Origin of the sequence: Candidatus Frankia alpina, assembly GCF_902806485.1 — a bacterium.
Classification (GTDB): domain Bacteria; phylum Actinomycetota; class Actinomycetes; order Frankiales; family Frankiaceae; genus Frankia; species Frankia alpina.
Genome location: NZ_CADCWT010000012.1, coordinates 1 through 45,471, shown reverse-complemented (window position 1 = coordinate 45,471; position 45,471 = coordinate 1). Strand labels below are relative to the sequence as shown.

General features: G+C 72.2%; 38 protein-coding genes, 1 tRNA gene and 1 pseudogene. 22 read left to right on the top strand and 18 right to left on the bottom strand.

All coding sequences use genetic code 11. The annotated features are described in order from the left end of the window. Positions 1-49: 49 nt before the first annotated feature. Positions 50-604, bottom strand: coding sequence for a YdcF family protein (locus G6R25_RS03160; RefSeq protein ID WP_163551649.1), 555 nt, complete (start codon positions 602-604; stop codon positions 50-52). A 177-nt stretch (positions 605-781) separates the two neighbouring features. Continuing rightward, a complete protein-coding gene (locus G6R25_RS03155; protein WP_163551647.1) occupies positions 782-1,900 on the bottom strand; it encodes an ABC transporter substrate-binding protein in 1,119 nt (372 codons plus the stop codon). 114 nt (positions 1,901-2,014) lie between these two features. Between G6R25_RS03155 and G6R25_RS03150 the strand changes: the two genes are divergently transcribed. Together G6R25_RS03150 and rsmA are read left to right on the top strand one after the other, a co-directional pair. Then, positions 2,015-2,839, top strand: a complete 825-nt coding sequence (locus G6R25_RS03150) for a TatD family hydrolase (protein WP_163551645.1) — start codon at positions 2,015-2,017, stop codon at positions 2,837-2,839. 107 nt (positions 2,840-2,946) lie between these two features. After that, on the top strand, positions 2,947-3,717 hold the full coding sequence (gene rsmA / locus G6R25_RS03145) for a 16S rRNA (adenine(1518)-N(6)/adenine(1519)-N(6))-dimethyltransferase RsmA (protein ID WP_235947295.1): 771 nt from the start codon (positions 2,947-2,949) through the stop codon (positions 3,715-3,717). A gap of 47 nt (positions 3,718-3,764) precedes the next feature. Here rsmA and G6R25_RS03140 read toward each other — a convergent pair whose 3' ends face one another. From G6R25_RS03140 to G6R25_RS03125, 4 genes are all read right to left on the bottom strand, one after another. Further along, the gene (locus G6R25_RS03140) at positions 3,765-4,790 is read right to left on the bottom strand and encodes a tryptophan--tRNA ligase (RefSeq protein ID WP_163551643.1); all 1,026 of its coding nucleotides are present in this window, start codon (positions 4,788-4,790) and stop codon (positions 3,765-3,767) included. 54 nt (positions 4,791-4,844) lie between these two features. After that, positions 4,845-5,819, bottom strand: a complete 975-nt coding sequence (locus G6R25_RS03135; protein ID WP_136446593.1) for a ribose-phosphate diphosphokinase — start codon at positions 5,817-5,819, stop codon at positions 4,845-4,847. Positions 5,820-5,983: 164 nt separating this feature from the next. Beyond that, positions 5,984-7,507 (bottom strand): bifunctional UDP-N-acetylglucosamine diphosphorylase/glucosamine-1-phosphate N-acetyltransferase GlmU, encoded by a 1,524-nt coding sequence (glmU, locus tag G6R25_RS03130; protein ID WP_336500475.1) that lies wholly within the window; start codon positions 7,505-7,507, stop codon positions 5,984-5,986. Between the two features lie 276 nt (positions 7,508-7,783). Further along, a tRNA-Gln gene (locus tag G6R25_RS03125) sits at positions 7,784-7,855 on the bottom strand. A gap of 512 nt (positions 7,856-8,367) precedes the next feature. On the opposite strand from G6R25_RS03125, the gene G6R25_RS03120 reads away from it, so the two are divergent. Then, entirely contained in the window at positions 8,368-9,399 is a 1,032-nt protein-coding gene (locus G6R25_RS03120; protein ID WP_336500473.1) for an acyl-CoA desaturase, read from the top strand. Positions 9,400-9,413: 14 nt separating this feature from the next. Here the strand turns inward: G6R25_RS03120 and G6R25_RS03115 are convergent, their stop codons facing one another. Continuing rightward, on the bottom strand, positions 9,414-11,300 hold the full coding sequence (locus G6R25_RS03115) for an ABC-F family ATP-binding cassette domain-containing protein (RefSeq protein ID WP_163551641.1): 1,887 nt from the start codon (positions 11,298-11,300) through the stop codon (positions 9,414-9,416). Continuing rightward, positions 11,297-12,358: a 4-(cytidine 5'-diphospho)-2-C-methyl-D-erythritol kinase gene (locus tag G6R25_RS03110; protein WP_163551639.1), complete on the bottom strand. Its 1,062-nt coding sequence runs from the start codon at positions 12,356-12,358 to the stop codon at positions 11,297-11,299. Before G6R25_RS03110 ends, G6R25_RS03115 begins: the two co-directional genes overlap by 4 nt. Before the next feature lie 327 nt (positions 12,359-12,685). Between G6R25_RS03110 and G6R25_RS03105 the strand changes: the two genes are divergently transcribed. From G6R25_RS03105 to pth, 8 genes are all read left to right on the top strand, one after another. Next, positions 12,686-13,210 (top strand): Asp23/Gls24 family envelope stress response protein, encoded by a 525-nt coding sequence (locus G6R25_RS03105; protein ID WP_235947292.1) that lies wholly within the window; start codon positions 12,686-12,688, stop codon positions 13,208-13,210. Between the two features lie 53 nt (positions 13,211-13,263). Next, on the top strand, positions 13,264-13,707 hold the full coding sequence (locus tag G6R25_RS03100) for a hypothetical protein (protein ID WP_235947288.1): 444 nt from the start codon (positions 13,264-13,266) through the stop codon (positions 13,705-13,707). Between the two features lie 528 nt (positions 13,708-14,235). Next, a complete protein-coding gene (locus G6R25_RS03095) occupies positions 14,236-14,424 on the top strand; it encodes a DUF2273 domain-containing protein (RefSeq protein WP_163551637.1) in 189 nt (62 codons plus the stop codon). Beyond that, positions 14,421-14,840 (top strand): Asp23/Gls24 family envelope stress response protein, encoded by a 420-nt coding sequence (locus tag G6R25_RS03090; RefSeq protein ID WP_136446599.1) that lies wholly within the window; start codon positions 14,421-14,423, stop codon positions 14,838-14,840. Before G6R25_RS03095 ends, G6R25_RS03090 begins: the two co-directional genes overlap by 4 nt. Positions 14,841-15,016: 176 nt before the next feature. Continuing rightward, entirely contained in the window at positions 15,017-15,730 is a 714-nt protein-coding gene (locus G6R25_RS03085; RefSeq protein WP_235947298.1) for a DUF6286 domain-containing protein, read from the top strand. Beyond that, the gene (locus G6R25_RS03080; RefSeq protein WP_163551635.1) at positions 15,727-16,320 is read left to right on the top strand and encodes an Asp23/Gls24 family envelope stress response protein; all 594 of its coding nucleotides are present in this window, start codon (positions 15,727-15,729) and stop codon (positions 16,318-16,320) included. Before G6R25_RS03085 ends, G6R25_RS03080 begins: the two co-directional genes overlap by 4 nt. 182 nt (positions 16,321-16,502) lie before the next feature. Next, entirely contained in the window at positions 16,503-17,126 is a 624-nt protein-coding gene (locus G6R25_RS03075; protein ID WP_163551654.1) for a 50S ribosomal protein L25/general stress protein Ctc, read from the top strand. Between the two features lie 69 nt (positions 17,127-17,195). Beyond that, positions 17,196-17,789, top strand: coding sequence for an aminoacyl-tRNA hydrolase (gene pth, locus G6R25_RS03070; protein ID WP_163551633.1), 594 nt, complete (start codon positions 17,196-17,198; stop codon positions 17,787-17,789). Positions 17,790-17,824: 35 nt separating this feature from the next. Here the strand turns inward: pth and G6R25_RS03065 are convergent, their stop codons facing one another. Further along, positions 17,825-19,027 (bottom strand): glycosyltransferase, encoded by a 1,203-nt coding sequence (locus tag G6R25_RS03065; RefSeq protein WP_163551632.1) that lies wholly within the window; start codon positions 19,025-19,027, stop codon positions 17,825-17,827. Between the two features lie 345 nt (positions 19,028-19,372). On the opposite strand from G6R25_RS03065, the gene G6R25_RS03060 reads away from it, so the two are divergent. Together G6R25_RS03060 and G6R25_RS03055 are read left to right on the top strand one after the other, a co-directional pair. Further along, the gene (locus tag G6R25_RS03060) at positions 19,373-20,614 is read left to right on the top strand and encodes a glycosyltransferase family 2 protein (RefSeq protein ID WP_163551630.1); all 1,242 of its coding nucleotides are present in this window, start codon (positions 19,373-19,375) and stop codon (positions 20,612-20,614) included. Positions 20,615-20,705: 91 nt separating this feature from the next. Then, complete coding sequence (locus tag G6R25_RS03055; protein WP_163551652.1) at positions 20,706-21,617, top strand: glycosyltransferase family 2 protein; 912 nt, start codon at positions 20,706-20,708, stop codon at positions 21,615-21,617. Here G6R25_RS03055 and tyrS read toward each other — a convergent pair. After that, positions 21,614-22,903, bottom strand: a complete 1,290-nt coding sequence (gene tyrS, locus G6R25_RS03050; RefSeq protein ID WP_163551628.1) for a tyrosine--tRNA ligase — start codon at positions 22,901-22,903, stop codon at positions 21,614-21,616. The two genes, G6R25_RS03055 and tyrS, sit on opposite strands and share 4 nt — an antisense overlap. Before the next feature lie 9 nt (positions 22,904-22,912). Next, entirely contained in the window at positions 22,913-24,316 is a 1,404-nt protein-coding gene (locus tag G6R25_RS03045) for a S8 family serine peptidase (RefSeq protein ID WP_235947286.1), read from the bottom strand. A 489-nt stretch (positions 24,317-24,805) separates the two neighbouring features. Here G6R25_RS03045 and G6R25_RS03040 point away from each other — a divergent pair. The 8 genes and pseudogenes from G6R25_RS03040 to G6R25_RS03005 all read left to right on the top strand — a co-directional run bounded on the left by G6R25_RS03040 (position 24,806) and on the right by G6R25_RS03005 (position 36,221). Then, positions 24,806-26,920 (top strand): annotated as a pseudogene (locus G6R25_RS03040) (HAD-IIIC family phosphatase). Next, entirely contained in the window at positions 26,920-27,156 is a 237-nt protein-coding gene (locus tag G6R25_RS03035; RefSeq protein WP_163551625.1) for an acyl carrier protein, read from the top strand. Before G6R25_RS03040 ends, G6R25_RS03035 begins: the two are co-directional and overlap by 1 nt. Further along, the gene (locus G6R25_RS03030; protein ID WP_163551623.1) at positions 27,146-27,742 is read left to right on the top strand and encodes a serine acetyltransferase; all 597 of its coding nucleotides are present in this window, start codon (positions 27,146-27,148) and stop codon (positions 27,740-27,742) included. The genes G6R25_RS03035 and G6R25_RS03030 overlap by 11 nt, the downstream gene beginning before the upstream one ends. Before the next feature lie 548 nt (positions 27,743-28,290). Beyond that, a complete protein-coding gene (locus tag G6R25_RS03025) occupies positions 28,291-29,319 on the top strand; it encodes an NAD-dependent epimerase/dehydratase family protein (protein ID WP_163551621.1) in 1,029 nt (342 codons plus the stop codon). Next, positions 29,316-29,888: a dTDP-4-dehydrorhamnose 3,5-epimerase family protein gene (locus G6R25_RS03020; protein WP_163551619.1), complete on the top strand. Its 573-nt coding sequence runs from the start codon at positions 29,316-29,318 to the stop codon at positions 29,886-29,888. The genes G6R25_RS03025 and G6R25_RS03020 overlap by 4 nt, the downstream gene beginning before the upstream one ends. A 220-nt stretch (positions 29,889-30,108) precedes the next feature. After that, positions 30,109-31,428 (top strand): class I SAM-dependent methyltransferase, encoded by a 1,320-nt coding sequence (locus G6R25_RS03015; RefSeq protein WP_163551617.1) that lies wholly within the window; start codon positions 30,109-30,111, stop codon positions 31,426-31,428. 685 nt (positions 31,429-32,113) lie between these two features. Next, positions 32,114-34,411: a hypothetical protein gene (locus tag G6R25_RS03010; RefSeq protein WP_235947284.1), complete on the top strand. Its 2,298-nt coding sequence runs from the start codon at positions 32,114-32,116 to the stop codon at positions 34,409-34,411. A gap of 235 nt (positions 34,412-34,646) precedes the next feature. After that, positions 34,647-36,221, top strand: coding sequence for a Wzz/FepE/Etk N-terminal domain-containing protein (locus G6R25_RS03005; protein WP_163551615.1), 1,575 nt, complete (start codon positions 34,647-34,649; stop codon positions 36,219-36,221). A 146-nt stretch (positions 36,222-36,367) separates the two neighbouring features. On the opposite strand, the gene G6R25_RS31215 is transcribed toward G6R25_RS03005, so the two are convergent. Then, positions 36,368-36,784 carry an O-methyltransferase gene (locus G6R25_RS31215; RefSeq protein ID WP_235947282.1) on the bottom strand — a complete coding sequence of 139 codons (417 nt, stop codon included), beginning with the start codon at positions 36,782-36,784 and terminating at the stop codon, positions 36,368-36,370. Positions 36,785-37,093: 309 nt separating this feature from the next. After that, a complete protein-coding gene (locus G6R25_RS02995; RefSeq protein ID WP_235947279.1) occupies positions 37,094-38,407 on the bottom strand; it encodes a hypothetical protein in 1,314 nt (437 codons plus the stop codon). 520 nt (positions 38,408-38,927) lie between these two features. Here G6R25_RS02995 and G6R25_RS02990 point away from each other — a divergent pair. Beyond that, the gene (locus G6R25_RS02990) at positions 38,928-40,313 is read left to right on the top strand and encodes a glycoside hydrolase family 26 protein (RefSeq protein ID WP_163551612.1); all 1,386 of its coding nucleotides are present in this window, start codon (positions 38,928-38,930) and stop codon (positions 40,311-40,313) included. Here G6R25_RS02990 and G6R25_RS02985 read toward each other — a convergent pair. From G6R25_RS02985 to G6R25_RS02965, 5 genes are read right to left on the bottom strand one after another with little or no spacing between them, the layout of a single operon-like run. Then, entirely contained in the window at positions 40,273-41,046 is a 774-nt protein-coding gene (locus G6R25_RS02985) for an SDR family oxidoreductase (protein ID WP_163551610.1), read from the bottom strand. The two genes, G6R25_RS02990 and G6R25_RS02985, sit on opposite strands and share 41 nt — an antisense overlap. Beyond that, complete coding sequence (locus G6R25_RS02980) at positions 41,043-41,969, bottom strand: phytanoyl-CoA dioxygenase family protein (RefSeq protein WP_163551608.1); 927 nt, start codon at positions 41,967-41,969, stop codon at positions 41,043-41,045. The genes G6R25_RS02985 and G6R25_RS02980 overlap by 4 nt, the downstream gene beginning before the upstream one ends. Continuing rightward, positions 41,932-42,750 (bottom strand): IspD/TarI family cytidylyltransferase, encoded by an 819-nt coding sequence (locus tag G6R25_RS02975; protein WP_235947276.1) that lies wholly within the window; start codon positions 42,748-42,750, stop codon positions 41,932-41,934. Before G6R25_RS02975 ends, G6R25_RS02980 begins: the two co-directional genes overlap by 38 nt. Beyond that, positions 42,743-44,137, bottom strand: a complete 1,395-nt coding sequence (locus tag G6R25_RS02970) for a DUF4910 domain-containing protein (RefSeq protein ID WP_163551604.1) — start codon at positions 44,135-44,137, stop codon at positions 42,743-42,745. The genes G6R25_RS02975 and G6R25_RS02970 overlap by 8 nt, the downstream gene beginning before the upstream one ends. A 23-nt stretch (positions 44,138-44,160) precedes the next feature. Continuing rightward, positions 44,161-44,991, bottom strand: a complete 831-nt coding sequence (locus tag G6R25_RS02965; RefSeq protein ID WP_163551602.1) for a glucose-1-phosphate cytidylyltransferase — start codon at positions 44,989-44,991, stop codon at positions 44,161-44,163. Between the last annotated feature and the right edge of the window lie 480 nt (positions 44,992-45,471).

Here is a 45,471-nt window from a genome sequence, read left to right as displayed (position 1 = left end):
CTCGGTCGCGCCCTGCGTCTCATGCGGTGCGTCGTGGTGCGGGGGCGGTTCAGCAGCTCCGCTGGAGCAGCAGGGCCTTGCCCATCGCGGCCCATTCGTAGGTGATCATGTATGGCCACATGCGGCGGGGTGGGGGCACACCGATCATGCGGACCTCGCCGGGGTAGCAGCGGCCGAGCCGCAGCCGGGCCCGGGTGCTCTGCGTCGTCGCAGCGATCACGATGAGGGAGTGCCAACCGCGCCGGGCCGCCGCGGCAGCCACCCAGCGGGACTCGCCCTGGGTCGTCAGCGGGCTGGGCGCGAAGCAGATCACCTCCACCCCGGGAATGTCATCGGGGCAGGGGTCGTCGGTGGTCGGCGTCGAGATGGCGAGAACCGGGGCGTAACCGGCTCGGGCGAGGGCGACCGCCCGTTCGAGCCGGCCGGCACTGCCCGCGAACATGACGATCGCGTCGACCGGCGCCGGCGGATCCCGATGGGGGAAGACGAACAGCCGCGCGGTCGCCGCCGTGAACGCCATTGCCAGGGTGCCGACCAGGACGATGGCGATCACCCGGCGGCGCGACCCACCGGCCGGCGCATGCTCGAGCGGACCCGCCGCCATGCGCCTCCTTTCGCGGCGGCCAGGCGCCGCCGTGGCCGTCGTTCCACCGCGTGACCCGAGCCAATCACGGCTCACCCGGTCCGGGTGGGTCCACCCGCCGCAACCCGCCGCCCCGGACAACACCGGGAGGCGGGTGGGTCCGCTGCTGTCCGGGTGGTCCGTTGCCGTCCGAGGGGCCTACGCGGGTGTGGAGGTCGACCGGGTGGTCGGGGGCGGCGAGGCCGGCCGGCTGGTGATCCGGCGGGGATGGGCGAACGTGGCCCGGGCCGCATCTCTGGGCCATACGGTGCGCGACGCGCCATCCTGCCACTGCACGATCGGGATCTGGTGGCCGACCTGCAGCCCGGTCGCCTCGTCCAGCCGGAACCGGCCGAGCAGCGTCGTCGTGTCGATGCCGCGGGCGGCGGCGAGGACCGAGGCGTCCTGCACCCCCCCGCAGAACCGGATCGCCCGGCCCAGGATCAGGCCGGTGACGTACGCCCAGGCGGCCGTCTCCGTCGGCGCGACGCCGTGCAGGGCGGTGTAGTCGGCGGTGAACTCGCGCGCGGTGGGCCCGGCGGCGGTCAGTTGGGTGCTTTCCGGCATCCAGCTTCCCGGGGCGAGTAGCTGCTCGCGCAGGTCGCCGAGACTGGCGGTGGCCTGCGCGCTGACGGCGGTGGAGAACGCCGCCGCCCGCCACGGCCGGCGCAGCAGGATGTTCGCCGCGGCCAGCTCGTCGCCGGGGCTCGCGTGCACGATGAGGACGTCGCCAGGGGGCAGCCGGGTCGCGGCGAGGGTGGCCTTCCCCGGCGCGAAGACGTGCGAGGCGACCTCGAATGCCTGCCCCGCGGCGGCAGCCCTGGCCATCGAGGTGATCTCGACCGCGGTGTCGCCCGAGGCGAGCAGGACGACCTTGCGCGCTCGCCGGTCGACCGTCCGCACTGCCGCCAGGACTCCCCGCGGCCAGGTGGAGGTGGCCGCGGCGATGTTGACGACGTTGGGGAACGCCTGCCGGACGAACCTGGTCGACGGTGCCCCGGTGTTGAACACGACCCGGTCGGTCGCCGCGCAGGCCGCGAGGGCGGCCCGGTGGCTGTAGGGCCCGAGCAGGGCGTCCGGGCGGGCGGCGACCGCGGCGCGCATCGCGGCCGCCGGGTCGGGGTAGGCGTCGTACGCGGTCAGGCTGACCTCGTCCCAGGGGGCGGGGAATCGCTCGTCTCGCGCCCACAGGGTGACGCCGCGCAGACCGGCCAGCCCCTGGGCGGCGTCCGGACCGGTCAGCGGGGTGACGAGGGCCACGGTCAACGGTGTCGTCATCGGCAGGATTCCTCGCAGTCGCTCACGAGATAAGCGTCCCATGCTTGATAGACGTATTCCTCGGCGCGCCCGGCTGCGGCCGTAGACTTCACCGGACGCGGAAGGACAGGTGAGGTGGCGCGAAACTCTGACCGAACGGGTGCAGCACCGCCGCCGCCCGATCCCCTGCCGGTAGCCGTCGTCGACAGCCACTGCCATCTCGACCTCATGGACACGGCGGTGGACGCCGCGATCGCGGCCGCCGTCGCCGTCGGCGTCACCCGGGCGGTGACCGTCGGGGTGGACCTGGCGACGAGCCGGTGGCAGGCCGACGTCGCCGGCGCTCATCCGGAGCTCTACGCGGCCGTGGCCATCCACCCGAACGAAGCGGCCCACGGGGTGAGCGAGGAGACGTTCGCCGCCATCGCCGAGCTTGCCCGCCGGGACAAGGTCCGGGCCATCGGCGAGACGGGGCTGGACTACTTCCGCACCCCGCCGCAAGCGCATGCCGCCCAGCAGGAGAGCTTCCGGCGGCACATCGCGATCGCCAAGGAGACCGGCCGCGCGCTGATGATCCACGACCGGGAGGCGCATGAGGACACGCTGCGCATCCTCGCCGAGGAAGGTGCTCCCGACACGGTGGTTTTCCACGCCTTCTCCGGCGACGCCGAGATGGCGAAGGTCTGCGCCGACGCAGGCTACGTGATGTCCTTCGCCGGCAACGTGACCTTCAAGAACGCGGCGAACCTGCGCGAGGCCGCCACCGTCGCCCCGGCCGAGCTGCTGCTCGTCGAGACCGATGCGCCGTTCCTCACCCCGGTGCCCTGGCGTGGCCGGCCCGGCGGCCCCTACCTGATCCCGCTGACGCTGCGGGTGCTCGCCGAGACTCGTGGGGTGGGTGTCGCCGAGCTCGGGGCGTCGATCGCAGCCAACGCCGAGCGGGTGTTCGGGCCCTGGTAGGCACCGACGCGCTGCTCGCGCCCGCCGAGCTGCGGGCGCTGGCGCACGCGCTGGACCTGCGGCCGACGAAGCGCCGCGGGCAGAACTTCCTCGTCGACGCGAACACCGTGCGCCGACTGGTCCGCCTGGCCGAGGTCGGCCCGCACGACACGGTGCTGGAGATCGGCCCGGGTCTGGGCTCGATGACCCTGGGGCTGCTCGGCGCCGCCGGGGCCGTCGTCGCCGTCGAGGCGGATCCGCCGCTGGCCGCCGCCCTGCCGGTGACCGCCGCCGCCCGGCTGCCCGCCGAGACCGCCGCGCGGCTGCACGTCGTGCTCGCCGACGGGCTGCGGCTGACGGCGGCGGACCTGCCCGCGGACCTGCCCGCGGGCCTGCCCGCCCCGAACGTGCTGGCCGCGAACCTGCCCTACAACATCGCCGTCCCGCTGCTGCTCGGCGTGCTCGAACGGCTGCCGTCGCTGCGCCGCGGCCTGGTGATGGTGCAGGCGGAGGTCGCCGACCGGCTGACCTCCCCACCCGGCAGTCGGGTGTACGGCGCGCCCAGCGTGAAGCTGGCCTGGTACGCGCACTCCCGGCCGGCGGGCGGCGTGCCCCGCCCGGTCTTCTGGCCGCAGCCGAACGTCGACTCCGGGCTGGTCGCCTTCACCCGCCGCACCCCGCCGGGGCCGGCGGAGCTGCGCGCCGAGGTGTTCGCCGCGGTCGACGCCGCGTTCGCCCAGCGCCGCAAGACGCTGCGCACGGCCCTGGCCCCGTGGGCCGGCTCGCGCGACGCCGCGTCAGCCCTGGCGGAGGCGGCCGGAGTGGATCCCGGCGCCCGGGGAGAGACCCTCGACGTTGAGGCGTTCTGCCGTCTCGCCATCGCCCGCGCCGCCAGGTAGCCGGGCCCGGTCGCCGCGTCAGGTTGGGCCGGTCGGGCCGGGTTCGGTCAGGGGGAGGCGATGCCGATGGCGTGGCGGACGCCTTCGAGGACGGGACGGGCGCGATCGCGGGCCTGCTCGGCGCCGGCGACGAGGATCGCGTCGAGCTCGCTGCCGGGGGCGACGAGCGCCTCGTACTGCTCGCGCAGCGGCGACAGCCAGGCGTTGACGGTCTCGTACAGGGCGTTCTTCAGCTCGCCCCAGCCGGTGCCGCCCTGCTCGAGGCGGGTCCGCATCTCCTTACTCGCCTCAGGAGTGGCGAAGTTCTCAAACAGCGCGAAGGCCGCGGAGGCGTCCGGGTCCTTCGATGCCTCCACCGGTGTGCTGTCGCTCACGATGCCGCGGATGAGCTTGCGCAGCTGCTTCTCCGGAGCAAACAGGGGAATCGTGTTCTTGTAGGACTTGCTCATCTTGCGGCCGTCGGTCCCGGGCAGTGCCCGCGCCGAGATGCCGGCCGGGTAGATCCCCGCCGGGATCTTCAGGCTGAACTCGTCGCCGAACAGATGGTTGAACGAGCCGGCGATGTCGGCGGCATATTCGACGTGCTGGGACTGGTCCTGCCCGACGGGCACCACGTCGGTGTTCATGATGAGAATGTCGACGGCCATCAGAATCGGGTAGTTGAATAGGCCCATGTTGATTCCGGCGTCCAGGTCCGGCACGCCGGCCTCGGCATTGCGGTCGCGGGCGGCCTTGTAGGCGTGTGCCCGGTTCATCAGACCCTTGCCGGTGACGCAGGACAGTACCCAGGAAAGCTCGAAGATCTCGGGAACGTCGGACTGACGGTAGAAGACCGTATGTGTCGGGTCGAGACCGAGCGTGATCCAGGTGGCTGCTACCGACCGGGTGTAGCCGGCCAACTCGCTGCGGTCGCGGATCGACGTCAGAGCGTGGTAGTCGGCGATGAAGTAGATCGACTCGTAGGTCGAGGTGAGCTCCAGCGAGGGCCGGATCGCTCCGATGTAGTTCCCGAGATGCGGCTCGCCTGTCGGCTTGATGCCGGTCAGCGAGACCTTCGGCTGTTGCGCTGCCATGGCTGTGCAGTCTACGGAGGCGACCCGGGCCGTCGGTTTGCCGGCGCGCAGATGTCAGGCGTCTCCGCCGAACAGGCCGGTCACGGAGCCGTCCTCGAAGACTGCCTTGATCGCGGCGGCGAGCAGCGGGGCGATCGACAGTTCGGTGATCTTGTCAATCCGCGCCTCGCTGGGCAGCGGCAGGGTGTTGGTGAGGACGACCTCGCTGATCTCGGAGTTCTTCAGCCGGTCGGCCGCCGGCCCGGACAGCACGCCGTGCGTCGCCGCCGCGATGACGTGGGCCGCGCCGTGCGCCTTGAGCGACTCCGCCGCTTTCGTGATGGTGCCGGCAGTGTCGATCATGTCGTCGACGATGACGCAGGTGCGGCCGCGGACCTCGCCGACCACGTCGAACATCTTCACCTGGTTGGGCACGTCCGGGTCGCGCCGCTTGTGGATGATGGCCAGGGGACAGCCCAGCCGGTCGGTCCAGCGCTCGGCCACCCGCACCCGGCCCGAGTCGGGGGCCACGACGGTGACTTCCGAGGTGTCCAGCTTGTTCTCGATGTAGTCGGCGAGCAGCGGCAGCGCGAACAGGTGGTCCACCGGGCCGTCGAAGAATCCCTGGATCTGCGCGGTGTGCAGGTCGACGGACATGAGCCGGTGCGCACCGGCGGTCTTGAACAGATCGGCGACGAGCCGAGCGGAGATCGGTTCGCGGCCGCGGTGCTTCTTGTCCTGGCGGGCGTACGGGTAGAACGGCGCGACCACGGTGATCCGCTTGGCGCTCGCCCGCTTCAGGGCATCCACCATGATCAGTTGCTCCATCAGCCAGGTGTTCACCGGGGCCGAATGGCACTGCAGGACGAAGGCGTCGCAGCCGCGGACCGATTCGGAGAAGCGGACGAAGATCTCGCCGCTGGCGAACTCGTAGGCGTTCGTCGGCACGGGTTCGACGTCGAGCTCGGCCGCCACCTCCGCCGCGAGATCGGGGTGCGAGCGTCCCGCGAAGAGCATCAGGTTGCGCCGGTTCTCGGTCTGGTAGGCCACCGCGTTCTCCTCGGACGTGACGGATGATCAGGCTGGGGGTGCATCCCCCCGCTGGTCAGAAGGTTGGGGCCGATGTCTTCTACGTTCTGCTTCCCGCACCCGGAACGCCAGCGATGCCGGCCTCGCCTCTCCGGGTGTGCGCCAAGTCACCCCGGCCACGCGGGTCAGCCCCGTGCGCATCCGCTCCGGACGGGGTCGATCGGCGCCGCGGCATCCGGGACCCCGGGGATCGACGGGGCGCCGCCGCCGCTGCCAGTGCTGGTGCTGGCGGCGGCCGCGGCTCGGGCGGCGGGGCTGTCGGGCCGGCGCCGTGCCACCCAGCCTTCGATGATCCGCTGCCGCCCCTCGCGCACGGCCAGCGCGCCCGGCGGCACGTCCTCCCGGATGACGGAACCGGCCCCCGTGTAGGCGCCGTCCCCGACGGTGACTGGGGCGATGAGCATCGTGTCGCTGCCGATGCGGACGTCCGAGCCGATGACCGTGCGGTGCTTCGCGACGCCGTCGTAGTTCACGAACACGGTGGTGCAGCCGATGTTGCTCCGCTCGCCGACGACCGCGTCGCCGATATAGGCCAGATGGGGGACCTTCGTGTGGTCACCGAACTCGGCGGACTTCGTCTCGACGAAGGATCCGAGCTTGCCCTTGCGGCCGAGCCGGGTCCCGGGGCGCAGGTGGCTGTAGGGGCCGACGGTGGCGCCGGCACCGATCTCGGCCCGTTCTGCCGTGGTCCGCACGACGCTGGCCTCCGCGCCGACGACCGTGTCCGTGAGGGTGCACTCGGGGCCGACGACGGCGCCACGGGCCAGGTGGGTGTGCCCGTGCAGGAAGGTGTTGGGGGCGATCGTCGTGTCCGGCTCGAGGGTGACATCCGCGTCGATCCAGGTGGTGTGCGGATCCACGACGGTGGTGCCGGCCCGCATCGCGGCGGAGACGATCCGGTCGCGCAGCGCCCGACCGGCGGCGGCGAGCTGGACCCGGTCGTTGACCCCGCCGGCCTCGACCGGATCGGCGACAATCCGCGCCGCCACCGGGCTGCCGGCGCCGACCAGTAGCCCGACGATGTCGGTCAGGTACTCCTCACCCTGGGCATTCTCCCTGGTCAGGCGGTCCAGCGTCGCCTGGAGTGGGCCGGCCCGGAAGGCGTAGACGCCGGTGTTGATCTCCCGGATGGCGGCCGTGGCCGCGTCGGCGTCGCGGTGCTCGATGATCGCCCGGACCCCGCCCGCAGCATCGCGCACGACCCGGCCGTAGCCGGTGGCGTCGACGAGGACGGCGGTCAGCACGGTCGCCGCGGCGCGCTGGGCATGGTGATGGTCGATGAGGGCAGCCAGGGTCTCCCCGGTGAGCAGCGGGGCGTCGCCGGGCAGCACGACCACCGTGTCGTCGGGGGCGAGCCCGTCGAGCGTGGCCAGGGCGATCCGCACGGCGTGGCCGGTGCCGTGCTGGCGGTCCTGCACGGCGGGGACGACCGCCGGGGCCTGCTCGGCCAGCATTGCCACGACCTGCTCCCGGCCATGGCCGACGACGACGGCGGTACGGGATGCGGCCAGGGTGGCGGCGGCGTGCAGCACGTGCCCGAGCAGGGTTCGCCCGGCGATGCGGTGCAGCACCTTCGGCGTCGTCGAGCGCATCCGTCGGCCCTCGCCCGCCGCCAGGATGATGACGGCCGCCGGACGTGGTGATGTCACGCGATCTCCCGAATCTTTGGCCTGCACGACGATGGGGCGACGAGGACCACACTACCGCGACCGACTCGACGGCTCGGGGGAGGTTACTGCGGCCGGTAACACGCCGGGCGTCGACCTCGGGGGAGCACGGGACGGGCCGCAGGAAACGATCATGACCGATCCCCGCCGAAGCGCCCCGGCCCGTCGCGGAGAATTGCGGGCGACGGTAGCCCAGCCGGCGCGGCGGTACTTCCCGACCATTCTTTGTGATGGTATTACTGGTGTACTCCGGTAGTGCTCCGCCGCCACGACTCGAACGTGGACTAAGAGAACCAAAATCTCCTGTGCTGCCAATTACACTACGGCGGACCGCGTAGGAAAACAGGCCAACTCTACCATCGTGGGGTGGCTCGGAAGGTAAAAGCAGGGCTGCAGACCACTGTCCCGCGGGTCGGGCCACGCCGCGGTCCCCGCCAGCCCGGCGCAGCCCTGTGCATCGGTCACCGGGGATGATTGCGGGGTCACCTCCCGCCGTCGTGCCGACCGGGCTTCGGCGCGCCTCGCCCGAGGCGGCGTCGAGGGTCGCCGAGGCCGGTCCGGCAGGCCCCGGCATGGTCGCCGGGCGCGGCCGCGGTGGTCCGAGTCGGGTGGTCCGGGTGGGCAACCGGGCGTGGCGGGTACCCCATTGGACGTAGGCCGTTCGGGCGGGCTCCGGCCGGCGGTGGACGGCCGGTGCTGGTCGCCGGGCGGCCCGATCGCCGTGACGTGTGGCCCGTTTGCGTGAAGGACGTCGGCAATGGGGACTGTTGTCACATCGGCGGGCTACCGTGACCGGTGGAGTGCCGGCGCAGTGGACCTGCCGCGATGGACGGGACGAGGCGATGACCGCTACCGACACGGTGTCACCGAGCAACAATCGGGCGCCGGGTGATGACCGAGAAACGACTGCGGGGCAGGCGGTCGGCCATGCCGATCCCGCCAACAGCCGGGGTAATGCCACCACGCCCAGGTCGATGACGAAGGCCCGCGCCGAACAGATCATCATGGTGGTGACGATCGTCGTTCCGCTCGCCGCCGTGGTCGCCGCGATACCCGCGCTGTGGGGCCGGTGGATTTCCTGGCGCGACGTCGTTCTTGCCCTGATCTTCTATGCCATCTCCGGGCACGGGGTGACGGTCGGCTTCCACCGCTACTTCACCCACCGTGGATTCAAGACGTCCCGGCCGGTGCGGATCGCGCTCGCCGTCGTGGGCAACATGGCGATCGAGGGCCCGGTGATCCGCTGGGTGGCCGACCACCGGCGTCACCACGCCTTCAGCGACGCCGAGGGCGACCCGCACTCGCCGTGGCGCTACGGGCCCGGCGCCTGGTCGATGATGAAGGGGCTCTACCACGCCCACGTCGGCTGGCTGTTCGACGTCGAGCAGACCGACCAGCGCCGATTCGCCCCCGACCTGCTCGACGACCCGGACATCGTGAAGGTCAGCCGCTCGTTCGCCGGCTGCGCCTTCGTCAGCCTCGCCGCCCCGGCGATCATTGGCGGTCTCTGGGGCGGCTCGTTCGAGGCGGCCGTGCAGGCATTCTTCTGGGCCGGCCTCGTCCGGGTCGCCACGCTGCACCACGTCACCTGGTCGGTGAACAGCATCTGCCACGTGCTCGGCTCCCGGCCGTACCGGTCGCGGGACCGTTCCACCAACGTCTGGCCGCTGGCGCTGCTGTCGATGGGCGAGTCCTGGCACAACCTGCACCATGCCGAGCCGATCTCGGCCCGCCACGGCGTGCGCCCCTGGCAGATCGACACCAGCTTCTACATCATCAAGCTGATGGAGACGCTGCACCTGGTCTGGGACGTCCGCTGGCCCGACCCGGCCCGCCTCGCCGCCAAGCGCGTCACGGCCGACGCCACCGCCTGAGCCTCGCCCCCGGCTCAGCCTTCGAGCTCGGCGGCGAGCGTCAGCCAGGCCTCCTCGGTGTGGTCCTTGTCGGCGACGACGGCGCGCAGCTCGGCGTCCAGAGCCAGCAGACGCTCGTGATCCGTCGCCGCCTCGGCGAGGGCATGGTGGAGCTCCTGCTCCCGGCGGGTCAGCCGGTCGAGGGCGCGTTCGAGGCGGGTCAGCTCCTTGCGGGCGGCCCGCAGCTCGCTGCCGGACCGGGACGGCCCGGTCGCCGTGCCGGTGGCGGTCGCTGCCGCTGTTGCGGCGGCCGCGGGGACGCCCGGCGCGGTCGCGCCCGTCCGGGCGGCGGCCGCGACACCCGCGCCACTCGTCCCGCCCGCGGCGGCACCCCGGGCCGGCGCGGCCGAGGCGGCGGCCTCGGATCCGGCGGCGGCGCGGCGAGCCAGGTACTCCTCGATGCCGCCGGGCAGCATCCGCAGGTGGCCGTCGCCGAGCAGGGCCATCGTCACGTCACAGGTCCGCTCGAGGAAGTACCGGTCGTGGCTGACCACGACCAGGGTGCCGGGCCAGGAGTCGAGCAGGTCCTCCAACGCGGTGAGCGTGTCCGTGTCGAGATCGTTCGTCGGCTCGTCCAGGAGTAGCACGTTCGGGCGGGCCATGAGCAGGCGCAGGAGTTGCAGTCGGCGCCGTTCGCCACCGGAGAGGTCACCGACCCGGGTCCACTGCCGTGACGACGGCAGGCCGAACTGCTCCAGCAGCTGCCCGGCGCTGCGTTCCCGGCCCCGCTCGACCTCCAGCACCCGGCCGACCTGCTCGACGGCCTCCAGCGCGCGCAGCGACGCCGGGAGCTCGGCGACCTCCTGGGACAGCAGCGCCGGGCGGACGCTCGCCCCGACCTTCACCCGACCACCGTCCGGGACGACGTCGCCAAGCAGGGCACGCAGCAGCGTCGTCTTGCCCGCGCCGTTGACGCCGACCAGCCCGATCCGGTCCCCCGGGCCGAGTAGCCAGGTGATGCCGTCGAACAGGGTGCGGTCCCCGACCCGGATGGTGAGGTTCTCCGCGTCGTAGACGTCCTTGCCGAGCCGGGAGGCTGCGAAGCTGCGCAGCGCCATCGTGTCGCGGGGCGGCGGCTCGTCGGCGATCAGGTCGTTGGCGGCGTCGATGCGGAACCGCGGCTTGCTGGTCCGGGCGGGGGGCCCACGGCGTAGCCAGGCAAGCTCCTTACGCAGCAGGTTCTGCCGACGGGCCTCCGTCGCGTCCGCCCGTCTGGTCCGTTCGGCGCGGGCGAGGACGTAGGCGGAGTAGCCGCCCTCGTAGGCGTCGACGCGCCCGTCGACGACCTCCCAGACCCGGCCGCACACCTCGTCGAGGAACCAGCGATCGTGGGTGGCCACCAGCAGGCCGCCGCGCCATCCGGCGAGGTGGCCTGCGAGCCAGGCGACCCCCTCGACGTCGAGGTGGTTCGTCGGCTCGTCGAGGATCAGCAGGTCGAGGTCCTGGACGAGGAGCCGGGCCAGCGCCACCCGCCGACGCTCGCCGCCCGACATCGGGCCGAGCAGGTCGTCGAGGCGGTCCAGCAGCCCGAGGCCGGCAAGTACGCCGCGGCGCCGCGGATCCGCGGCCCACTCGTGCTCCGCGCCGGTGCCGACGACGACCTCGCGGACCGTCCGGTCGGCGGGCAGCACGTCCGCCTGGGCCAGAGAGCCGACCCGGGTTGAACCTGCGTGCACGACCCGGCCCGCGTCGGGCTCCGCCTCGCCCGCGATGATCCGCAGCAGGGTGGACTTGCCGGCGCCGTTGTGCCCGACCACACCGATCCGCTCGCCGGTGCCGATACCCAGACTTACCTGATCAAGCAGGGCGCGGGTGCCGAAGGCGGCGTCGACGTTCTCCAGGCTGACCAGGACGGGGCTCACGGCCCGCCGCCCGACCCGTCCGCGGAGTCCGGACCCTCCAACACCCGTGCGCCGGCCGCCGGCCCGCAGGCACGACGCACAGCGCGGGCGACCCCCATTCCGGCCAGGCTCGCGGCGAGCTCGACGCTCGCGGTCGCCCCGGTGGCGAGGAAGGCACAGGTCGGCCCGGAACCGCTCACGATGGCCCCGACGGCGCCGAGCTCACGGCCGGTCTCCAGAACCCGGCGCAGCGCCGGCCGCAACCGCAGCGCCGCCGGCTGCAGGTCGTTGACGAGGGCGGCCCCGAGTTGGACGGGGTCACCGGTGCGCAGCGCGGCCAGCACGTCGTCGGCGGGCGTGGGACCGGCATGAAGCCGGCCTTCGGACAGCCGGTCGAACTCGGCGTAGACGGCCGGGGTGGACAGGCCGCCGTCGGCGAGGGCGAACACCCAGTGGTAGTCGCCGGTGGCCAGGACGTCGGTGAGCTGCTCGCCCCGGCCGGTGCCCAGAGCCGTGCCGCCGGTCAGCGGGAACGGGACGTCGCTGCCCAGCCGGGCGGCGAGGCCGGCGAGGGCGGCCCGGTCGAGGCCGGTCTGCCACAGCGCGTCGAAGGCGACGAGCGCCGCCGCCGCGTCCGCGCTGCCGCCGGCCATGCCCGCGGCGACCGGGATGCCCTTGGCCAGGGTCAGGTGCACCCGCTCCGAGGTGATACCCGCGGCCTCGGCCACCAGGTGCGCCGCGCGCACGGCGATGTTGTCCCGGCCGGTCGGGACGATCGACACGTCGGGGGTGGTCGTGGCCGGGCCCTGCGCGGTCGGGTCCGCGCCCTCACCGGAGACCTCGACGGTGACCACGATCCCCTCGTCACCCGCCTCGTCGGGGGTCGCCGCCGGCGGTCCCCCGAGCGCCTCGGCGCCGGGCGAGGTGGCGCCGGGCGAGGTGACGGTGAGCGAGGTGGCGGTGAGGTCGTCGAACAGCGAGACGGCCTGGAGCACGGTGATCACATCGTGGTAGCCGTCCGGCCGCAGCGGACCGACGCCGAGGTGCAGGTTTACCTTGGCCGGGGCCCGGACGGTCACGGCAACGGTGCCGGCTCCCGCGCCATGGCGCGGACCCGGGTGGGATCGAGGCAGCGGATGCTCCTTCGCTCGGACTCACTCAGGTTCACTCGATGCGGGCGGCCCCGTCCGTATGGGCGGGGCGACCGGCCGGATCCAACCTATCCGCGGGTTCGGAGCGTATGACCGTCCACCCGCGGGGGTACATGGGAGGAGGGTGATGCCTGGCTGGTGAAATCGGGCGGCTCGCGGCGTGGACGACCCCGTCGGGGCGGCCAGCCCGACACCGGGTGGTGCGCCGCGACCATGGCCCGCCCAAGGGACGCCGTACCGACGAAAGGGAGCACCATGACCACGATCTCGGGTTCCGGAACCACGACGACCGGATCCGGCACCTCGAACAGCGCCGTCCGGACGGATCCGTCGGCGACCGGCGTCGGTGGCGCCGGCCGGGCCACCGTGCCGGACCGGAAGCACTCCACGGAGCTCCTCAGCGAACAGGGCCGCACGTCGATCGCGGACGCCGTGGTCCGCAAGATCGCCGGGGTGGCGGCTCGGGAGATCGCCGGCGTCCACGAGCTGGGCACCGGCGGCGCCCGGGCGATCGGCTCGGTGAAGGCTCGCATCCCCGGCGCGTCGGCGAGCGTCTCGCAGGGCGTCGCGGTCGAGGTCGGCCAGCGCCAGGCCGCCATCGATCTGGACGTTGTCTGCGACTACGGGGTCTCCATCGTCGACCTGTCGCAGTCGATCCGGCACAACGTCGTCAGCTCCGTGGAGGGGATGACCGGTTTGGAGGTCACCGAGGTCAACGTCGCGGTCGACGATGTGTACATCGGCGACGAAGGCCAGGAAGACAGCCGGCGGGTCGAGTGAGCCTGGTCGGGACGGGGGAGGCCACCGCCTGGTTTCGGTGGGACCCCGATCGGGTGGCGGCGGCAGTTGCCGCCTGTCCCGGGGTGGCCCGGCTCGTCGCCGCTCCCACGCCCGCGTCCCTGACCATCCCCGCGCGAGTCGGTGCGGAGGACGGGGACCCGGTGGCCGAGGTGGCGACCTACCTGCCCCGCCGCCGGGTCGCGGGGGTGCGCGTGCGCGACGACCGGATTGTCGTGCAGGTCGACTGCCGCTATGGCGAGCCGCTGGCCGATCTCGCCGGCCGGATCCGGGCCGCGGTGCGCTGCGCCGCCCCCGACTGCCCCCGGGTGGACGTGGTCATCCGCGATCTCGACCCTCCGGACGGGCCGGCCCCGGTCGATCCGCGCACCCCGGCCGGCGGGTGGGCGGCCGGCGAAGGGCCATCCGCCCCGGGCGTGGGGGACCCGGAGCGGGCGCAGCCGGGGGATGGCGAGGAGCCCGGGGCATGGCAGCCGTGACTCCCCGAAATGCGGGTGACGCCGCCCGTGCGGATGCCCGGCCCGACGCCGACGCGGCCCGGCGTCGAGCGGAGGTCCGTGCGTTCGTTCGGACGCACCACCCCGACCGCGGCGGGGATCCCTACGCTTTCGCTGAGGGACTGCGGGCCCTGCGCCGTTCGTCGGCCTCGGGCTCGTCGACCGGTGCTGCCTCGCGGCCGACGGCCTACCGCCGGCGCACCATGCCCGAGCAGCTGACCGGCTGGCTGGCGGATCGCGGCCGGACCTGGTGTGGCGTCGCGCGGAAGCGATGGCCGGGCCTCGGTAGGCGGTGGGCCCGTCGACTCGACGTCCGGTGGGTACACCGAGAAGACGCTCCGAGAGCACGGGGTGGCTCTCGGAGCCGGTGACGCGACACCCCTCGCAGGAACCGTGGTGATGCCTCACCACATGTGACGATCATGCCAATGGCCCCTTCCTCGCCCGTCCAAGGGGCACGCCGGACGTACCACCCGACTGGACGGGTCGTGGACCGGAAGGGACGTCACCATGCGAGCAGCAGCACTCGGTCTGATCACCGGCCTGATCGCCGGGCTCGCTCTCGCCTTCGGCGGGTTCAGCGAGTTCTTGATCGTCATAGTCTTCGGGGCGATCGGGCTGGTCGTCGGCAAGGTGGTCGACGGTGATCTCGACATAACCCGCTACGTGGGCGTCGATCGACGCCGGAGCCGGAGGTGACGAGGCCATCTCGGCCCGACAACTCCGCCGGCACCCAGCGCGGGGGGTCCGCTGGGGCGGGTTCGCTCCGTGTCGCTGACCGGGTCGTGGAGAAGATCGCCGCGATGGCAGCCACGGAGGTGGTCGGGGTCACCGGGCCGTGGCGGCCCGCGCGCCGCGGGGGGGTCCGGCTGCGCGGCGGTGCCCGGCGGCGCGGGCATGCCCGCCGACCCCGGGTGGACGCCCGGATCGAGGGCAACACGGCGCGGCTGACCATGACGTTCTCCGTGCGGTACCCGAATCCTGTCGGCGAGACCGCCGAGCGGGTGCGGGGCGAGGTGCGGGAGCGGGCCGCGGCGCTGGCTGGTATGCGGGTCACCCATCTCGACATCCAGGTGTCCTCCCTGAGCCTCGGCAGCGGCGAACCGGACTGCTGATCCCCGCTGATCCTCGATGGTTCGTCCGCGGCGTTAGGATCGGCCCATTCCGCCGCTTCCGGGCCCGTTTCACCTCCCTGCAAGGTGGAGGACGGGAAGAGGTGGTGTCTGTTCGTACGCAATTGGGCACGGGTAGTGGACAGGGGTGAACTCGACGGGGGGTGGACATCGTGCGGATGGGACGCCGGATCGTCTCGGGACTGCTCGCCGCGTTGGTCGCGGCTGCCGGTGTCATCGCCGTCATCGAGATCGTCGCCGCCGCCGCGGGCGGCGGGCACATCCTGGTCGATCAGCGAAGCTGGGCGGACCACCTGAGTGACACCGCCTGGTCGACGGGGTCGGTGTTGCTGGCCGCCGGGTTCGTCGCGCTGGTCGGGTTGCTGTTGATCGGGACCGCGTTCCGGCGCGGCACGCCCGCCCGGCTGCGTACCCGCTGGGACTGCCCGCGGGTCGGGGTCTTCGTCAACCGGCGGGGGCTGGCCCGGGACCTGCGGGCCACGGCACTTGCCGTCGACGGGGTGGAGCGGGCCCGGGTCCGGGTGGACCGGCGGGCCGCGGATGTGCGGCTGCGCCTGAGTCCCCGCACCGTGATCGGTGCGCCGCAACGGGTCGGCGCCGTGCTGCGCGAGGAGCTCGACGCCTTCGCGTTGGCCGAGCCGCCCGACCTGATCGTCCGGGCCACCACGCCGTCGGCCGGTCGCCGGCACGAACTGGCTGGTGGCGACGGGCCGGCTAGGCATGACGGCCGGGCTGGTCGGGGCGGTCCGGCCGGCTACGCCGGGCCCGCCGAGGGTGCCGGTCGGACCGAGCCCGACGGTCCGGTCGAGCCCGACGGTTTGGACGGCTCCAGAGTGGGTGCCGCGGCTCGGCGGGGAGGCGAGGGAGCGTGACCGGGCTCGGGCCGCGCACGCCGTCGACCGACCGGCGCAACCGGGTAGTTCTCGCTGCGCTGGGCCTGCTGTTCACCGCGGTCGGCGTGGTCGCGCTGCTCGTCGGGGTCGGCGTGTTCGGAGACGACCGGGCGGACCGACCGGTGCTCGACCCGGACGCCCGTGCCTTCGTCGCGGACCACGGCTGGTTCTGGCCGGTTGTCGGGGTCGTCTGCGGGCTGATCGCGCTGTTGGCGCTGGTCTGGCTGGCGCAGCAGTTTCGCACCGACAGGTCCCATGGGCTGGACGTGACCCACGATGAGCTCGGCGACGTGCACCTGCCGGCGACCGCGCTGACCGACGCCGTCGAGGACGACGTGGCCGGGATAACGGGCGTCAGGGGGACGCGGGTCGAGCTGCGGGGCCGGCATGAACCGTCGCTGGAGATCGCGGTGCGGGTGGCGCGGGGCACCGATGTGCCCGTCGTGCTCGGCCAGGTGTGCGGCCCGGTGCTGGAACGGGCCCGGCGGGCGCTCGGCCGTCCCGACCTGCCAGCTCAGGTGGATGTCACGGCCGTCGGCGGGGTTCGTCGCGGGCCCGACGTCCGCTGACGCCGCGGTCCCGGCCGGACCGCCGCCGCCGTGACGGCCCGAGTCCGCGCAGGGGTCTTGACAGACACCGGGGTGGTCGTCCGCCTTCCGTGAAGCGTCCGGTACTGTGAAGGACCGCGCCGCGGTGGTTCTCCCGCCCTCCGGCGATGGAATCCCATGTTCTGGAAAGGATGAGCGCCGCCATGTCCGAGGTCCGCATTGCCGCGGAGCCGCGCACCGAGTTTGGCAAGGGCGGTGCTCGTCGCACCCGCCGCGCCGGCAAGGTCCCCGCTGTTCTCTACGGTCACGGCAAGCCGCCGCGCCACATCGCTCTGCCCGCACACGACCTGATGCACGCGTTCAAGACCGTCGCCGGTACGAACGTCCTGCTGACGCTCGAGCTTGCCGACGGCATCGAGCTCGCGCTCGCGAAGGACGTCCAGCGGCACCCGATCAGAGGCAGCTTCGAGCACATCGACCTGGTTCTCGTGAACCGGGGCGAGAAGGTCGTTGCCGACATCCCCGTGCAGGTCATCGGGGAGCCCCACCCCGACACGCTGATCGACCAGCAGGTCACCTCGATTGCGTTGAAGGCCGACGCGTCGCAGCTGCCGAACGCCATCGAGGTGGACATCACCGGCCTGGAGCCGGGCACCGCCGTGTTCGCCCGCCAGCTGCCGCTGCCCGAGGGCGCCGAGCTCGACGCCGATCCCGACCTGGTCGTCGTGCAGTGCCTGGCCAAGCGGACCGTCGCCCAGCAGGACGCGGAGCTCGGCGAGACCACGGAGGCGACCGAGGAGGCCGGCGTGGCGAGCGCGTCCGCCTGAGGTGGACGGTTCTCCCTGTCGACCTCCTCGTCTCTCGTCACCTGCCGATGATCTGCGGATGAGCTGTCGATGACGAACGTGCCGACCGACGACGGGCCGTGGCTCGTCGTCGGACTGGGTAATCCGGGCCCGGGTTACGCGGGTAACCGCCACAACGCCGGCTTCATGGTCGTCGACCTGCTCGCGGAGCGAGCCGGGTCGCGGCTGAAGTCGCACCGTTCCCGGGCGGACGTCGCCGAGGTCCGCCTCGCCGGTGCGCGTGCGGTCCTCGCTCGCCCGCTGTCCTTTATGAACCTCTCCGGTGGGCCCGTCTCGGCGGTGCGCACCTTCTACAAGATCGATCCAGTCCGGGTCATCGTCGTGCATGACGAGCTGGATATCCCGTTCGGGGCGGTCCGGCTCAAGCGCGGCGGCGGGGAGAACGGCCACAACGGGTTGCGGTCGATCTCCTCCGCCCTCGGTACCCGCGATTACCTGCGGGTTCGGGTCGGCATCGGTCGCCCGCCGGGCCGGATGGACGCGGCCGATTTCGTGCTGCGGGATTTCGGCACGGCAGAGCGGCGCGAGCTGCCGCTGTTGTTGGAGCATGCCGCCGACTCGGCTGAAATGCTCATCACCGACGGCTTGGAGTCGACGCAGAATCGCTTCCACGCCCTGCTCTGACGGGGGGCGCCTCCGGCCCCCGCCCCGCCCGCCGTTCAGGATGGCGTCAGGTGCTCCTGAATGCGGCCGATCAGCGCCGCGTGGTCGAGCTCGCGGCGGACGAAGGCCCGGCAGGCGAGGCCGATCTCGGTCGCCCGCCCCGGGTTGTCCAGCAGCTCGCACGCGGCGGCGGCGAAGGCGCTCGGCTCGTCGGCGACCAGCAGGTCGACGCCGGGGGTCCAGCCCAGCCCGCGGCTGCCGGTCGGGGTGCTCACCACCGGGATACCGGTCGCCATCGCCTCGATGGCCTTGATGTTCACGCCGGAGCCGGAGCGCATCGGGTTCACCGACAATGTCGCCGCGGTGAGGTAACCGGCGACGCTGGGCACGTCGGTGTGCAGCTCGACGCCGTCGAAGCCGGCGAGCCACGCGGCCAGGCCGTCCTCCGGGCGCCGTCCCACCACCTGAAAGATCGACTTCGGATGGTGGACCCGGATCGTCGGCCAGCATCCCCCGAGGAACCAGCGCAGCGCCTCGATGTTCGTCGGGGTGTCCAGCGAACCGACGAAGATCAGCCGCTGGTCGGCGGCCGTGCCGGCCGCCGCGGCCGGTGTGGTGGAGGCAGTCGCCCGCAGCGCACCCACGGGCAGGAACGGCGGCAGGTGGAACGTGGGCACGCTCGCCCGGGTGCGCCGCCACTCGTGATCTTCCAGCGAGATGTCGGCGATGCAGGTGACCAGGGGCGAGTGGTGCATCGCCAGTTCGGCGAGGCGCAGCTTGTGGTACTCGAGCTCGTAGGCCACGCCCCGGGGGCCGGAGCTGCTGCGGGCCAGCACCCGGAAGAATTCCGAGTCGACGTTGTGCGCGCGCACCAGGTGCGGCAGCTTCCAGATTCGGGCGATCTCCTCGCCGAGATGCGACGACCGGCAGCTGTAACTGATCACCGCGTCGGCCTGCGGGGGCGTGGACTCCAGGGCGCGCCGCAGCGGGCCGACCGGTCGGGAGGCGTGCATGAACGGCCTCGACGTCAGGTGGGCGCGCGGGCTGTCGTCCCGAGGCAGCCGGATCACCGCCGAGCCGGGAACCGCCTCCTCGTAGGCGGCGATGTCCAGATCCTCGCGCGAGGGAACCAGGATCTGCATCCGAATACCCGCGGCGGAGGCCGCAGTGAGGAAGCTGAATGTCTCCACCCGGCCGCCGGCGTCCGCCGGGAGAAACGGTTCCTCGACAACGACGATCCAGCGCGTGGAGTCGCTCACCGGTCCCACTCTAACGACCCGGGTTCACCCACATGGGGGAGGGGCCGCCCGGTCGCCCGGCGGTGGAATCCAAGGCGTGGCCCTACGGTCACGATGACATCGCATGCCCGTGAATAAACCGGGTGGTTTCGTATGCCCGCCGAATGTCGATGCGTGGTTGTGGCCGCACAACGTCGCCGCGGTGACCGGGCCGTCGTGTCCCGGTTAGTGGTCCCCGCGGATCGGACGGCAGTGCAGGTCAAGGCCGCGCATCACGGCCGCGCAGCGTCATGGGGTCAATCGCGTGAACCGATGGGCCCGGAGCCGTTTGCCGTGGCGTGCCGATGGAACGCTACGGTTACAGTCATGACAGGTGTCCGGACCATCGGCCGAGGAGCCGCCGCCGCGGCGCTCGGAGCCGTAACTGTTTACGGTCACGTTCTGTATCCAGTTTATATCGGACTGCGCAGCCGTGGCCTGGAACCGGCGACACCACCGGAGCCCGAGATCTGGCCGGGGCTGAGCGTCGTCGTCTCCGCGTACCGGGAATCGGCGGTCATCGCGACGAAACTGGATGAACTTGCCGGCACTGACTATCCCGGGCCGATGGAGGTCATCGTCGTCGCGGACGACCCGGAGACGGCCGAGGCGTCGCGCCGGACCGGCGTGCGGGTGCTGTCCTCCGGCGAGCGGTTGGGCAAGGCTCGCGCGGTCAACCGCGGAGTCGCCGCCGCCTCCCACGAGATCGTCGTGCTCACCGACGCCAACGCGGTGCTCGCACCCGGCGCGCTGCGCGCCGCCGCCCGCCACTTCACCGATGAGACCGTCGGCGCGGTCGCGGGCGAGAAGCAGGTCGACGACCCGGACGGCGCCCAGGGCTTCTACTGGAAGTTCGAGTCGTGGCTGAAGCGCCGCGAGTCGGCGACGGGCGCGACGATCGGCGTCGTCGGCGAGATGCTGGCCTTCCGCCGGCAGGCGTTCCGGCCGCTGCCCGCCGACACGGTGGTCGACGACGCCTGGCTCGCCCTCGACATCCTCGAGGGCGGGTTGCGGGTCGTCTACGAGCCCGAGGCGTACTCGACTGAGTCGGCGACCCCCGACTACACCGGCGAGTGGGAGCGGCGGACCCGGATCGTCGCCGGCAACCTGGACATGCTCTGGCGCCGCCGGGCGACGCTGGTGCCGGGAGCGTTGCCGGTCACCCCGCAGCTGTGGGGGCATCGGCTGGTCCGCTCGTCGTTCGGGCCGGTGGCGCACGTCGTCCTCATCGCCATGGCCGTCCCGGCCGCTCGCCACAGCTCGGCTGCCCGGGTGTTCCTGGCCGGCAACGCCGCCGGTGCGGCGAGCACCGCCGCGCTGATGACCGGGCGGACACCGCCGGGGCCCAGTCGGCTGGTCGCACAGGTCTTCTTCCTGCAGGCCGTCGCGCTCGGCGGGGTGCGCCGCTTCGCCGCCCGGGACCGCCCGGCCGTGTGGCCGAAGCCGGATCGCCAGCCGGTCGCCCCGCCCTCCGGCGCCGGTGCACCGGACGGAACCGCCCCGGCGGGTTCGAAGGGTTCGACGGGCTCGGCCACCTCGTCCAGTGCGCTGACGTCGGCCGGCAGCTGAACCGAGGCCTGCAGGCAAGTACCGTCGGCAGCCGGGGCCGTACGGTGCATCGGAATCTCGCGTGAACACACGTAGTGAGGAGCGTGCCGCCGTGTCGGTCGACCAACCCAAGCGGTCCACGTGGCAGTACGAGCTCGTGCTGGTCAGCTATCACAGCCGGGAACAACTCGAGGAACTGTTCGCCACGCTGCCGCTGGACATGCCGGTGGTGGTCATCGACAACGCAAAGGGCGTCGACCGGGTCGACGAGCTGCTCGTGGATCGGCCGAACGCCCGCTATCTCGACTCCGGCGGCGGCAAGGGGTTCGCGAAGGCCGCGAACATGGGCATCCGATCGTCGAGGTACGACTACATCGTCCTCGGTAACCCGGACAGCCGGCCCACCGTCGACGTCATCGATGTGCTCGTCGACGACCTGCTCGCCGACCCGGAGCTGGTCACCAGCGCCGCGACGATGAAGGGCCACGACAACCGGCCCGAACTCGGCAACGGCGGATGGGAGCCGACGCCGCGGCGGGTGCTGCTGCACGTCCTCGGCGCGCACAAGGTGGCGCCGACCTCGGCGCTGTTCGCGCGCCCGACCCCCGGCCGGCCGATGAACCCCGAGTGGCTGACCGGCGCCTGCATGGCCGTGCGCCGTTCGGTGTTCCTCGAGCTGGGCGGCTTCGACGAGACGTTCTACGTCTACAACGAGGACATGGCGCTCGGCCGGGCGATCCGCGAGGCCGGCCTGCACCAGAAGCTGCACACCGACCTGCTGGTGCCGCACGGCGCCGGCGGCAGCGGCGCGGGCAAGACCTGGATGCTCCAGATGCGCGGCGCGTCCATGGTCCGTTACCTGCGTAAACACAACGCCCCGACCCGGGTGAACGTGATGCGCTCGATGCTCGTGGCCGGGTACGCCGGGCGCACGGTGCTCTCCCGCGCCCGGGGTAAGAAGGCGGTGGCCGACGAGCACGCCGCCTACATCAAGGGGCTGCTCGTCGGGCCGCCCGCCCCCTAGGCGAAGCGGGCGACTCGCCACTCGCGGCGCCCGCGGCGGACGAGGATCACCGAGCCGTGCAGCAGGTCCTTCTCGGTCACGGTGGCTACCGCGTCGACCCGGTCGCCGTTGACCAGCACGGCGCGGTTGCCGAGGTGCTCGCGGGCGTCGCGGCGGCTGCTGGCCAGGCCGGTGGCGAGCAGAAGGTCGACGACGGGCCAGCCGCCGTCGACCGTGAGCCGGGCCAGCGGCTCGGTGACCGTCGGCACGTCGGCGAACACGTCCGAGATCAGGTCCGCCCCGATCGCCTTCACATCGCCGCTGAACAGCGCCGCGGACGCCGCCTCGGCGGCGTCGATGGCGGGCTGGCCGTGCATGAGCGCCGTCATCTCCCGGGCGAGATGGCGCTGCAGCGCGCGGCGGCCCGGCGCCTCGGCATGCTCGGCGAACAGCCGCTCCAGCGGCTCGCGGTCGGTGAGCGAGAAGAACAGCGCGAACCGTCGTGCCTCGTCATCCGACAGGTTGATCAAAAACTGGTACAGCGTGTAGGGCGAGGTGCGGTCGGCCGTCAGCCACACCGCGCCCTTCTCCGACTTGCCGAACTTCGTGCCGTCCGCGCGCAGCAGCAGCGGGCAGGTCAGCCCGTGCACCTGGGTCCGCAGCACGCGGCGCACGTAGTCGATCCCGGCGACGATGTTGCCCCACTGGTCCGACGCTCCCATCTGAAGCGTGACGCCATGGTCCTCGCACAGCCGGCGGTAGTCGTACGCCTGCAACAGTGAGTAGCTGAACTCGGTGTAGGTCAGGCCGACGTCGGGGTCGTCGAGGCGGCGGCGGACCGAGTCCCGCCTGATCATCTCGGTGACGGGGAAGTGCTTGCCGACGTCTCGCAGGAATTCGATCATGCCGAGGCCGCCGAGCCAGTCGCCGTTGTCGACGAAGGCGGGGATCTGGCCGGCGGCCAGCGCCCGCCCGAAGATCGTCTCCATGATCTCGCGGTGCCGCGTCACGTTGGCCCGCACGTCCTCGACGGTGAGCAGGGTGCGCTCGGCGGACTTGCCGGACGGGTCGCCGATCAGGCCGGTGCCGCCCCCGAACAGGGTGACGGCACCGAGTCCGGTCCGGGCGGCCCGGATCAGCAGCGTGATGGGTAGCAGGTTGCCGATGGTCAGCGACGGGGCGGTCGGGTCGAAACCGATGTAGCAGCGCCGCCTGCCGCCGTCGAGGTGTTCCCGTAGCTCGGCGGGATCGGTGCTGTCGTGGATGAGTCCACGCCAGGACAGCTCGTCCAGGAGCGCGTGTGTCATGTGGCCATGTTAGGAGTGGCCGTGCGACCGTCGGCCTGTCGTGGTTCGTCGGGTGGACAGCAGATGCGCGCCGACGCCGATCAGGCCGCCCGACCAGACGGCAAGGGCCAGGCCGCCGACCCAGGCCAGTGTGACGCGGGCGACGCCGCGGTGGCCCGGAGATCCGCGGCCGGGGCCGCCCCCGGCCGCCGGGCCGCCGGCCGCCGTCGCGGCGGTGCCGTCGCGGCCCTGGCCCGGCCCGCCGTCCGCGGCCGCCGGGCCGCCGGGGTCGGCGGATGCATCGGCGGCCGCGCCCAGGGGCGAGGCCGCGCCGTCCGCCGGTGCCGCTCGCCCGTCGGTCCCCGTCGGCGGTCCCGCCGACGCGGCGGCCGGGGAGCCGAGGCCACCGCCGCCGCCCGAGCCGCCCGAGCGGGTCGGGGTGGCCAGCAGGGGGTTGGTGGCGACGACCGACACCGGCCGGGTCAACGCCGCGCCGGGGTCGACGATGCCGAAACCGAACTCGATGTCGCGTCCCGGCGGTCCGGCGTCCCGCGCGGTGGCGATGAGCCGATTGATGACGTTGGGCGCGTCCAGGTCGGGGCGGGCCGACCGGATGAGCGCGACCACGCCGGAGACGATCGTGGCCGAGTTCGAGGTGCCGGCGCCGGTGTCCAGGCCGTCCGGGGAGACCCTGGTCGGCACGGGCGCCCGGATGCCCGGGGCCGGGGCGGCGATGACGGCCCGCGCGCCCAGCGATGAGCCGCGCCAGAAGCCGCCCCGTGCGGTCGAGCCGGTGACGGCGACGACGCCGGGGATGTTCGCCGGGGAGTTGATCTCGCCGGTCGTCGGTCGCCGGTCGCCGGTCTCCGCGTTGCCGGCGGAGGCGACCACGACCACGTCGTGGGCGAAGGCGTAGGCGACCGCCTCGCGCTCGTCGGGGGTCGCGGTTCCGAGCGAGCCGAGGGAGAGGTTGATGATGTCGGCGCCGAGGTCGACGGCCAGGTGGATGCCGCGGGCGACCTCCGTCGAGTCCGCCTCGGCGCCGGTCGAGATGGGCAGGATCCGGGCGGCCGGAGCGATGCCGCGCACCTCCGGCGGGCCGTTGTCGTTGCGTCCCGAGATCAGGCCCGCCATCGCGGTGCCGTGGCCGTCGGGATCATCGTCGCGCCGCCCGTCGGGAGCCGCTTCCGGCCCGACGCCGGCGCCGGGCAGGACCTGGCCCCGTAGCTTGGGATGGTCGGCGTCCACCCCGCCGTCGATGACCGCGACCACCACCCCGGCGCCCTGCCTGATCCGCTGCGCCTGGGCGAGCCCGAGCACCGCGTGGTACCACTGCGAGCCCTGCGCGGGCGCGGGGGCGGCGGCGGTGGCCGGAGCGGCGAGTAGCGGCACGCCGAGGGCGGACCCGACCAGCAGGGCCAGGACGGCCGCCACCGCTCGGAGGAGACCGCGGGGCTGCGTCCCGGTGGGACCGCGGGGCATGGCGCGGGGTCGTATGAGGGGGGTCCTGCCTCCCGGGACGTGCCACTCGGCGCGCTGAGGGGGATGACGGGTGGGCCGGGCGGAAATGGTGCGGTCGGCGTCACCGTGTGAGGCAGTTTTCCGCATTGTCGGTTCTAAGCGGACTGTTGTCGACAAATGGATAAATCGACCTGCGTTGACCTGGTGTCGCGCACCTGCCGGCGCGCCGCGGGCGGGTCGGACTGGTCGCCGTCGCCTTCCGGGGGGCGGCTCGGAGGCTCGCCAAATGCCGGATATCGGCCGGGAGATCCGAGATGTTCCTGTCGGTGCCGCGGATATCGGGTCGATATCGCCGCCGCCCTCCCCGCCACTCTGTTCGAAACAACTCTCACGTGAGGGTAGAGCTTGGGTGGCCGGATGCGGGGGTGCCGTGACGGGCTACCACGAGAGGGGGCCGCAAGGATGATCGAACCAGGGGACGCGGGTGTGGGGGACGAGCCTGACCGGACCCGGCAGGCGCCGTCGCGCGACGGGCGGGTCGCCGAGCTGACCGCACTCGCCGCCGCCAGCGAGATCCCGACCGCCGCGCTGTGTCGCGACCTCGCCGTCGCGCACGAGCGCGCCGGGGACCCGGCCGGGGCGGTGCGCTGGGCGCTGGCACTCACCGACACCGACGGCGACCTCGCCGCCTGGTCGGCGGCGGCCGGCGTGCTGCGCCGCTGCCTGCCCGCCGCCGCGCCGCTGCCGCGCGCGGCTCGGGTCGCTGTCCTCGGTAGCTACACGACGTCCCAGTTCGCGGCCCTGCTGCCGCTCGCGGCCGCGCGGGCGGGGGTCGCCGTCGAGATCTACGAGTGCGGCTACGGGCAGTACCGCCAGGAGATTCTGGACCCCGGTAGCGGGCTTACCGCTTCGTGCCGGACGTGGTCGTGCTCGCCGTGCACGCCGGCGGGGCGGCCCTGCCAACGATTGCGAATGAGCCGGCCGTCGCCGACGAGCCGGACGTCGCGGTCGCCGCCGAGGTGCGCTGCTGGACGTCGCTGTGGGAGATGATCCGCGCCCGCTGCGGCGCCCGGGTCGTCCAGCACACCTTCGCCGTCCCCGGCGAGATCGCCCTCGGGCATCTGGCGCTGCGCACCGGCGGTGCCCGCCCGACCCTGCTCGCCCGGGTCAACGCCGAACTCGGCCGCGTGGCCGGCGACGGGATCGGTCTGGTCGACTGCGAGCGCCTGGCCGCCGACGTCGGCAAACGGGCCTGGTTCGACGCCCGCTACTGGCACCGCTCCAAGCAGGCGGTGTCGTTCGCGCAGGTGCCGCTGCTGGCCCGGCATACCGCGGCGGTGATCGGCGCGCAGCTCGGGGTGAGCCGCAAGTGCCTCGTCCTCGACCTCGACAACACGCTGTGGGGCGGTGTGCTGGGGGAGGAGGGGCTCACCGGCATCGCGCTCGGCGACGGTGCCGTCGGCGAGGCCTTCGCCGCCTTCCAGGACTATGTCGTCGAACTGAAAAACCGCGGCGTCGTGCTCGCCGTCTGCTCGAAGAACAACGACGCCGAGGGGAAGGAGGCGTTCGAGCGTCACCCCGCCATGCGGCTGCGTCTGGGCGATATCGCGAGTTTCAGCGCCTGCTGGGACGACAAGCCGACCCAGCTGCGCCGAATCGCCGCCGACCTCGGTCTCGGCCTCGATTCCCTCGTCTTCGTCGACGACAACCCGGTCGAGCGCGAGGCGGTGCGCCAGCTCGTCGGCGAGGTCGACGTCCTCGCGTTGCCCGCCGACCCGCACGGCTACGTCCGGGCGCTGGCCGACTACCCGTTCTTCGAGACCACGGCGTTCACCGCGGAGGACACCGCGCGGACGGCGACCTACCGGGCCCGGGCCGAACTCGCCGCCGCCGAGGCCGCGGCTGGCTCGCTGGCGGAGTTCCACCGGGGACTGGACATGACGGCCACCGTCGTCGCGCTCGACGAGCTGACCCTGCCCCGGGTCGCCCAGCTCGTCGGCAAGACCAACCAGTTTAACCTGACCGGGCGGCGCCGAGGCGCCGACGAGATCGCCCGGCTGGCCGCCGACCCCGCCACGGTCGTGCTCTGCGTCCGCCTCGCCGACCGGTTCGCCGACCACGGCCTCGTCGCCGTGGTCATCGCCGTCGAGGTCGGCGACGCCCTGGCCGTCGACACCTGGCTGATGAGCTGCCGGGTGATCGGCCGGACCCTGGAGGACGAGGTCGCCGGGCTGAATCCTCGCGCAGACGCGCCGGCGCGGGCTCGCCCGGGTCGTCGGCGAGTACCGACCGTCGGCGAAGAACGCCCTGGTCGCCGACCTCTACGAACGCCTCGGCTTCACCCGGCTGGACGCGCCGGACGTTCCGCTGGTACCGGATGTTCTGCCGGTACCGGACGATCACGATCCGTCTGCGCCGGGCACCACCCGCTGGTCCCGCGCCGTGGACGCGCCGTATGCGACGCCCGGCCTGATGCGCGTCATCGAACCGGGCGTGCCACCCGCCGACCTGTCTCCCCACGTTTTCGCCCAGGCGCGGCCGCAGGACCGCAGGATGGAAGAAGAGGTGCCCAGGTGATGGTGCAGGATCGCCTCCAGCAGATCTTCCGGGAGATCTTCAGTGACGACGACCTCATCGTCGCCGACACGACGACCGCTGCCGACGTCCCCGGCTGGGATTCGCTCGCGCACATCAACCTGATCTACGCCGTCGAGCGGGAGTTCTCGATCCAGATCGCCGACGACCGGCTCGCCAGCTTCACCACCGTCGGCGACCTGCGCGAACACATCGAGGAGCTCAGCCGTGTCCACTGAGGCCGCCGCGGTCGCGGCACCCGCCCCGACGGGTGCCGCGCCGGCCGACCGCAGGGAGGCGTCCGAGCTGGGCCTGCGGGAGATTCTGCGGGAGGACTTCCGGCGGCACTATGGCTCGCTCGCCCATCCGGGGCTGCACGTGCTCGCGGTCTACCGCCTCGGGCAGTGGCGGCGTACCCGGCGCCAGCCCCTGCGCGTCGTGGTCACCGTGGCCTACAAGGTGCTCAACAACCTGGTCATTCGGAACCTGTACGGGGCGGAGCTGTCCGAGAAGGCCCGGCTCGGCCGGCGGGTCCACATCGGCCACCACCAGGCGATCCTGGTCCCGCCGTACTGCGAGATCGGCGACGACTGCACCCTGCGGTACAACCTGACCATCGGCTACGCCGGCGGGTCGGCGTCGCTGCAGGACGTGGCGAGGATCGGGCGCCGGGTCGAGCTCGCCCCTGGCGTCCATCTCCTCGGCGCCATCACCATCGGCGACGACGCCCGCATCGGCCCCGGCTCGATTGTCATGACGGACGTCCCCGCCGGCTCCACCGTCTTCGCGGCCCCCGCCCGAGTCATGAGACCCCCCGTCCGCTGACCGCCGTAGCCCGGACCGCCGTAGCCCGGACCGCCGCGGCCCAGGCTGCCGCTGCATCACCACGGCGAGCCGGGCCAGGAGCGGCGGGTGGGCCAGTCCTGGCCAGGTCAGTGGCGGTGCGCAGTGCGCGTTGCGGTGCGCAGTGCACGGTTTCAGGGTTCGGACCGTGCAGAGCGCACCGCAACCGGCTGCGCCTCGGCAGTATCGGCCATCGCCGACCGGGACTCCCTCCGCCGGGGTTCCCTCGTCTCTGGTCGCAGATCGGTTGGTACGGCGATGCGCGGGTGAGGGGGCGAGGTCGTACCGACCGTGGTAGCGACCCGTAGGCGCCTTCCGTCCGTCAACCTTCGGTGACGGGGGATGACGAGGCCTTGCGCGGCTGGTGGCCGGGCGTGCCGACCGCGCGGGGCTCGGGGCCGCCGCGGGATGTCGGCGGTCGGGGCGCGGGATGTCGCCGGTCGGGCGGCGGGACCGAGTCGGTACGGTTTGAAGCCGGACCGTCTGGCCCGATCGGGCCACCCCGCGGCCGACATGGAGAGGACTCGCGGATGAAGGTGCTCGTGACGGGCACGGAGGGGTACCTGGGGTGCCTGCTCGCGCCCGAGTTGATGCGCGACGGCCACGAGGTCGTCGGCGTGGACACCGGTTACTACAAGTACGGCTGGCTGTACCGCGGGACGGACCGGATCCCGCTGACCCTCGACAAGGACCTGCGCCACCTCACCGTCGACGATCTTGCGGGCGTCGATGCCGTGGTGCACATGGCCGAGCTGTCCAACGACCCGCTCGGCGCGCTCGCACCGGACGTCACGTACAAGGTCAACCATCTCGGCTCGGTGCGGCTGGCGAACCTCGCCAAGCAGGCTGGTGTCGAGCGGTTCGTCTACATGTCGTCGTGCAGCGTCTACGGCGTGGCGACCGGCGAGGACGTCACCGAGACCTCGCCGGTCGACCCGCAGACCCCGTACGCCGAGTGCAAGGTCTACGTGGAGCGCGACGTCGCTGCGCTGGCCGACGACTCGTTCTCGCCGACGTTCCTGCGCAACGCCACCGCCTACGGCGCCTCGCCGCGGCAGCGGTTCGACATCGTGCTGAACAACCTCGCCGGTGTTGCCTGGACCACCGGCGAGATCGCGATGACCTCGGACGGCACCCCCTGGCGTCCGCTGGTCCACGGCCTGGACATCGCGAAGGCGATCCGCCTCGCCCTGGCCGCGCCGCGCGACGTCGTCCACAACCAGATCTTCAACGTGGGCGACAGCGAGCAGAACTACCAGGTCAAGGAGATCGCCGACGCGGTCGCCAGCGTCTTCACCGGCTGCAAGCTGAGCTTCGGCGACAACGGCGGCGACAACCGCAGCTACCGGGTGTCCTTCGACAAGATCGCGAGCACCCTGCCCGGGTTCTCCTGCGACTGGAACGCGCTGCGCGGCGCCCAGCAGCTGCATGAGGTGTTCAGCCGCATCCAGCTCGACGCGGAGACCTTCACCGGCCGCGGGCACACCCGGCTCAAGCAGCTCCAGTACCTGATCGGCACCGGCCGGCTCGACGCCGACCTGTTCTGGGCGCACCCGTGATCGTCACCCCGACGGCGATCGCCGGGGTGTGGATCGTCGACGTCGAGGCGTTCACCGACGCCCGGGGCCTGTTCGCCCGGACGTTCTGCGCCGAGGAGTTCGCGGCCGCGGGGCTCGCCATCGAGGTGGCCCAGTGCAGCGTCGCCTACAACACCACGGCGGGCACGATCCGCGGCCTGCACTGGGCCGGGGAGCCCGTGCGCGAGACCAAGCTGGTCCGCTGCACCCGCGGCGCGCTGCTCGACGTCGTGGTCGATCCCCGGACCGACTCGCCGACGTACCTGCGTCACGTCGCGGTCGAGCTGTCCGCCGACAACCACCGGGCGCTGTTCATCGACGCGGGCCTCGCCCACGGCTATCAGACGCTGGCCGACGCCACCGAGGCCACGTACCAGATGAACGTCCCCTTCACCCCGGGACACGACCGCGGGCTGCGCTTCGACGACCCGCGCCTCGGCCTCGCCTGGCCGCTGCCGGTGTCGGTGATCTCCGACAAGGACCGCGCCTGGCCGCTGCTCGCGGACGGGCCGGCCGTTCACGTTTTCGGCGCCACCGGCGCCCCGGTCTGAATCCGTTGTCACCGCCGCCACCCCCCGTTGTCTGGTCACTCCCGTGGCCTGCGAAACTCAACGCCGGTGGGTGTGTGGGCGGTGCCCTCGCGACCTGCGAGGGCGACACGGCACCTGACCCTGGTGCCGTGGCAAACAGATTGTTTCCGGACTGTCACATCCCTGCGGCGGATGTGCGGTCACCACGCCGCTCGGCGACATCTCATCAAGGGGAGCGCGCATGTCATCCGGAACCCCGGCCCAGGGCGGTAGCGCAACCGTCGCGGCCGACGCGAACCAGTCGCCGGCCGCCTCCGGCGGCATCGCCACGCCGGTCACCGCCTGCCGGTCCTGCGGCGGTGCGGCCCCGCGGCTGTTCCTTTCGCTGGGGTCGACGCCCATCGCGAACCGCCTGGTGCGCGCCGACGCCCTCGACGCCACCGACCCCTCGTTCCCGCTCGAGGTCGGCTTCTGCGAGTCGTGCGCGCTGGTCCAGCTCACCCACGAGCTGCCCGCGGAGGAGATCTTCGACGAGGACTACCCGTACTTCTCCTCGTTCTCGGACATGCTCGTCCGGCACGCCGAGAAGCACGTCATCGATCTGATCGCCAGCCGCGACCTCGGCCCGGACAGCCTGGTCGTCGAGGTGGCCAGCAACGACGGCTACCTGCTCAAGGCGTTCGTCGAGCGGGGCATCCCGGTGCTCGGCATCGAGCCGACGCCCGGTCCGGCCGCCGCGGCCCGCGAGGCCGGCGTGCCGACCCGCGAGGAGTTCTTCGGCGCGGAGCTGGCCCGCCAGCTCGTCGCGGAGGGCCTGCGGGCCGACGTGATCATCGCGAACAACGTGATGGCCCATGTCCCCGACCTCAACAGCTTCGTCGAGGGCTTCTCGATCCTGCTCGCGGACGGCGGGCTCGTCGACGTCGAGAACCCCGGCGTCGGGGCCCTGCTGGCCCACACCGAGTTCGACACGGTGTACCACGAGCACTTCTGCTACTTCTCCACCATCGCGGTGGACGCCCTCATGCGTCGCCACAGCCTCGCGCTCGTCGGCGTCCAGGAGTTCCCCGAACTGCACGGCGGGACGCTGCGCTGGAGCCTGCAGCACGCCGCGGCCGCCGAGCCGGCCGAGTCGGTCGCCGCCGTGCTCGACGTCGAGCGAGCCGGCGGCCTCGACTCCTTCGCGCGGTACGCCACCTTCGCCGACGACGTGCGCACGGTGCAGGAGGAGCTGGTCGCGCTGCTGCGTTCGCTGCGCGCCGACGGTAAGACGGTCGCCGCCTACGGCGCCGCGGCCAAGGGCGCGACGCTGCTGAACTCCAGCGCCATCACCACGGATCTCATCGACTTCGTGGTCGACCGCAATGTCCACAAACAGGGCAAGTACATCCCCGGGGCGCGGCTGCCGATCCTCGACCCCGCGGTCCTGCTGGAGCGTCAGCCCGACTACCTGCTGCTACTGGCCTGGAACGTGAAGAGAGAGATCATCGCCCAGCAGGCGGAGTACGCCGCGCGCGGCGGTTCCTTCATCGTGCCAGTACCCCGGCCGGTTGTGCTGTAGGCGGGTCCTGCATCGTGGTGTCGGGTCGTCGTCATCTCCGCCCGCGGCCAGCCGGGTCGCGGGCGCCGGTCCGGCGTCGTCGGTCGGGAGAGCGAGCATGACGGGCATCGACGTGGACCTCTGGTCCTCGGGCTGGCCGGAGGATCCGCCGCCCGCGGATCCGCGCCCCGTTGAGCAGACTCCCTACGCCCCCCGGCCGGGGGCGCCGGCGCCGGACGGATCCCCGGCGGCTGGCGCCCAGCGCGGCCCCACTCGCGCTCACCAACCGGCGTACGTGGACTTCGAGGTGTCGACGCCCATCCCGCCGCAGACCTGGGCCGCGCCGCCGTCCTCGCCGGCTCCGTCCTCGCCGGCTCCGGCTCCGCTGCAGCCTTCGCCGTCCCGCCTACCAGCGCCCGGTTGGCGAACCGGCCCGGACGGGCGTCCCGTGGCGGCGCTCTGGGGCCCGTCCCCCGACCGCATGGGACCGGCCCCGGGCGAGCGACAACCCGACCGCTCCGGGGCCGGGCCGTGGGCTGGCGGGCCGCCCGATCCTCGTCGGACGCCGTCCGCGCCCCCGGCCCCGACCTCCGGAGCCGGGCCTCCTCCCGATCCGGCCCCGGCCCCGCTTCCGGTCCCGGTCCCGGTCGCGGCCCCGGCGTCAGGGACGAGGCAACAGCCGGGGGCGCCAGGCGGCGGGGGTGGGGTGGGCGCGAGCCCAACCTCGCCGGGGACCTCGGCGCTGCCAGGGCTGCGCCGGTTGTCTGGCGGTAGCCCGCTGCCGCACTCGATCACCTCGACGATCGACCTGAGCGTCCTGCAGCACCGCCTGCGCATCGAACAGACCGAGGTCATCGCCCGGGTCGAGGAGCCCGCACCCCACTCGCGCCGCCGCCGCCGCGTCGCCCCGTCGGACGCGGAGTCCACCCAGGTGGTCTCCCGCGGGTCGTTGCCTGGCCGGCCGCGTCCCGGCGCCCGGTCGGATCCGGCGGCCACCGTCGCGGGCTACGGGGACCTCGTCGACGATCCGGACACCGGGCTCATCGATCGGCGTGGCGCGCGGGCGGGCGGCGCGGCGCGGCGGCGGGCCGACGCCGGCGGGGTGGTCGACGACCGGGCCCGCGGTGCCGACCGGGCCCGCCGTGCCGGCAGCGCTGATCTTGATGAGGCCGACGATCCCGATCGAGGACTCGGCCCAGGCGGGGACGGGGGCAGCCCCAGTACCCGGTCGAAGGCGGTCTGGACCCTCGCCGACCAGGCCGTCTCCAGCGCGACGAACGCCGCGATCTCGTTCCTCATCGCGCGCCAGGTCAGCGACGTCGAGTATGGCGCGTTCGGTATCGCCTACACGCTGTTCGCCATTGTGATCGGGTTGTGTCGGGGTGCGACCTGCCTGCCGCTGAGCATGCACTACTCGGGCTCGACGCCGTCGTCGTTCCGGTCGGCCGCCTCGGCCACGACCGGATCGTCGTTTGCCTTCGGCATCGGCGTCGGGGTGGTGTTCGTCGGCATCGGCATCGGCCTCGGCGTCGGTGGGCCGGTGGGGTCGTCGCTGTCGGCGATGGGTTTCGTGCTGCCCGGCCTGCTCCTGCAAGATGCCTGGCGGTACGTCTTCTTCGCCATGGGACGGCCGTTCGGGGCGTTCCTCAACGATGTCATGTGGGCGGTCGTCCAGGTGTTCGGGATCTGGCTGCTCGTCCACCGGGGGGTGGCCGAGTCGTCTCCGCTGGTGTTGGCCTGGGGGGCCGCGGCCCTGGTCGCGGCTCTGATCGGTGTCGTCCAGGCCGGCTTCTGGCCATCGCCCGGTGCGACCAGAAGATGGCTGACGGAGAACAGGACGGACTCGACGTACCTGGCGGCGGAGTTCATCACGGTGCAGGGCGCCCTGCAGACGTCGATGCTGGCGATCGGGGCGGTCGGGTCGGTCGGGTCGCTGTCGACGATCGGCGCGCTGCAGGGCGCGCGGACGCTGCTCGGCCCGACCACCGTGGTCGGGGTCGGGGTGGTGAGCTTCGCCCTGCCCGAGCTGTCCAAACGGACCTCGATGAACGCACGAGACCGTGAGCGGGTGGCGTATGCACTGTCCGGGCTGGTCGTCGCGATCGGCGCAGTCTGGAGCCTGATCTTCTACTTCCTGCCGGATCGCTACGGCCAGGCCCTGCTGGGCGACACCTGGGCCGGGACGAAGGACATCCTGGGGCTGTCGATCCTGCACTATCTCGCCGCGGCGGTCCCGGTGGGCCCGGCCTGCATGGCCTACGCGCTCGGTAAGACCAAGATCACATTTCGGCTGAACGCGGCCTTCGCCCCGATGTTGCTCGGATTCCCCATCCTCGGGGCGGTTCTCGGCGAGGCCCGAGGTGCGGTGATCGGATTCAACCTTGCATTCTGGGCTATTGCTCCGGTCTGGTTCGTTCTGCTTCGCCGGTTGGCGCGGGAACATGATGTCGAGCAGGCGGCGTTGCGCGCGGCGCAGGACCAGCCGGGATCCACCGTTGATCCGGCGCGTGCGGCCGTTGGCGATTTCGCCGCCGGTGGGGGTGAGCGCGGGGCGCGGCGGTACCGGCCGGGCGAGGGGCGTGGCGGCCGCGCCGGGTGGTCGGATCGGGGACGATCACGGCAGGACGAACGTTCTTCCGGGGGGCGGCGGCAGGCCGTCGGCCGCCCGGTCGCCGGAGAGTTTGGCGAGGCGGAATTGACCGGCGGGTGGGAGTTGCCCGGCGGTTCGGCGCGGCGTGATAGGTCCAGTGTGAAGCGACGGGATGGAAATAACTCGACAAAAGTTCGGAAATCTGACGTCCCGGAAGAGTTGCGGCGGGAACTCCCGCGGCCGCGACCAACCCGCATGGATCGTGACCACGGATCGCCGCGGGGGAAGCCGGGTGAATCCGAGCGCGGTATCGGCCCGGGGGATGATGTGCACGGTGAGGGTCTCGCCCGGGAAGGTCATCGCGATGGCCATCGTCGCACAACCGGCCCGCGGCGAGGCGGACGCGACACCTGAGCGCCATCACGGCGTCAGTTATAGCTATGACCGTTCACTATCCGCTATCGGCTATGCTCACAAATCGGTTCGTCAGATCTAGAACCGTGGTCCGGCAATCGGGCCGGATGCTCCTGTGGGGGGCCACTTTGAGTCCGCTTCACGTCCTGCTGGAGGTGTCGGTGCGTCAGCTCACCGGCTCTCCGATCCGCGTGCGGGCCCGGTCCGCCCGCTCTGAGTCCGAGGCGTGTGCGTCATGAGCCGTAACGCACAGGCGGGAGGCGAGACCAGCCGGGCCCCGTCCGCTCCCTCGCTGTTCCGCATCATCCAGCCGCGATTGCTGATCATCGTGATCGTGGTCGTGATCTGCGCGGCGCTGTCGGCGATCTACTCCAAGGCGCAGTCGGCCACCTATACGTCGAGGGCGCGGATCTTCTTGTCCACGGACTCGGGCACGCTCGCCAACTCGGTCGACGCGACCCGCTTCGTCCAGACCCAGGCGCAGTTCGCCCAGTCCTCGGCGGCTGTGGTGAAGATCGCGCAGGCGCTCAAGCTGTCCGAGTCGGATGTGACGGGCCGGCTGAGCACGTCCCCGTCGGACGAGGGCTACTTCTTCGTCATGAAGGGCAAGGGGTCCTCACAGCAGGCGGCGACGGACCTGGTCAAGGCGGGCGAGACGGCGTACAGCTCGCTGTTGACGAGCTACGGCCCCAACAGTACAACCTCGGTGGCCGCGCTGATCAAGCTGCGTGACCAGGTCACCGCCGAGCAGAACGCCGCCGGTCAGGGGGCCGACGCGGCCGGGGTGAACGCAGCCACCGTGCGCAACCAGCAGATCAACGATCTCAACAGGAAGATCGCCGATGCTAGTACCGCGTCGGCGCTGGACAGCTCCGCGGTCAAGCTGGCGGAGCCGCCGGTCGCCGATGGCCAGGGCGGTCCCAACCTGCTGCGCAACATCCTCGTCGCGGCGATCGTGGGTCTACTCGGCTCCATCGCGGCCATCTGGATCATGTACCAGCGGCGGCCGACGATCCTCGACCCGCACAACCCGTCGGACACCCTCGGCGTCCCGCTGATCGCCGCGCTGGAGCCGGGGCGCACGACTGCGAGCGCGGCCGAGACGCTCGTCTCGGCGATGTCGGCGGTGATGTCGCCGACCAGCAAGGTGGTCGCGTTCACCCCGGCGTCGCGCGGAGACCTCGCCGCCGACCTCGTCGCCTCCGTCGCCGCCGCCTGGTCGGACGACCAGGGTGTCGTGCTGATCCTCGACACCTCCCCGTCGTCGGAGGTGCGGGCGTCGCTGGAGAGCCTGCCGCGGGCGATCTCCGGGGAGCTGCCGCGCTGGGCGCACGAGCCGACCTGCCTCGCCCGCTCGTCCGGCACCGGCCGCGGGCACATCCTCTACAACCGGGTCTCGCCGGCCCGGGCGGCCCGTCCCGGGGGCCTCGCGCCGATCCTCGCCGACCGCGCCCCCGTCGTCGATCTGGTCATCCTGGTCACCTCGGCGCTGGCCGAGCTGCCGATGACCGCGGCGTCGGCGATCCAGGCCGACGCGGTCGTGGTCATCACGTCCACCGAGACGCACCTCAAGGAGCTGGAGCAGGTGCCGCGGGACTGGCCGGCGCTCGCCGAGCGCGTCGTCGGCGTCGTCCACGACGGCCGCACCGGCATCCGCCGGACGACCGGCAACGTCACCCCGGAACGTCGTTCCTCGGTCGACACGATCACGTCGAACTCGCCCGTGGGCGGCGGCGAAGGCGCGTCCAGCGGCAAGCACGGCGGCATGGATCCGGAAAGCACCGACCGCTACGCCCGCCCGGCCCGGTAACGTCCCCCGGCCCGGCCCGGCTGCCCACGGCGGCCGGGCCGGCGCCCTCGCGTAACGACGGCCCCGCTCCTCGCGCATCCAGCGCGTCGAGCGGGGCCGTCGCACTTCTGCGCGGAGCTCAGGTGCCTACTCGCGCAGGCCGGTACCTACTCGCGAACGAGCGCGAGGACGAAGCCGTCCCAGCCCTTGCTGCCCACGGTCTGCAGCGCGGTCGCCGTCAGCCGTGGCTCCGCCCGCACCAGGTCGAGCACGGCCCTCGTCCCCTGAACGTTGGGGTCCGCGCTGGCGGGGTCGACGACCGCCCCGCCGCGCACCACGTTGTCGACCACGATCGCGCTGCCGGGACGGGCCAGGCGCAGCGCGGCGGCGAGGTAGCGCGCGTTGTTCTGCTTGTCCGCGTCGATGAACACGAGGTCGAACGGCTCGGGGCGCGCGGCGATCAGCACCTCGAGCGAGTCGACGGCGGGACCGAGCACGACGTCGGCGACGGCGCCGAGGCCGGCGCGGTCGAGGTTGCCCCGGGCGACCTCGGCGTGGTGAGGATCGACCTCCAGGGTGACCACCCGGCCGGTCGGTCCGACGGCCCGCGCGAGCCAGATCGTCGAGTAGCCGCCGAGGGTGCCACCCGCCGGCCGGAGACCATCCGGACGAGCAGGGCCAGGAAGGCACCCTGGTTCGCCGCGACCTTGATCGGCGGCAGCCCGGCGGCGTGGCTCGCCGCCCGCGCCTGCCGCAGCGCCTCGTCCTCGTCGATCAAGGTGTCGATGAGATATTCGTCGACGGCCTGCCAGCTCTGCGTTGTATCAGGCACCGGGCGGAACCTCCGCTGTGAGGGTCGGCGCCGGGCGCCCGGCCGGGGCCCGGCCGGGAACTCAGATGCCCGCGAAGACCCTGCGCTGCGCGGGAGGCTGGGATGACGGTGGCGGCGGCCCCAGATCGCCCGCCCATCGGTCCGAGTCCTGTGGCGAGACCGTGAACCAGGCGACGAGTAACAGGCCCAGACCGGTGACGACCGGGGCCAGCAGGCCGCCGGACAGCACAATGTAGAAGACCAACACCGAGCCGGAGAGCACGAACGACTGCGAGCCACGGACGAACATCGCCACGATGAAGCTGAGGAACGTCACCGTGCCGAGGACCCCGTACTCCAGGACGAGCTTCGGCACGAGCGCGTAGTTCAGTGGCAGGCCGGTGCGGCGGAAGAACTCAGCCGCGTCGCGGTCGGCGTAGCCCGAGCCGGAGCCGAACGCCACCGTCGCCGGATCGCTGCCGAGCGAATCCCAGGTGCGCTGGTAGGGCTGGACGAAGCGCAGGCTGCCGCTGGAGGTCGACGAGGACGTCTCTGTCGCGCGGGCCGCGAAGATGCTCGACGCCGGGGTGAAGCTGATGATCAGGACGATGAGGCTCACGCCGATCAGGGCGGTGAGCGCGAACCGGGCGCCCTTGTGGACGGCCAGCAGCACGCCCGCACAGGCCAGCAGCAGCAGACCGGTGCCGGAAACGGTGCTGAGAATCGCCAGCACGAACATGAGCAGCCGCCACCAGCCGCCGTTGCGCAGGACGCAGACCACGATGCCGAAACCGAGGAACTGCGAGCAGAACGATGCCTCCAGACAGACGAAGGCGTTCGACTTGAACAGCGACGATCCATACTGGACCGGGTAGGACGTGTTGAAGCCGTGCATCAGGAACTGTGACGGCACGATGTCCTTGACGACATCGGTGTACGGAACGCCGACGAGCTGAATCGCGAACTGGAAGATGGCCAGCCCGGCCAGCACTGTGATCATGATGAGGAGGCGGTCGAGGAGCCGGGGCAGCAACGCCCGGGCGTCGGCGGGACGCAGGCCGAAGACGAACGGGACGTACGTCGCCAGCAGCAACATCAGCGACGTCAGGGACGTGCTGTCCTTCTGCCGCAGGAAGGACACGAGAGCCGACAGCGAGCACGCCGTCATCGCCACCAGGTAGCCGGTCATCCGACCCGAGTGTCGGCTCAGCCTGCCGCGCCGGACCATGATGGCCGCGCACACGTAGGTGATCGGCAGGATCACCTGAACCTGTGAACCGCCGACGGGGATGGCGATCCGCTGGAAGAAGATCTCGAAGAACAACAGAACGGTGAGCAGCCGCAGCGTCGCGTCGTTCACCGTGCGGCCGCTGCCCGCCTCCTGGGTCGGGATCACCCACGACCGCGGAATCCTGGTCGTGAGGGTGGTGGTTACCACTGGCTTCCCGTCCCCCGTTCTCGGTCGGCGGGGGCGCCGCAGCCGCTCGGGCGGCGGTGAACGCTGCGGGCGATCCCCGGGTGGCCCCGCATGGCGGCCCGGTGCGCCGTGTGGACGGCACCGTCGGCAAGTGTAACCGGCGTCGATCCGGCGCCTCCCACCGTGGTCTTCGGTCAATTTCCGGGGCGTACGGTCGCCTGTCCGTCACCGTTGGCAGTCGTCTTCGTGGTGTCTTCCGAGGACCTGGTGTCGCCGGGCGAATAATGAACAGGCCACCTCCGGCTGCGGTCGGAAAAGTTCTCGGGTCTTGGAGCTCCTCGAGCGAAGACCCGCGTTCGTCGTATCGCCGGTGGCGTTATCGTCCGCGGCCGATGCCTGTTCTCAGCTGGTGCGGCGGGGTCGGCCGTTCATTGCTGGCGCGAAGGTGTCCGGTCGTTCCAGCGGCTCTGACGATCTGCCCTCACCGTGGAGGTGTAACGTGCGCTATTCCGGCATCGCGCCGGGAGGGCGTCCGCCCCCGTCCGACCGGATCGGTTCGGAGCGGGGCGACACCTCGCCGACCCGCGCTATTTCGTTCAAGGGCAGTGACGGGCCCGGCCAGCATGGTGCCGACACCGGCACCATGCCGCTGCCGGGCATCCGGGTCTCGGGGTCCGTGGACTCTGGCGCGTCCACGGACCCCGAGACGTCCGGCTCGATGCTCCAGCCCGGCCCGGCGCCCAACGCATCCCGTGGGCCCGACGCATCCGGTGGGCCTGGCGCATCCGGTGGGCTTGGCGGTGCGGGCGGGTCGCGGTGGCGGCTGCCGCGGTCACGGCGCGGGCGGGCGCTGGTGGGCACCGGCCTCGCGGCGGTCCTCGCGGCTGTGGTCGGCGTCGTCGGGCTGGTTGTTCTGAGTAGCGGCGGCAGCGGTGGCGGGGGCAGGAGCGGGGGATCGGGTCCGACCGCCCCGCCGGCCGCCGGGGTCACCTGGCCCTCCGGGGCCAACGCCAACCCGCCCCACGATCTGGCCGGCTGGGAACGCTGGCTCGGCCGCCGGAGCGACGTCGCCGTCGTGTTCACGGTCCGAGACAACTGGCAGAAGATCGTCGCCGACGACTGGCCTCTGTCCGGGTTTCGCCCGGACGTCTACGCCGGCAGGGTGTCCGTGGCCCAGCCGCTGTTACCGAAGGACGGCAACGAGGCCGCCTGCGCTCGCGGCGACTATGACGCCGACTGGGCGACCTTCGGGCGGACGCTGGTGCGCAACGGCCGCGGGGACGCCTACGTCCGGCTCGGCTGGGAGTTCAACGGCGACTGGTTCTGGTGGTACCCGCGCGACACCGCCACCTGGCGGACCTGCTTCCAACGGGCGGTGACCGCGATCCGCTCCACTTCGCCCGGCGTCCACATCGACTGGAACGTCTCGGCCCACCGGAACTCGATGCCGGACGGCGACAACGTCTGGGCGGCCTACCCCGGCGACGGGTTCGTCGACGTCGTCAGCGTGGACGCCTACGACTCCTACCCGCCGTCGTTCACCCGGGCGACCTTCGACGCTCAGTGCAACGAGGACTCGGGCGCCTGCACCGTCGCCCGGTTCGCCCGCGCGCACGGCAAGCGGTTCGCTGTGCCGGAGTGGGGGGTCGTTCGCTCGGCGGGTGGTGGCGCGGACAACCCGTACTTCATCCAGAAGATGTTTGAGCTGTTCCAGGCGAATCGGGCGAACCTTGCCTACGAGGCGTATTTCACCGCGACCGATGCGGGCAACGTCCAGTCCTCGCTGATCGACCCGCCGAGCAATCCCCGCGCCGCCCAGCGCTACCGAGCCCTGTTCGGCGCCCCTAATAGCTCTTCTTCGCCGGGCGCAGGTGCAACTCGGTGATCTCGGCGGTGGGCGGGAGTCGGATCAGGTAGTCGACGAGGTCGGCGACGTCGTCGGCCTGGATGAGCAGCGCCGGCGCGTACTTCCGGCCCTCCCGGGCGTAGATCGTCTCCTGCCGTGGGGTGGCCGTGCGGCCGAGGTGGATCGTGGCGACTCGGATGCCGTCGGCGTTGATCTCCTGGCGCAGGCTGTCGGCGAAGGCGCGTATGGCGTGCTGGGTCGCGGCGAACTGGCCGGTGCCGGCGCCCGCGCGGACACCCTGTGTGGAGTTGACGATGACGATGTCGGCGCCGCCGTCGGCCCCCGCGACCCGCAGCGCGGGTAGCAGCCGCTGGGTCAGCGCGTAGGGCGCCCGGACGTTCGCGAGGTACTGCGCGTCCAGGTCGGCCAGCGACGCCGCGTCCACCCGGGCACTGGCGTAGGCCCCGGCGCTGTGCAGCAGGTGGTCGACCCGGCCGTGGCGGGCGGTGACGTCGGCGACGACGTCGGCGACGGCGGTGTCGTCGGTCAGGTCGAGCCGGATCGGCAGCAGCGTGCCCGGTCCCCTCGCCTCCTTGCCGAGGCCGTCGAGCCGGGCCTGGTCGCGGCCGAGGGCGAGCACGGTGGCGCCGCCCGCGGCCAGCCGCAGCGCGGTGGCGCGGCCGATGCCGCTGGACGCGCCCGTCACGACGGCGACGTGCCCGGCGAGCGGAACCGCGTCCGCCGCCGTGCCGCCCGCGGGCCGGACCGTCACGCGCTCGACGCCTGGGAGAACACCAGCACGGCGTCCTCCCGCGGGGGCGCGGTGTCGTAGCTGAGGCAGATGTCCTCGGGGATGCGGGTGAGGTCGGTGCCGCGCAGGTAGTCCCGCATCGTGGTGCCGGTGCACTCGGAGTCGACGTTCGGCGCCCCGATGTGATTGACGACGTCGTCGACGTGCACAGTGCGGAAGTCCATGCTGAACCGAGTGCGCCCGGAATCGTTCGGCACCGACGAGTGCAGCTGCGCCGCGGAGAAGATCAGCATGCCGCCGGACGGCGCGACCACCCGGGTCTGCGGGAAGATCTCCACCTCCTCCTCCGGCTTCGGCTGCTTACGGGTGTCGGACTTGATGTGCTTCGCCGCGTCCGCCCGGCTCTTGGCGTTCCACTCGTAGTAGTCGTAGTTGCGGGAGCCGTTCTTCACGCCCTGGCTGAAATAGCGCGGGTGGAAGGCCAGGCCGTTCTCCGGCACGATGTCGAAGATCGGCATCCACCAGTTGAGCTGGCAGAACGGGGCCGAGTACCAGGTATCACGGTGCGGGTGGAAGGCGTAGGCGATGCCGGAGGTCAGGTAGTCGTCCGACGTCGAGGTCCGCAGCCGCGGCACGTCGAAGTACGTCTTCGCCGGGTCGGCACCGTGCTCGGCGAGGATCGCCGGCAGCAGTTCCTTGAAGGTGGGGTGGTGGATGAATTGTGGCTTGAGCTCTGCGAGCAGGGCGGCGTACTCCTCGACGGGCATGTGGTACTGCGCCGTCTCGGGGTCGAGGCTGCCGAACGCCTCGCGGATCAGCCCGCGGCTGAACTCGACGAACTCGCGGGTCGCCAGCCTGGGTGCGTAGACGAACAGGTCGCCCTGGTAGAGCTTGGTCCGCCGCTCGTCATCGGACAGCGTGGACTCGACCAGTACCGAACTCATCGGATTCTCCCTCGGAACGGACGTGGGTGAGAAGAAGCCGGGCCATGGCGAGTTCGTCCGGCGTCGTGACATGGATGTTGGCGGGTTCGCCCGGTACGACGACGACCAGGCCGCCGGCCTCGGCGACCATCGCCGAGTCCTCCACCGCCTCGCGGGCACCCGCGTGCGCAGCGCGCAGCAGGTCCGCCCGGAACGCGTGCGGCGTCTGTACCAGCCGATGGGTCTCTCGCGGCAGCGACGCCCCCGCGACCAGCCTGGGGGAGGGACCGACCCCACCCGTGGGCTTGATTTCGCCGGCGGCCTGAATCCCGCCGGCGACCCGAATTTCCTTGACCACCTCGGTGAGCGGCAGGCCGGGCACGGCCGCGTCGGCCCCGGCCCGGATCTCGTCGACGACGCACCGGTAGAGGGCGGGGGTGGCCAGCGGGTGCGCGGCGTCGGTGATCACGATGATGCCGGCGTCCACCGGCACGGCCGCGAGCCCGGCCCGCACGGACTCGGCCCGGGTGGCGCCGCCGGTTGTCAGGCGGACGCCGGGCGGTGGCGCCCAGCCGTCGACCGTCGCGGCGGGCACGACCACGACGATGCCGTCGCTGGCTGCGCGGGCCGCCGCGACCGGGTGGGCGAGCAGCGGCTCGCCGCCGAGGTCGAAGAACTGCTTCGGCCCGCCGAAGCGGGTGCCGCCGCCGCCGGCGAGCACGATCGTCCAGACCGGTCCGGCAACGTCGGACCGGTCTGGACGACGGGTGGACCGGCCGGGACCGCCGGCGAGGTCAGCCACCGGGCGCATCCGCGGGGTCGGCGCCCGCCTCGGCAAGCAGGTCGACGCCGGCCAGCGCGTCCGCGGCCTCGGCGACGGTGTCGAACGGCAGGTCCGCGCGCTCGGCGATGTCGAGCAGGCTGCGGGTGCCATCGGCGAGGTTGAGCACCCACAGCAGACCCATCTCGATGGCCTGGCGGTTCATCGTCGCGCCGATGGCCCGGTACAGGCCGTGCCGGCCGAGCTGCGGCTCGCCGTACGGGGCGGTGTTGCACCAGGTCCGATTCCGCTCGCAGATCTCGATCGTGCGCCGCAGGATGGCGAACGAGTCGGCGAGCGACTCGGGCGTGACGAACTCCAGGTCATCGGCCGAGGTGTGGTATTGCGGGTACTCGCCGTGCTGGCCGCGGCCGAACCGGCCGACGGGCAGATCGAAGCCGGGCGAACAGAACTGCCGCTCGTCGTAGCCGTAGGGGGAGAAGTCGACGACCCGGTGCGGCCGGCCCGTCTCGGCCAGCGCCACCGCGGCGGCCCGGTCGACGGCGGCGTCACCCCGGCGACTGCGCTTGTAGGTCGGGTCGTTGCGGTCGCCGAGGCCGGTCAGGACCAGCCCGTGGCGGATGCGGTCGATCGAGTCCCGGTTGCGGGCGAGCCAGGTGATCGAGCCGATCGTCCCGGGGATGAACAGCAGCCGGAACGTGTGCCGCCGCGGCCCGGCGGCCAGCGCCCGCGCCAGCAGGGTCGCCGTGGCGATGCCCGAGCAGTTGTCGTTGGCCATCGCCGGATGACAGGTGTGCGTGGTGATCAGGAACTCGTCGGAGGTCTCGCCCGGCAGCACGATTTCGCCGTAGGTCAGCGACCCGTCGGTGAGCGTCGTGTCGATCTCGACCTCGTACTCGCCGTCGGGCAGGGCGCCGAGCTGCTGGTCGGTCAGGCAGAAGCCCCAGTTCTCGTTGTAGTACGAGGTCCGGTAGGGCACCCAGCCCGGCCGGTCCGGCATCGAGAACAGGTGCGGGCGCAGTTCGTCGAGGGGCATCCGGGCGCGCACCGACGTGCTGTAGCCCAGCAGGTGCAGCGGGTTGTCGGCGGCGTCGACGACGGTCTTGCCGTCGGGGCCGATCAGCCGGGCCGAGCCGACGTTCCACTCCCGGGGGACGGCCCAGTCCAGCGCCGGCGCGCCGCTGGGCACCTCGTGCACGGTGAGCGGCACCTCGGGGCCGAGCGCCCGGGCGACGGTGCGCAGCGTCGTGCGCACGCCCTCGCCGGTGATGCTGCGCATGGGCGGCAGCAGGTTGGCGATCAGATCGTGCAGCCAGTGGCCCGGGTCGGCCGGCAGCGCAGCGTCGTCGTGGTCGCCGGTGTGGCCGGCGTCGCCGGTCGCCCCGGCCACGCTTGCGGATGCGGTCATCGTCGCGGATCCGTCCGGACTTCTCAGTCGGCCCAGACGCGCCACGGCGCGGACCCGGCGTCCCAGAGCTGGTTGAGCTCGGTCCAATCCCGGAAGGTGTCCATGCCCATCCAGAACCCGTCGTGGTTGTGCAGGGTGAGCTGGCCGTCCCGGGCGAGCTGCTGCAGCGGGTGGCGCTCCAGCAGCAGCGCCGGGTCGTCGTCGAGGTACTTGTCGATGAACTCGCGCTCGAAGACGAAGTAACCGCCGCTCACCCAGCCGGTCTGCGGCGGCTTCTCGGCGAACAGCGTGACCGCGTTGCCGTCGGTTTCCAGCTCGCCGTAGCGGCTCGACGGCCGGACGCCGGTGACGGTGCCGAGGCGGCCGGATGCGAGGTGGTCGGCCAGCACCGCGTCGACGTTGATCGCGCCGACGCCGTCGCCGTAGGTGAGCATGAACCGCGGCCCGGTCAGGTACTGGGCGACCCGGCGCAGGCGGGCGCCGGTGCCGGTGAGCAGGCCTGTCTCCGCAAAGGTGACCTCCCACTTCTCGTCGCCCACCGAGTTGTGGAACTGCGGGGTGTGGTCGTCCGAGAGCGTGAGGGTGAAGTCGGCGACCTGTGCCCGGTAGGCCAGGAAGTAGTTCTTGATCAGGTCGCTCTTGTAGCCGAGGCAGAGCACGAACTTGCGAAAGCCGTAGTGTTCATACGTCTTCATGATGTGCCACAACACCGGCTTGCCGCCGATGTCCACCAGCGGCTTCGGCAGCTTTTCGCTGGCCTCCCGCAGCCGGGTACCCATCCCGCCGCAGAGGATGACGACCGGGATGTCGGCAGCGTCGGGGATCTCGGTGGTCTTGGCGCTTTCGATGCTCAAGGCTTGCGTCTCCCGTGCTCACGCCCCGGTCGGGCTCGGTGGGGCGGATGGGCGCTCATGGCATGGTCCTCACTGGACCGCAGTGCATTCCGGGTAACCCGTGAGGGCCTGCAGCCCCTCGCCGACCGATGCCGGGGCCGACGGGGACAGCCGCCGGTCGTTCCCGGTGTGCGGGATGGTGCGCTCCCGGGTAAGGACATCGCACGCTCGCCCGCGCTCATGGCGCGCGGGCGTGATCCCCCTCTGCCGTTTCTTGATGGATACCAGCGACGGACCGCCTTCATCAGCGTCCCCCGGCACTGCCGTCGCAACGGTACCGTATGCCTCGCAGCCTGCCGGAAGTGTCCCTTCCAACCTTTGCGTGCCGACCCGCTTGGCGACGCTGCGGTGGGGTCGGCCCAGCCCCGCCCTGGTGGCCTTTCGTGGGTCGTCGACGCCTGCTCCGCACGAGGTCTCCGCACGAGATCTCCGCGCCAGCGG

Coding starts and splice junctions, on each gene's coding strand:
- G6R25_RS03060 (WP_163551630.1), top strand. CDS start 19,373: ATGACAGGTGTCCGGACCATCGGCCGAGGAGCCGCCGCCGCGGCGCTC.
- G6R25_RS03085 (WP_235947298.1), top strand. CDS start 15,017: ATGGGACGCCGGATCGTCTCGGGACTGCTCGCCGCGTTGGTCGCGGCT.
- G6R25_RS03160 (WP_163551649.1), bottom strand. CDS start 604: ATGGCGGCGGGTCCGCTCGAGCATGCGCCGGCCGGTGGGTCGCGCCGC.
- G6R25_RS03075 (WP_163551654.1), top strand. CDS start 16,503: ATGTCCGAGGTCCGCATTGCCGCGGAGCCGCGCACCGAGTTTGGCAAG.
- G6R25_RS02980 (WP_163551608.1), bottom strand. CDS start 41,969: ATGAGTTCGGTACTGGTCGAGTCCACGCTGTCCGATGACGAGCGGCGG.
- G6R25_RS02970 (WP_163551604.1), bottom strand. CDS start 44,137: ATGACCGCATCCGCAAGCGTGGCCGGGGCGACCGGCGACGCCGGCCAC.
- G6R25_RS03155 (WP_163551647.1), bottom strand. CDS start 1,900: ATGACGACACCGTTGACCGTGGCCCTCGTCACCCCGCTGACCGGTCCG.
- G6R25_RS03095 (WP_163551637.1), top strand. CDS start 14,236: ATGCGAGCAGCAGCACTCGGTCTGATCACCGGCCTGATCGCCGGGCTC.
- tyrS (WP_163551628.1), bottom strand. CDS start 22,903: ATGACACACGCGCTCCTGGACGAGCTGTCCTGGCGTGGACTCATCCAC.
- G6R25_RS03015 (WP_163551617.1), top strand. CDS start 30,109: ATGTCATCCGGAACCCCGGCCCAGGGCGGTAGCGCAACCGTCGCGGCC.
- G6R25_RS03005 (WP_163551615.1), top strand. CDS start 34,647: ATGAGCCGTAACGCACAGGCGGGAGGCGAGACCAGCCGGGCCCCGTCC.
- G6R25_RS03120 (WP_336500473.1), top strand. CDS start 8,368: ATGACCGCTACCGACACGGTGTCACCGAGCAACAATCGGGCGCCGGGT.
- G6R25_RS03025 (WP_163551621.1), top strand. CDS start 28,291: ATGAAGGTGCTCGTGACGGGCACGGAGGGGTACCTGGGGTGCCTGCTC.
- G6R25_RS03105 (WP_235947292.1), top strand. CDS start 12,686: ATGACCACGATCTCGGGTTCCGGAACCACGACGACCGGATCCGGCACC.
- G6R25_RS03140 (WP_163551643.1), bottom strand. CDS start 4,790: ATGGCAGCGCAACAGCCGAAGGTCTCGCTGACCGGCATCAAGCCGACA.
- pth (WP_163551633.1), top strand. CDS start 17,196: ATGACGAACGTGCCGACCGACGACGGGCCGTGGCTCGTCGTCGGACTG.
- G6R25_RS03035 (WP_163551625.1), top strand. CDS start 26,920: ATGGTGCAGGATCGCCTCCAGCAGATCTTCCGGGAGATCTTCAGTGAC.